Origin of the sequence: Streptomyces sp. McG3, from assembly GCF_018619185.1 — a bacterium.
Taxonomy (GTDB): domain Bacteria; phylum Actinomycetota; class Actinomycetes; order Streptomycetales; family Streptomycetaceae; genus Streptomyces.
Window position 1 is genome coordinate 1 of sequence record NZ_JAAXYC010000022.1, and the last position, 49891, is coordinate 49891.

At 68.2% G+C, this 49891-nt stretch carries 41 protein-coding genes and 15 pseudogenes; 29 read left to right on the top strand and 27 right to left on the bottom strand.

Going from position 1 to position 49891, the window contains the following annotated elements; all coding sequences use genetic code 11:
- On the bottom strand, positions 1–195 hold a 195-nt coding region (locus tag HET64_RS05990; RefSeq protein WP_285801833.1), incomplete at its 3' end, for a VOC family protein.
- A gap of 151 nt (positions 196–346) precedes the next feature.
- Positions 347–1326, bottom strand: a pseudogene (locus HET64_RS05995) (TIGR03557 family F420-dependent LLM class oxidoreductase).
- A gap of 473 nt (positions 1327–1799) precedes the next feature.
- Between HET64_RS05995 and HET64_RS06000 the strand changes: the two are divergent.
- On the top strand, positions 1800–2204 hold the full coding sequence (locus HET64_RS06000; protein WP_308369829.1) for a hypothetical protein: 405 nt from the start codon (positions 1800–1802) through the stop codon (positions 2202–2204).
- A gap of 9 nt (positions 2205–2213) precedes the next feature.
- On the opposite strand, the pseudogene HET64_RS06005 reads toward HET64_RS06000, so the two are convergent.
- The 5 genes and pseudogenes from HET64_RS06005 to HET64_RS06020 form a co-directional block, all read right to left on the bottom strand.
- A pseudogene (locus HET64_RS06005) lies at positions 2214–3223 on the bottom strand (IS5 family transposase).
- A 42-nt stretch (positions 3224–3265) separates the two neighbouring features.
- Positions 3266–3610: a DUF2750 domain-containing protein gene (locus HET64_RS06010; RefSeq protein WP_215103005.1), complete on the bottom strand. Its 345-nt coding sequence runs from the start codon at positions 3608–3610 to the stop codon at positions 3266–3268.
- Positions 3611–3714: 104 nt separating this feature from the next.
- Positions 3715–4266, bottom strand: coding sequence for a transposase family protein (locus HET64_RS38745; protein ID WP_251144862.1), 552 nt, complete (start codon positions 4264–4266; stop codon positions 3715–3717).
- Positions 4267–4356: 90 nt separating this feature from the next.
- Positions 4357–4440: pseudogene (locus HET64_RS39595) on the bottom strand (transposase family protein); the annotation flags it as partial.
- A 238-nt stretch (positions 4441–4678) separates the two neighbouring features.
- A complete protein-coding gene (locus tag HET64_RS06020) occupies positions 4679–5272 on the bottom strand; it encodes a hypothetical protein (protein WP_308369830.1) in 594 nt (197 codons plus the stop codon).
- A 132-nt stretch (positions 5273–5404) separates the two neighbouring features.
- Here HET64_RS06020 and HET64_RS38750 point away from each other — a divergent pair, with 132 nt between their 5' ends.
- Both HET64_RS38750 and HET64_RS06030 read left to right on the top strand, forming a co-directional pair.
- A complete protein-coding gene (locus HET64_RS38750) occupies positions 5405–6151 on the top strand; it encodes a hypothetical protein (RefSeq protein ID WP_251144860.1) in 747 nt (248 codons plus the stop codon).
- Positions 6152–6160: 9 nt separating this feature from the next.
- On the top strand, positions 6161–6688 hold the full coding sequence (locus HET64_RS06030) for a hypothetical protein (protein WP_215103035.1): 528 nt from the start codon (positions 6161–6163) through the stop codon (positions 6686–6688).
- Between the two features lie 66 nt (positions 6689–6754).
- Here the strand turns inward: HET64_RS06030 and HET64_RS06035 are convergent.
- Positions 6755–6896: pseudogene (locus tag HET64_RS06035) on the bottom strand (IS5/IS1182 family transposase); the annotation flags it as partial.
- A 199-nt stretch (positions 6897–7095) separates the two neighbouring features.
- Between HET64_RS06035 and HET64_RS06040 the strand changes: the two are divergent.
- From HET64_RS06040 to HET64_RS39800, 8 genes and pseudogenes are all read left to right on the top strand, one after another.
- Positions 7096–8151, top strand: a complete 1056-nt coding sequence (locus HET64_RS06040; protein ID WP_215103007.1) for a protein kinase family protein — start codon at positions 7096–7098, stop codon at positions 8149–8151.
- 124 nt (positions 8152–8275) lie between these two features.
- Positions 8276–8779 (top strand): hypothetical protein, encoded by a 504-nt coding sequence (locus HET64_RS06045; RefSeq protein ID WP_251144861.1) that lies wholly within the window; start codon positions 8276–8278, stop codon positions 8777–8779.
- Between the two features lie 52 nt (positions 8780–8831).
- Positions 8832–8957: pseudogene (locus HET64_RS38755) on the top strand (transposase); the annotation flags it as partial.
- Between the two features lie 635 nt (positions 8958–9592).
- Positions 9593–9859, top strand: coding sequence for an ALF repeat-containing protein (locus HET64_RS06055; RefSeq protein ID WP_285801834.1), 267 nt, complete (start codon positions 9593–9595; stop codon positions 9857–9859).
- Positions 9860–9901: 42 nt separating this feature from the next.
- A pseudogene (locus HET64_RS39600) lies at positions 9902–10000 on the top strand (hypothetical protein); the annotation flags it as partial.
- Positions 10001–11092: 1092 nt separating this feature from the next.
- Positions 11093–11335, top strand: coding sequence for an ALF repeat-containing protein (locus HET64_RS39605; protein ID WP_285801835.1), 243 nt, complete (start codon positions 11093–11095; stop codon positions 11333–11335).
- A gap of 21 nt (positions 11336–11356) precedes the next feature.
- Positions 11357–11902, top strand: coding sequence for an ALF repeat-containing protein (locus tag HET64_RS06065; RefSeq protein WP_308369841.1), 546 nt, complete (start codon positions 11357–11359; stop codon positions 11900–11902).
- Positions 11884–11976 (top strand): annotated as a pseudogene (locus HET64_RS39800) (IS5/IS1182 family transposase); the annotation flags it as partial. The gene HET64_RS06065 and the pseudogene HET64_RS39800, both read left to right, overlap by 19 nt.
- Before the next feature lie 26 nt (positions 11977–12002).
- Here the strand turns inward: HET64_RS39800 and HET64_RS06070 are convergent.
- From HET64_RS06070 to HET64_RS06080, 3 genes and pseudogenes are all read right to left on the bottom strand, one after another.
- Entirely contained in the window at positions 12003–12404 is a 402-nt protein-coding gene (locus HET64_RS06070; RefSeq protein ID WP_308369831.1) for a hypothetical protein, read from the bottom strand.
- Between the two features lie 336 nt (positions 12405–12740).
- A complete protein-coding gene (locus HET64_RS39805) occupies positions 12741–13304 on the bottom strand; it encodes a VOC family protein (protein ID WP_215103010.1) in 564 nt (187 codons plus the stop codon).
- A 263-nt stretch (positions 13305–13567) separates the two neighbouring features.
- Positions 13568–13843, bottom strand: a pseudogene (locus HET64_RS06080) (IS1380 family transposase); the annotation flags it as partial.
- Between the two features lie 14 nt (positions 13844–13857).
- Here HET64_RS06080 and HET64_RS06085 point away from each other — a divergent pair.
- Positions 13858–14308 (top strand): annotated as a pseudogene (locus HET64_RS06085) (IS5 family transposase); the annotation flags it as partial.
- On the opposite strand, the gene HET64_RS06090 reads toward HET64_RS06085, so the two are convergent.
- On the bottom strand, positions 14259–14648 hold the full coding sequence (locus tag HET64_RS06090; protein ID WP_374105538.1) for a helix-turn-helix domain-containing protein: 390 nt from the start codon (positions 14646–14648) through the stop codon (positions 14259–14261). The pseudogene HET64_RS06085 and the gene HET64_RS06090 sit on opposite strands and share 50 nt — an antisense overlap.
- Positions 14649–14815: 167 nt before the next feature.
- Between HET64_RS06090 and HET64_RS06095 the strand changes: the two genes are divergently transcribed.
- A complete protein-coding gene (locus tag HET64_RS06095; protein ID WP_215103011.1) occupies positions 14816–15421 on the top strand; it encodes a hypothetical protein in 606 nt (201 codons plus the stop codon).
- 238 nt (positions 15422–15659) lie between these two features.
- Positions 15660–16574, top strand: a pseudogene (locus tag HET64_RS06100) (transposase family protein).
- A gap of 38 nt (positions 16575–16612) precedes the next feature.
- Here HET64_RS06100 and HET64_RS06105 read toward each other — a convergent pair.
- Complete coding sequence (locus HET64_RS06105) at positions 16613–17059, bottom strand: HIT family protein (protein WP_215103033.1); 447 nt, start codon at positions 17057–17059, stop codon at positions 16613–16615.
- Positions 17060–17720: 661 nt separating this feature from the next.
- Between HET64_RS06105 and HET64_RS06110 the strand changes: the two genes are divergently transcribed.
- The gene (locus HET64_RS06110; protein WP_215103012.1) at positions 17721–19367 is read left to right on the top strand and encodes a VanW family protein; all 1647 of its coding nucleotides are present in this window, start codon (positions 17721–17723) and stop codon (positions 19365–19367) included.
- 435 nt (positions 19368–19802) lie between these two features.
- Here the strand turns inward: HET64_RS06110 and HET64_RS06115 are convergent, their stop codons facing one another.
- Positions 19803–20375 carry a TetR/AcrR family transcriptional regulator gene (locus tag HET64_RS06115; protein ID WP_215103013.1) on the bottom strand — a complete coding sequence of 191 codons (573 nt, stop codon included), beginning with the start codon at positions 20373–20375 and terminating at the stop codon, positions 19803–19805.
- 84 nt (positions 20376–20459) lie between these two features.
- Between HET64_RS06115 and HET64_RS06120 the strand changes: the two genes are divergently transcribed.
- The 3 genes and pseudogenes from HET64_RS06120 to HET64_RS39810 form a co-directional block, all read left to right on the top strand.
- Entirely contained in the window at positions 20460–21410 is a 951-nt protein-coding gene (locus HET64_RS06120) for an NADP-dependent oxidoreductase (RefSeq protein WP_215103014.1), read from the top strand.
- Positions 21411–21826: 416 nt separating this feature from the next.
- Positions 21827–22402: pseudogene (locus HET64_RS06125) on the top strand (response regulator); the annotation flags it as partial.
- Positions 22399–22728: pseudogene (locus tag HET64_RS39810) on the top strand (diguanylate cyclase); the annotation flags it as partial. The pseudogenes HET64_RS06125 and HET64_RS39810, both read left to right, overlap by 4 nt.
- A gap of 82 nt (positions 22729–22810) precedes the next feature.
- On the opposite strand, the gene HET64_RS38770 reads toward HET64_RS39810, so the two are convergent.
- The 4 genes from HET64_RS38770 to HET64_RS38785 form a co-directional block, all read right to left on the bottom strand.
- Entirely contained in the window at positions 22811–23269 is a 459-nt protein-coding gene (locus HET64_RS38770; RefSeq protein ID WP_251144870.1) for a hypothetical protein, read from the bottom strand.
- A gap of 1004 nt (positions 23270–24273) precedes the next feature.
- Positions 24274–24792, bottom strand: a complete 519-nt coding sequence (locus HET64_RS38775; RefSeq protein WP_374105539.1) for an RHS repeat-associated core domain-containing protein — start codon at positions 24790–24792, stop codon at positions 24274–24276.
- A gap of 742 nt (positions 24793–25534) precedes the next feature.
- A complete protein-coding gene (locus tag HET64_RS38780; RefSeq protein ID WP_374105540.1) occupies positions 25535–26077 on the bottom strand; it encodes an RHS repeat-associated core domain-containing protein in 543 nt (180 codons plus the stop codon).
- A gap of 301 nt (positions 26078–26378) precedes the next feature.
- Positions 26379–26828: an RHS repeat-associated core domain-containing protein gene (locus HET64_RS38785; RefSeq protein WP_374105541.1), complete on the bottom strand. Its 450-nt coding sequence runs from the start codon at positions 26826–26828 to the stop codon at positions 26379–26381.
- Positions 26829–26855: 27 nt separating this feature from the next.
- On the opposite strand from HET64_RS38785, the gene HET64_RS06150 reads away from it, so the two are divergent.
- The 3 genes and pseudogenes from HET64_RS06150 to HET64_RS06160 form a co-directional block, all read left to right on the top strand.
- Positions 26856–27287, top strand: coding sequence for a hypothetical protein (locus HET64_RS06150; protein WP_215103016.1), 432 nt, complete (start codon positions 26856–26858; stop codon positions 27285–27287).
- A 1100-nt stretch (positions 27288–28387) separates the two neighbouring features.
- Entirely contained in the window at positions 28388–29281 is an 894-nt protein-coding gene (locus tag HET64_RS06155) for a S1 family peptidase (RefSeq protein ID WP_215103017.1), read from the top strand.
- 833 nt (positions 29282–30114) lie between these two features.
- A pseudogene (locus HET64_RS06160) lies at positions 30115–30360 on the top strand (transposase); the annotation flags it as partial.
- A gap of 214 nt (positions 30361–30574) precedes the next feature.
- Here HET64_RS06160 and HET64_RS39990 read toward each other — a convergent pair.
- A pseudogene (locus HET64_RS39990) lies at positions 30575–30676 on the bottom strand (IS5/IS1182 family transposase); the annotation flags it as partial.
- Positions 30677–30820: 144 nt separating this feature from the next.
- Here HET64_RS39990 and HET64_RS06165 point away from each other — a divergent pair.
- Positions 30821–31458: pseudogene (locus HET64_RS06165) on the top strand (DUF1080 domain-containing protein); the annotation flags it as partial.
- Positions 31459–32172: 714 nt separating this feature from the next.
- Here HET64_RS06165 and HET64_RS06170 read toward each other — a convergent pair.
- The 5 genes from HET64_RS06170 to HET64_RS38790 all read right to left on the bottom strand — a co-directional run bounded on the left by HET64_RS06170 (position 32173) and on the right by HET64_RS38790 (position 37248).
- A complete protein-coding gene (locus HET64_RS06170) occupies positions 32173–32709 on the bottom strand; it encodes a pyridoxamine 5'-phosphate oxidase family protein (RefSeq protein WP_215103018.1) in 537 nt (178 codons plus the stop codon).
- 339 nt (positions 32710–33048) lie between these two features.
- A complete protein-coding gene (locus tag HET64_RS06175; RefSeq protein ID WP_215103036.1) occupies positions 33049–33201 on the bottom strand; it encodes a hypothetical protein in 153 nt (50 codons plus the stop codon).
- Between the two features lie 229 nt (positions 33202–33430).
- Complete coding sequence (locus HET64_RS06180; protein WP_215103019.1) at positions 33431–34657, bottom strand: putative PEP-binding protein; 1227 nt, start codon at positions 34655–34657, stop codon at positions 33431–33433.
- Positions 34658–36559, bottom strand: coding sequence for an FAD/NAD(P)-binding protein (locus tag HET64_RS06185; protein WP_215103020.1), 1902 nt, complete (start codon positions 36557–36559; stop codon positions 34658–34660).
- A gap of 245 nt (positions 36560–36804) precedes the next feature.
- Positions 36805–37248 carry a carboxymuconolactone decarboxylase family protein gene (locus HET64_RS38790; RefSeq protein WP_308369834.1) on the bottom strand — a complete coding sequence of 148 codons (444 nt, stop codon included), beginning with the start codon at positions 37246–37248 and terminating at the stop codon, positions 36805–36807.
- An 809-nt stretch (positions 37249–38057) separates the two neighbouring features.
- On the opposite strand from HET64_RS38790, the gene HET64_RS06195 reads away from it, so the two are divergent.
- Positions 38058–38861, top strand: a complete 804-nt coding sequence (locus HET64_RS06195) for a TIGR03084 family metal-binding protein (protein WP_215103021.1) — start codon at positions 38058–38060, stop codon at positions 38859–38861.
- Between the two features lie 602 nt (positions 38862–39463).
- Here HET64_RS06195 and HET64_RS06200 read toward each other — a convergent pair.
- Positions 39464–41119 carry an FAD-dependent oxidoreductase gene (locus HET64_RS06200; RefSeq protein ID WP_215103022.1) on the bottom strand — a complete coding sequence of 552 codons (1656 nt, stop codon included), beginning with the start codon at positions 41117–41119 and terminating at the stop codon, positions 39464–39466.
- Positions 41116–41706, bottom strand: coding sequence for a DUF5987 family protein (locus tag HET64_RS06205; protein WP_215103023.1), 591 nt, complete (start codon positions 41704–41706; stop codon positions 41116–41118). The genes HET64_RS06200 and HET64_RS06205 overlap by 4 nt, the downstream gene beginning before the upstream one ends.
- A 373-nt stretch (positions 41707–42079) precedes the next feature.
- Here HET64_RS06205 and HET64_RS06210 point away from each other — a divergent pair, with 373 nt between their 5' ends.
- Positions 42080–42796: a helix-turn-helix transcriptional regulator gene (locus tag HET64_RS06210; RefSeq protein ID WP_215103034.1), complete on the top strand. Its 717-nt coding sequence runs from the start codon at positions 42080–42082 to the stop codon at positions 42794–42796.
- 480 nt (positions 42797–43276) lie between these two features.
- Here the strand turns inward: HET64_RS06210 and HET64_RS06215 are convergent, their stop codons facing one another.
- Positions 43277–43705 carry an SgcJ/EcaC family oxidoreductase gene (locus HET64_RS06215; RefSeq protein ID WP_215103024.1) on the bottom strand — a complete coding sequence of 143 codons (429 nt, stop codon included), beginning with the start codon at positions 43703–43705 and terminating at the stop codon, positions 43277–43279.
- Positions 43706–44287: 582 nt separating this feature from the next.
- On the opposite strand from HET64_RS06215, the gene HET64_RS06220 reads away from it, so the two are divergent.
- The 5 genes from HET64_RS06220 to HET64_RS06240 form a co-directional block, all read left to right on the top strand.
- Positions 44288–44755, top strand: a complete 468-nt coding sequence (locus HET64_RS06220) for a thioesterase family protein (RefSeq protein ID WP_215103025.1) — start codon at positions 44288–44290, stop codon at positions 44753–44755.
- A 153-nt stretch (positions 44756–44908) separates the two neighbouring features.
- Positions 44909–45892 carry a DUF1702 family protein gene (locus HET64_RS06225; RefSeq protein ID WP_215103026.1) on the top strand — a complete coding sequence of 328 codons (984 nt, stop codon included), beginning with the start codon at positions 44909–44911 and terminating at the stop codon, positions 45890–45892.
- Between the two features lie 90 nt (positions 45893–45982).
- Positions 45983–46951, top strand: a complete 969-nt coding sequence (locus HET64_RS06230; RefSeq protein WP_215103027.1) for a DUF1702 family protein — start codon at positions 45983–45985, stop codon at positions 46949–46951.
- A 12-nt stretch (positions 46952–46963) separates the two neighbouring features.
- A complete protein-coding gene (locus HET64_RS06235; protein ID WP_215103028.1) occupies positions 46964–48895 on the top strand; it encodes a CRTAC1 family protein in 1932 nt (643 codons plus the stop codon).
- On the top strand, positions 48892–49891 hold a 1000-nt coding region (locus HET64_RS06240), incomplete at its 3' end, for an enediyne biosynthesis protein (protein ID WP_308369838.1). The genes HET64_RS06235 and HET64_RS06240, both read left to right, overlap by 4 nt.

Below are 49891 nucleotides of genomic sequence, written 5' to 3' on the forward strand. Positions count from 1 at the left end.
CATGCGGTTCTTCTCCGGCCTGGGCTCCCCGGCCTGTTGGAAGCCGAGGCCCAGCCCGCTCTCCCGCCGCAGCCAGATATAGGGGCCCGTACGGTCCACGATCGGTCGGCCGAGCAGCTCGGACCAGAATGCGGCGAGCCGCTCGGGGCTGGCAGCGTCGATGATGAGGGCGTTGATCTGCAGGGGCGCTGGCATGCCTCAACTCTCCATCGTCGGGCGACTCGCGCAACAGCGGTCGCCGCCTCGAATCCGATGACTTGCCCGGCTCGTCGATCTCGGTGGCCGGCTCGACACGCAGACGGGAACTTTGCCTCGGACGAACGGCTGCGTTTGGCTCTTCTTCCTTTCAAGCTCGCGCGTTGCCGGGTTTGAGCTGTCGGATGCGTCCTTCGAGTTCGCGCTGGTAGAAGTCGATGAAGCCGTCGGGGTCGGGGCCCGCGTTCTGCATGACCAGCCGGTCGAAGCCCGCGTCGACATACTGCTGGGCGACCTCGACGTACCGCCCGGGGTCCGCTCCGCAGGCGAACTTCTCCAGAATGTCCTCCTCGCGCACGGTGGTGGTCGCGGCATCGAAGTTGACCGGATTGGGCAGCTCACTCATCACCTTCCACCCGGTCAGCGCCCATCGCGACGTATCGAGAGCGGCGCGCGCGGCGGTGTGCGGGTCGGGCGCCCAGGCCATCGGGACTTCGCCGTAGCAGGGGCCGGTGCCGCCGGCGTCCCGGTAGTGCTGGACGATGCTCGGCTTGTCCTCTGTGGCGAACAGGCCGTCGCCCAGCTCGGCGGCGATGCGGGTCGACATCTGACCGCTGGCAGCCACCGCGATCAGGGGCGGCTCGTCGGGGAGGTCGAAGACCCGGGCGTCCTGCAGCCGCAGGTGCTTCCCGTCGTAGGACCGGTAGCCCCCGCGCCAGAGCAGCCGGATGATCTCCAGGGCTTCGGTGAGCATTTCGTGCCGGGTGCTGACCGCGTCGGGGAAGCCGGGGCCGACGACGTGTTCGTTGAGCCGCTCTCCCGAGCCGACGCCAGGACGAAGCGGCCTTGTGAGAGCAGGGCGAGCGTCGCGGCCGCCTGAGCGATGACGGCGGGGTGGTAGCGCACGGTGGGGCAGGTGACACCGGTCGCCAGACCGATCCGTGACGTCCTGGCCGCGATGCTTCCCAGCACCGTCCAGGCGAACGGGGAATGGCCCTGGTTGTCGAGCCAGGGATGGTAGTGGTCGCTGATCTCCACGAAGTCGAAGCCCGCGTCCTCGGCGAGCACAGCCTGCCTGACCAGCTCCGCCGGACCGAACGCCTCCGCCGCCAGCTTGTATCCCACCTGCATGTGATCCTCATTCCTCACGCCTCAAGGCCGCTTCGTCCGCAGGGGAGTCTCTGCACCTGATGGTCCAGTGCGCTCGGTATGCGACTGGAGATCCGCGCGTCAGTCCGTGCCCCTGCCGAACGGGCTGTCGTCTAGATGGTCGAGCAGATCGGCCCGGGCCGCGATCTCCTTCGCCCGCCCCTTCGGAGCGCCCTGGCGTCGTGTCCGGCGCCGGCCGCTGCCAGGGAGGCGACGTCCTCCAGGTCCCCGTTGGCCAGGAGGGCGCCCAGACCGGTCAGGACCTGGGCGGGCCGGGTCGACGCTGGCCAGCTCCACCGAGAAGACCGTGGGCACCGAGGCCGCCATGGAGGGCTACCGCGTCCGCTACACGCTGGCCTGTCGGCGTACTTGGCTATGTGCAGAGGTGCGTACGGATGAACGTGCAGAGCAAGTAGCCGCCCCCTGCGCTCATCGCCATGCGAGAGGATGGGACGGTGGACCTTCGTTACTTCAATCAGACCGGCTGGAACGCGATCTTCAATAGCACCGAGACCGAGATCGGCCGCATGGTGCGGGTGGAGGCATGGGACCCGGCAACTGGAACGGCGCTTGTAGTCGACCCGAAGCGAGGCGCCATGCGTCCCGTCACGGACTACGAGGACTTCTCCCACCTTGAGAAGGCCGACCAGGTCGTAGCCGCAGTTCCTGGTGGCGGGTGGCGGGCCCACTGGAAGGTCGAGGGCCCGGGGAACACCCCGCTCACGGAGCAGGTAATCGCGTGGCTGATCACCTCGCAGGGCCGGGCAACGGCCATCACGATGGACGCTCACGGGCATGTTGACGATGCCGACAGTGCCGACGCCTTCATCCCGCCGGGCGAGGAGCCGGGACAGGATTGAAATCCCGGATCAGGCGACCTCCGTCTCGCGCGCGATGGCCTTGAGGCGGTTCTTCAGCCGGTAGCTGGGACCGTTGATGGCGATGACTTCGCAGTGGTGCAGGAGGCGGTCGAGGATGGCGGTGGCGAGGACTTCGTCGCCTAAGACCTGACCCCATTCGCTGAAGGTCGTGTTCGAGGTCAGGATGATAGAGCCCTTTTCGTAGCGCTTCGAGATGACCTGGAAGACCAGGTTCGCCTCGGCGCGTTCGTATCGGGTGGCGAGTCCGCGCCACTGCTTCAGGCGATTGAAGCACCGCTCCACGACGTTGCGTCGCTTGTAGACCTGCTTGTAGAAAGCGGGCGGGCGTCCTCCCCGCCTGCCCCGTCGGTAGCGGTTTCGGGCCTGGTCGGCGCGTTCAGGGATGGTGTGTCCGATGCCGCGCCGTCGGAGCCAGGCTCGGATGGCCTTAGAACTGTAGCCCTTGTCGCCCAAGACGTGATCGGGCCGGACACGCGGCCGTCCGGGCCCGAGTCGTGGCACACGTATCGCCTCCATCACGGCGGTGAACTGGGTGCAGTCGTTGGTATTGCCGCCAGTGACGACCAGGGCGAGCGGGCGGCCGAGGCCGTCACAGGCCAGATGAATCTTGCTGGTCAACCCGCCTCGAGAACGGCCCAGCGCCGGGCTGCGACGCCCCCTTTTCGGGCCCCTGCGGCATGCTGGTGGGCCCGGACGATACTGGAGTCGACCGACACCAACCAGTCGATACTCCCGGCAGCATCTGCTCGGGCCTGCGCGTTCTTCAGCATCCGGTCGAACGTGCCGTCCGCCGCCCAGTGGCGGAAGCGGGTGTGCAGGCTGGCCCAGGATCCGTACCGCTCGGGTACATCTCGCCAGGCCACTCCCGCCCGGAACTTCCACATGATCCCGTTGAGCATCCTCCGGTCATCGAGCCGAGGCCGACCCATCGACTTCCGGGGTAGCAACGGCTGCACGAAGTCCCACTCGGCATCGGTCAGTTCATGGCGACGCGTCACCTGACCATGATCCACCAGCCAGGATCACATTGACGACACGGCCTAGCGGGCTGCCGCCAGCCGGTTAAGGACTTCCCTGGGGGTGACGCTCCAGCCGATCAGACGCGGTCCACTCCAGTTGATGCCGATCACGAGTCCGTCCCGGGTGGCATCGGGCAGTACAAGATTGCACCAGGTGTCCACGGGCATGGAATCGACGCGGAGCCCACGCCCCCAGATAGTCGCCGCCCTCTGAGCCCGGGGCGAGGTCGACCAGAAGGGAAAGCTTCGCGTGCCGTCCGCAGAGAGGTGAGTCGGGCTTCCTTCGTCATTCCGGACAAGCCAGACCACTCTACTTTCACGGACGTCTCGGAAGAATGCCGCCGCTTGCGAACCGCTCTGACTCATGGCCACCAAGCCTAGCGTTCCCCAAGACCCATTTCGTTAGGAGTTCTTACGACCTCGTGCATGGTTGGGGCGAGGGCGTGTTGAGGTTGCGGTCGGCGTTTTGATCATGCGGGTGTGGCGGGCAATGCGAGTGCCTTCGTGTGATGGGTGGCTTGTTGGTCTGTCAGGAGTCCGGCGACGGCTCGGATGGTGTCGGGCAAGTTCTCTCGTCGGGTGTGATGCCGGGCGAGGGCCCTCCAGTTCTCGAGGTGGGCGATGCCGTGTTCGACGGGGATTCTGGCTGAGGAGTGGGCGAAGCGGGCGGCCTCGTGGTGTGTCATCAGCCATTGCAGGTGTTCGAGGTGTTTGCCGCGGCGTTTGCGTGGCGGGGTGACGACCTGACCGTAGGTTTGCGCCGCGAGGCCTTGATAGCCGGCGTCGGCAAGGATCTGCAGGTCAATGGTGTCAGCGAGCAGGTCGACCAGGCCGGCGTCACGGGCTTGGGTGATGTCGGCGATGGATCCGGCCCGGACCTCGCCGCAGAGCAGTGGTCGTCCGCGCTGGTCGGTGACGACGAGGGCCTTCATGGCGTTGATACGGCTCTTGCCGGAGATGAACCGGCTGCGTCCGCCGCGATGTGCGCTTGGGCGACGGACTCGGACCTCGGTGGCGTCCATCAGTGCGGTCTGGCCGGTGGCGCCAAGATGGGCGATCACATCGGCAAGCGTGCGAAGTCGCAGACCACCCTCGATGCGACAGCCGCGGTCGGCCAGTAGAGGCCGGATCTCGCCGACCGCACGGGTGATGGTCGACCGGTCCACCTGGAACCAGCAGGCCAGCACGTCGTGGGTGACGCCGTGCCTTCAGGTGAACGAGTGTGGCCAGGAGTCGGTCCACGAAGACCAGCTTGTACTTCGCGCCCGCTCCGACCGCCCGCCGCCGCGGTCGGTCGAGTAGCTCGGAATCCCTGCGGACCTGCCAGACCGGACCCAACTCCGCTAACAGATCGGCAATCACAGCGGTTGAAGGCCCGTGACCCGACGCTCCGACATGATCAACCCACGCGCCTGCATCCCCACCACGAAAGGCCTAACGAACCGGCAGGGCCAAGTCACCGCTAACCATGCACGAGGTCGTTAGGGCGAGTGTGCGGACGCGGGCGCGTTGGAGGCCGAGGCCGGTGAGGAGTTCGCGGGCGGTGGTGGCCAGTGCGGGGGTGTGGGCGGTCGCCTCGGTGAGGGTGCGGCCGCGGGTGGTCTGGGTGCGGTCGGCGTAGGTGACGGTGAGCGTGAGCGCCTGGGTGATCTCGCCGCTGGTGCACAGCCAGGCGCCGAGCTCCTGGACGAGGCGGAGGACGGTTCGGTGGTGCTGGTCGGGATCGAGTTCGTCGCGGTTGAAACGGTGGCCGGCGCTCACGGTCTTGGGTGCGTCGCCCGGGACGACGGGGCGCTCGTCGATGCCGTGCGCGAGGTCGTGGACCTGGCGTGCGGCCCCGGTCCCGAGGATGCGCTGGAGGGTGGGCAGCTGGGTGTCGGCGACGGTGGTGATGCCGTAGCGTGCGGGCGGTCTTGGGGCCGATTCCCGGCAGGGCGGCGGTCGGCCTGGTGCGGGGAACGCGGCGACCTCGTACGGGTCGTCGCGGACCACCGTGGCACCGCCGGGCGGGGTAACGTCCGCGGCCACCCGCGTACAAGGACGCTGCCGAGGCGTCCAAGGCCGCTGCCCTTGCGCGCCAGGCCGCGAAGGAGGCCGGCGAATGGGCAAGTAAGGCCCAGAATTCGGCCAAGGACGCGCAGACCCACGCGAACAACGCCGATGCCGCCGCCGACAGCGCCGACCGATCGGCCGCAGCCGCCGAAGCCTCGGCCAAGACGGCCGCCTCGGGCGGCCTCGGCCGCCCGCACGGCCAGCCGCCAGGCCAACTACTCGGCCAACCAGGCGATCAACTCGGCCCACGCGGCGGTCGCATCGGCAAACAGCGCCCAGGCCTCCGCCAACCGCGCCTACGCTGATTCCATCGCGGCGGGCAAGTCTGCGGCCGAGGCGCAGGCGGCAGCCAGTGACGCCAAGCGAATCGCGGAGACCAAGCGCAAGCAGGAGGTCGCCGCCGAAGCCGCGAAGGCGGCGGAACAGGCCCGGCAGGACAAGGCCGACAACGTCGACCGGGCGAACACGGAGACGAACGACAAGATCGACGTCGGCGAAATCCGGGACACCGAACAAGAGGACAACGCGGCGACGGCCACCACCTTGGCCAAAGCCAGCGCCGTCATCGGGGGAGTGGCCGTCGTCCTGGCGTTCGTACCCATGGGCCAGCCACTTGCCCACGCCCTGGGCGGCCTCTCGCTCGTCCTCGCGGCGACCAGCACTCTTTACAACGCGAAGGCGTTCGGCTGGGGCAGCGACCAGTTCTACACCGGCGTCGCCGGCATGGCGCTCAGCATCGGCCTGGGTGGCGTAGGAAGCCTGGCCGGCTCCATGGCCGTCACGAATGTCGGAAAGGCCGCAGCGTCGGGCATCAATAACGCAGCGTCAAGTATCGCGGGTTGGTTCACAGGGTAAACACGTTCTGTGACCGAACGGTATGAACCGTTCGAGGTGAATCGAGCCGCAGGTTCGGGTGGTCGGCGGGCGGACACCCCGCTGACCGCCCGTTGCGGAGTTCTGCATAAGATGAAGCCCCCTCGCGCCGGAACGAAAGAGAGTTTCATGCTGGAGAAATCGTCTTCACTGTGGTGGCTCTTCGCTGCAGTCAGCGTGGCCATCTATCTCTCGATCATGTTCCCAGGGATGGTAAACCGGCAGCAGAAGATCTGGGTCTCGTGCGGGCCTGCAGCAGGATTCATCGCCCTGGCGGCCTTCAGCGCCAACTACGACTGGCCCATCGTCGAGATCCTTCCTGCTTATTGTGGAATGATTTTGGGTATTGGCCTCGGTGCACTGGGGCACTCAAAGGGCATGCGTGAGTTCATGATCTGGCGAAAAGAAAATCCGGGCAAACCTGACGAAGACGGTCCGGGTGGCGCCTGGATACTTCAGATGGCATTCACGCTTCCGGTACTCCTCGGCGGCGCGATTTGGTACATGAACACGCACTGAGCTTGTTCTTAGTCTTTGAGTGCTTTGCTCTGATTGCGCTGACTGATGGAGCCTTTTCCAACCTCGGTTTGTGCATGTCAGGTGCAGAGTGAGGACGGCCTGGACGAGGCTGGTGATACGGCTGGTAGAGCATCGCAGTTTGCGCATGAGCCGCCAGGCTTTTGAGGATGGCCATGGCCTGTTCGACGAGTGCACGGGTCTTCGCGTGGTACGTGAGTGCGCAGGATTTGTCGGCAGGCTCTTCCGTTTTCGTCACACAGCATCAACGCCATCCGGAGGGCCCCCAGTTACGCCACATCTCGCCGGCCCCGACGTGGGAGAGTGACCTTTGGCCGCGTCCCGGTGTCTGCTGAAGCCGTTGAACAAGAGGCGGGGCACGATTGGAGGCGTGAGTGAAGGGCCCTGATATGTCCCGCGATGCTCGTCTGGCCGCCCACGGCGCTGTTTCCACATCGCTGGCGCTGCGCAGTGACCACAGTCTGCGCGAGTTCGTCGACGCCGGCGCACCGCTGGGGTCAGGCATCGGCGGGAAGACGGTCCTGCTGAAGGTCGAGGGAAGCCAGGTCTTCGTCAAGCAGGTTCGGCTGACCGACCTGGAACGACGGCCGGAGCATGTTCACTCCACCGCGAATCTGTTCGGACTCCCGACCTTCTGCCACTACGGCATCGGTACCATCGGCGCCCAGGGGTTCGGGGCCTGGCGGGAGCTGTCCGCGCGCACCATGACGACCAACTGGGTGATCGCCGGAGACCACGAGGGCTTTCCCCTGATGTACCACTGGCGGGTGATCCCAGACTCTGGCCAGCCGCTTCCCGAGGAACTGGCCGATGTGGACCGAGCTGTCGCCTACTGGGGAGGCGGACCAGCGGTACGCCGACGGATCGAAGCCCTCCAGCAGTCCACGGCAAGCCTCGTGCTGTTCCTGGAGCACATCCCGCAGAACCTGCACGACTGGCTGGGCGCCCAGCTCGGGGCCGGCGACGAGGCGGTCGAGCGGGCCTGCGCCATGGTCGACGACGAGCTGAAGGCCGGAATCGCGTTCATGAACGACCGTGGGCTTCTGCACTTCGACGCCCACTTCGAGAACATCCTCACCGACGGCCGACAGCTCTTCTTCACCGACTACGGCCTCGCGGTCTCCTCACGCTTCGACCTCACACGAGACGAGGCCGACTTCTTCGACCAGCACCGCACCTACGACCAGTGCTACGCCGTCACCCACCTGGTGAACTGGCTGGCCGTCGCTCTCTACGGGTACACACCGGAAGAACGCAAGACGTTTGTGAATACGTGCGCCCAAGGGATGCCCCCGCAGGGGGTTCCCGCGTCGATCGCGTCGCTCCTTGTCCGTTACGCACCGGTCGCCACGGTGATGGGCAACTTCTATCGCGAATTTCAGCAGGAGAGCCGAGCAGCTCCCCATCCGCTGGCAACGATCTGTCAGATGGGGCGAAATACCTGATCAGGTGCTCCATGCTCTCCTGAGCAGGACCTGGCTGATCGCTGCCTCTTCGCGAACGCGGCCGTTTCTTCTGGATCACTCCCGCCGGAGTTGGTTGTCAGTGCGGGGTGGGAGAGTCCTGGGCATGACGATGCCGGAGAATTTTGAGCGAGTGCTGCCTGAGATCGGATGCGGCTTGTTCGACGTTCTCGTCGTCAGGACCGACTTCAGCGACGACGAGGCGTGGAACGCGGTGGTTGGGGAGTTGCACCGGCCGTGGGGGCCAGGCGGTGAGTTCGCCGCAGCAGTGCAGGTGGTCGATGCGCCTGCTTGGTCAGGAGCAACGGCCGACGAGGTTCTTGCCGCCGTGGTGGATGAGGACCTGATTGTAGTTTTCATTGCTGACCGCGGCACCATGCAGTCGCCGGCGCGGGCGTTGCTGGCTCTGTCGACCGTCTGGGAAGACGTGAGTGGTCTTGACCCCGTCTATTACCAGGAACTCATCGAGTCGCCCGAGCCTAGGGAGTTTCGAGCCCTGCCTGCCGCAGTGCACGGCGTCCAGGTGGGCCTGGCGCTCGGCAACGAGGACTTCGCAGAGTACGCCGGGGCTGCTTCAGCAGAGCCTGATCAGGTACTGCGGCCCGACTGACCGGTATGGCGGGCTGCCGTTGCTTCTGCAGATGCGAGTCGTTCGCTGGGGCATGTCGTTGAGTGACGCGCAGTGGGCGCGGATCGAGCCGTTGCTGCCGGATCGGACGCCGAAACGGGGCGGGCGGTGGCGGGATCACCGGCAGGTGATCGACGCGATCGCGTTCAAGTACCGCACCGGGCTTCCCTGGACGGACCTGCCTGAGCACTTCGGTTCGTGGAAGGGCGTCCGCCGAACACCAGGCGCCGTACGGTGGAGTGCATCCCGTCGGCACCGACTGCCAGGTCGAAGCGCCATGGCGCGGACCGCCGGAAGGCCGCAGTCGGCGCACAAGATCCCCGACGGCGCCGGGCCGATCGCCGCGAGCATCTCGTGGAGGTGGAGGCCGGCGGCCTCTGCCAGGGGCCCCGCGATTTCACCGGTGCCGAAGCCGGGCTCGCGGAAGAGATCGCGCGCCCGCGGTTTCCCAGGGCCGTACCAGACACGCGGCTGTTGCCGCCCGCTGACTGCTTCTCCTCCCCGCACCCCAGGTCCGAGGATCTGCCTGTCTCTGCCTGGGGCAGAAGGTCGGCGAAACCGGCATAGGCCACCCGCTCCTGCCCGGTCCCGGCGGACCGCACAGCAGGACAGCTCAGCATGACCGGGCTGTCCTTCATCCTGGCCGCCGCCTCCCGCCAGCTGCCCGACGTCATCCGCCGGCGCTCCCGCCGAACACCCGGCGAACCGTCCTGACGCTGCCCGCCCCACGCGGCGGAGGCCGCCCTTGCCGGGACCAACGACGACATCCTCACCTTCCTTGCGACCGAAGAAGCCCTGGCTCAGTACCACGACGAGCGCGTCGCGGCAGGCCAGATGGCCAGCACCGGCGGCATCGGGGTACGGGAAGCGGCCAAGAAGGCCCTCCTCGGATCACAGGACGAGCTTGAGCAGTTCCTGATCGACGGTTGGAAGGCTCCGCTGGAACAGGACGGGCGTGTCCGCGTCGGCCAGATCATCGGCACTGGCGGCAATGGCGTGCGCAACGCGGGGAAGGCTGCTCTCCTCGGCTCCCCGGCAGATGTACAGAAGTTTCTCGACTAGGGCCAGTACCAAGCCCGCGCCACCGATCAGCGGGTTGAGGTCGGTCAGATCATGGCCGTCGGTGGACCAGCCACCAAGGCCGCCGCCAAACTCGCTCTCAGGGGCACCGAACAAGACGTCGCCGAGTTCCTAGCCACGGGCCAGCACGTTGCCCGTGCCCGTGACGGCGAACAGGCCACCCTGGCCCAGCTGGCAAAACAGGCCGGCTACGCCAGCCGTCTGGCTCAGAAGGAATCAGACCAGGCCATCGAAGGCGCTCAACGTGCCGAGGCCGCCTCCGTACTTGCCAAGCAAGCTGCCGCGAAGGCGGCGGAGGAAACGAAGGCCGCGGGCAAGGACTCTGTCCGCGCCGCCAGTGCCGCCGCCCGCGCCGCCCAGGCCGCCCGCGGCGCGGCCGCTGAAGCCAGCAACGCCATCGGAGCGGCCCGCGCCGCCAACGCCGCCTCCCGTATCGCTGCCTCCGCCGCCGCAGCAGCAGCCTCAGCGGCGACGAAGGCAGCCGATGCCGCCTCCCGCGCACGATCCGCCGCCGCTGCCGCAGCATCCGACGCAGGCAAGGCGGACGATGCCCGAAAGCTCGCGGCCGCAGCCCGCAAGGCCGCCGGCCTCGCCGACGACTCAGCCGCCGCCGCCAACCAGGCCGGCAAGGCATCCGACGCCGCCGACGCCGCGAACAGCCACGCCGCACAGGCAGGAGTCAGCTCGGACGAGGCACGCAACGCCGCCGCCCAGGCACGACGGCACGCCAATGAGGCCCAACGCGCCGCCACCGCATCCGGCGTCCTGGCACGCAAGTCCGCCACTGCGGCCTACCAAGCCCGCGATGCCGCCCGCTCCGCCGCCACTCACGCACGCAACGCCGCAGACGCCGCCGACAAAGCCGCCGACCACGCCGGGGACGCCTCCAAGGCAGCAGAAGAGTCCGCGAAGCACGCTGGCGAAGCGAGCAACGCCGCCGGCACGGCCGAGAAGGCACTGGCCACCGCTCAACAGGTCTTCGCACTCGCCCGTGCAGCCGAAGAGCAAGAACTCACCGACCGCACCACCGTCGGAGTGGAGAACGCCGAGAACCGCAAGAAGGAACGCGACGCCCTCAACGCCGGAATCGCCCAGTCCGTCAAACAGATCTACGCCCTGGACGACGAAGCACGCAGCCTCAACCAGGAGGCCGCCAAACCCGACGCCGACCCCAAGGCGCTGTCGGCCAAGGGACGTGCCCTGGCCGTCAAGGCCATGCGGAACGGCGACCACGGCCCCTGGACCCAGGAAGCCGCCGCCGCTCTCTCCGGCGACGACACCGCCGTCGTGCTCTACCTGCGCACCGGGCGAGACGAAGCTGTCGCTCGCGACACGCGTTTCCAAGTCGAACAGCTTGCTGCGGATAGTCCCTACCAGGCTGTACGGGACGCAGCTGACCAGGCGCTCAAGGGCAGTAACGAGGACGTCGAAGCGTTCCTGCGGCACGGACAATTCTAGGCAGCGGTCACGGAATACCGGATCCAGGTCGGAAAGGTGCACAGCACCGGCGGCCCCGGGGTCAAGGAAGCCGCTAAGGCCCTGCTCCAGGAAAACGATCCCAAGAAGCTCGCAACGTTCCTCCTGGCCGAGCAGTACATCGCACGCAACACCGACGAACGCGTCCGCGCGGGCCAGCTCCTCTCCAGCGGCGGACCAGAAGTTAAGGCCGCCGCCCGCATCGCACTGTCCGGCTCCGCAGACGAACTGCACACCTTCATCCAACACGGGCAGTACCAAGCCGACAGCATGGACCAGCTGACGGCCACCCACCTGGCACAGACAACCCAACTCATCGCCGAAACCGCACGCTCCGCCGCCAACGCCCGCGCCCAAGCCTGGAAAGCCCAACAGGCAGCCGCCCGCGCCCGCAAGGCCGAGGACGAAGCGAACGAGGCCGCAGCCAAAGCCGCAGAATCAGAAACCCAAGCATTCAATTTCGCTGCCGCCGCAAACAAATCCGCCACAGACGCTGAAGAATCCGCAGCCAAGGCCGCCCAGTCCGCCGCCACCGCTCCGAAGCCATGATCAAGATAGCGATGATCGACCTCATGAGCCGCAGACTCACCCGCGAATCAACCCACAACTGGCGCGACAGCTGAACGACCGCAGAGCCGACTCCTGTGAATCACAGCAGGTAGGGCCACAGGCTGACGCTGTTCCGCTCCACGCTGATCTCGACCCACGTTCCATCGACAGCAGTCGATGGCGGCGGGTCGGCGAGGTCGAAAAGGATGTGGGTTCCGGCTACTTCCAACGTGGCTCCGCCATCGCCCGTCAGGCCCAGCCGCCCCCGAAAGACGATCCGGTCGCCTTCCTTCTCATCTACCCCGGATGAGAAGGAAGTGGCCGGTTGGGTGTTGCCGCCCCAGGACACATCCTCTTCAACAGTCCACTCCACATGATGTTCGCGGCCCACTCCCGTCGGACCGCCGCACCAGAACGCCACGGCGGCACCCACCTCCGAGCGCACCCGAACCGTCGCGCGCCCGTCTGCGATCTGCCCTACCGCTTCCACCTGGACCAACACCCCGCAATCATCCACGACAGCACTGCGTTCCCAAACACTCCCGCCAGGACAAAACGCTCTTTTAGTGCTGTGACCGAGAAGGTTCACCGGGTTCGAGAGCTGTGATGGATCGGACGAACTGTTCGCGTGCTGGGGTGAGACGATCGCGCCGTGACCGCGAGGCCGTAGTGGTCGGCGATCTCCGCGTAGGTGACGCCCGGTCGCCCTTCGGGCGGTGTGGGCGGGCTGCTCGCTACCATCGTGGTGGTTCTCCACTGGGGAATCTGCTGGGCCGACGGGGCGTGCTCCCCGCTTCGGCGGTGGGCCTTTGGGCCCCGTCCCGTCGGCCCTTCCTGGTCAGATCAGGGCGGCGCGGACGCTGGTGAGCGCCTCATCGAGGGTGGCGGCGATGTTCTCGTGGCCGGTGAACCCGTCGTCGTTGGCGGGGTTGACGGTCCAGCCCCAGCCGCTGGAGTCGTGGCCGTTGATGGTGGCGGCTTGGTCCCCCTTTGAGATGGTGATGGCGAGGTTTCCGGCGGGCAGCGTCTTGATGTCGGTGTGGGCGGTGTCGCCGAAGGCGTGGTGGATCGCCGTCTGTGCTTCCTGGGCGGTGGTCGTGGGGTGCGCCTCCTGGGTGACGGTGAGGACGACGGTGCGGTCGTCCGGGTCGGTGTGGGTGTGCCGGCCAACAAGGGGCGTTCGGGGGCCTGCGGGGATGGTGAGGCCGAGGCGCAGGGACCCGGTGGCCGGGCGGCGTGGGCTGGCCGGGTAGAGCTCGAAGACGGTTCCGTCGAGCTGGTTGGCGTAGTGCTCGGGCCCCGGGCCGTGCTGTTCTTTGGCGAAGGTGAGGCCGAGTTCGGTGTAGAAGGCGTGGCAGGCGTCGAGGCGGTCCGTGTAGATCACGATGAGGTCGGGGTGCATCTGATGTCTCCTGTGGCGGTAGCTGCGACGGAGGGGTGCCTGCCCCGGCTGGTTGCCGGGGCGGGCGGGTGGTCTATGCGCCGGGGCGCTGGTAGACCGTCTCGCCGTTCCGCCTGCTGGTAATGATCAGTTCCCCGTCGGGTTTCGTGTAGATCACGTTGCCCTTGGTGACTGCCACCAGCGTGCCGTCGTCCCCTCGGGTGCAGTCCGCGCGGGGCGGGTGCATCCGGCCGTCGAAGGCGAGCCCGGGGTCCGGGCCCTCGGGGATTCCGCTGTACTCGCGGGTCGATCTGCTCGGTGATGGTCATGCCGACTGGGTACAACAGCCACCGGCCGCGTCCGGTCAGCCAGACCACGAACTCGTGGGTGCCGCCGCCGAAGTCGGTCCGGATCAGTGTCTGGCGCCCGCGCCGGCAATTCTTCAGCAGCTGGGACAGGGCGAGTTGGGTGGTGGTGATGTGGTCGGCGGCGGTGTTGCTGCCCGCGTTGCCGGGCCGCATGAGGCCCGTGACCGGCTGCCCGCATCCGCCTGGGCCGTGTCGACGAACGCGACCTGACAGGTCCGAATCCTATCGATCGGGGCAAGTACGGCTCGAAGATCCACCTGATCACGGAACGCTCCGGTCTGCCCATCTCCGCCGGAATCTCCGGGTCCAACCTGCATGACAGCCAGGCCCTGATCTCTCGCGTGAAGTGCATCCCGCCGATCCGCTCGCGCCGTGGCCGACGGCGGCGCAAGCCTGGCAAGCTCCACGCCGACAAGGGCTACGACTACAACCACCTGCGACGATGGTTACGAGGGCGAAGCATTACCCACCGCATCTCCCGCAAGGGAGTTGAGTGCTCACAACGCCTGGGCCTCCACCGCTGGACCGTGGAACGCACGATGGCATGGCTCGCTGGATGCCCGCCTCCACCGCCGCTACGAGCACACAGCCGACCACTTCCTGGCCTTCACCAGCATCGCCTGCACCCTCGGCTGCTACCGCAGGCTCGCCAAATGAGATCCGGCGCGGACGGTTCCGGGTTCGATTCCAGCGCGGCCGACACAGCCGGCACAGGCCTGGGCGTGGGCGCGGGCGAGGCCGCTCGGCGGCGGGCGCGGTCCGCCTCCGTCCAGGCCGCCTCCAGGGCCCGCCGTTCCTCCTCGTCCGCCCCGCACAGCAGGGCGAGGCGGACGACCACGGCGAACTCCTCCGGGACGGTCGCGCCCGAGCAGTAGCGGTGGAGGGTGGACGCGCTGACGCTCAGTCGCCGGCCCAGCGCCTCGTAACTCCTCCCGTCCCGCGCCTTCGGCGCGCGCACGAGCCCCGCGAACTCCTCGACGGCGGCGTCCTTCGGCATTCCATCCCCCTCGACCCGGCGTCGCATCCTTCACGTCCTTGCACGTCAGCGGGGGTGGAATGGTTCCGGGACGGCTGGTGGGCGCGTGATCGTTGCAACCAGCGGGCGCCGGCCCCACGCTGGTTGAGCACTGACCGAACGAACGACCCGACGGGGGATCCACCACCATGAACAAGCTCCGCACCGCACTCGCCACCGCAGCCGCTGCCGCACTGGGCATCGCGGCCCTCGCCACAGCCCCGGCGCAGGCCGCTGCCCAGCCCGCCTTCCTCGCCGCGTCCCAGATGCCGCCGTCGTCGACGCCGTGGACCGCCACCCAGGTCTTCACCGGCGTCCCGGAGAACGGCGGCGTCCTCTGCGCCCCATACAAGATCCCGGCGCAGAACACCCGCTACCGCGAGTTCAGCACCGAGCTCGACACCAACGGCGTCCAGGTCACCACCGTCGCCCGTACCGAGGCCGACGCCGTGAAGCTGGTCGACACCCTACGCGGGGCCCTCGACGGCTGCGGCCCCCTGCTGGAGCAGCAGAACCCGTGCCTGCAGGCCGTCAGCGCCTCCCACGGCAAGCTCGCCGTCGAGGAGGGCGCCTGGGTCTACAGCCTGGACACCGCCGACCCGCAGATCGGCATCTCCGACATCCACCTGTTCTCCGTCGGCCGCGACGGCCGCACCGTCACCCTCGTCCGCTGGGGCCAGATGGGCGACCTCGAGGACGCCCCGCTGACCGCCTTCCGCACCACGACGAAGACCGCCGTCAACAAGCTCCACTGACCCGTGGGCTCCCCCGAGGGCTGACCACAGCTCGACAGCGGCGCGGCCGGAACCCGGGCGCGCCGCTGTCGTGCCCACCTGCTCCGCCGGCGGCGACTACTTCCTGGCCTTCACCAGCATCGCGTGCACCCTCATCTGCTACCTGAGACTCGCCAAATGAGATGGTCTCTTACGAGTTGGTGCGTGATAACGGGTGAGGCGTCGTTGCTGGCAGGTGGCATGATCCGGTTTGGCGATCATGGTCAATCGGGCGGTCCTGGCGCATCGGCTGTTCACTGGAATCTCGCGGCATCATCTGGCTTGCTTGGTCGAGGAGTTGGGCGTGCCGTGGCAGGCCGGAGTCGAAGGCCGTCGTCATGCTGCACGAGGCGGGGTCAGGAAGCGGGCTGCGGGTGCCGGCGCCCGTCACCAGCTGGTGTTCGTCGACCGACTGGTGGCCACGCTGATCCATCTGCGCCATGATCTGCCGCACTCGGTCCTTGGCCTGTTGTTCGGCGTCGACCGCTCCACCATCACCCGCGCGATCGGAAAGATGCGTCACCTCCTGGCCGAGCGGGGGTGCGCGGGCCCCGACCGCCCCGGCCTGCGTCTGCGGACGCTGCCGGACGTGTTCGCCTATGCCCATGCCGAAGGCATCGAGCTGAGGCTGGACGCCACTGAGATCCAGGTCCGCAGACCGCCGGCCAACCGCGGCGGTCGCCGCGCGTTCGTGTCAGGCAAGAAGAAGCAGAACACGATGAAGGCCACCGTGATCGCCGACCGGCGGGGCCGCACGGTGTGGGCCGATACCCTGCGACCTGGACGTATGCACGATGTCACGGCCACCCGCAACGAGGACATCGCCGTCTGTTTCCAGCACTTCTCCGACGTCGAGGTCCTCCTGGACGACGGCTACCTGAGCCTCAGTCGCGGCCACCGAGGACAAGCGATCACGCCGCCCAGAAAGCCGCGGCCGGGAGCACTGCCCAGCAGAGTTGAACAGTGAGAACGCGACCGCCACGGCCACTCGTCCGACCGCATCAGCGTCGAACACGCACTCGCCGACCACAAACGCTGGAAACAGCTGACGCGCTGGACCCACCGCCGCGACCGCCTGCCCGACACCTACCGAGCCATCGCCGGTCTGGTCTCCGACCGCACCAACAACGTCTGACAACAGTCCACGACCAAACCAAACACGCTCACCCGCTATCACGCACCAACTCGTTGGTTCGCCGAGCGCAGTCGGTCCAGTTCGTCCCCGATCGCCTTGCGCAGCGGGTCGTGCTGCGGTCCGAGTGCGTACTGCTTCTCGGTCCACTTCCTGCGGGGATAGAGCCACACCGGAATTCGCTCCAAGTCGGCGGGCTCCCACTCGAACCGGGGCCATACGTGTGCATGCAGGAACCCGTCGGTGTTGCCCAGGATCTCCAGATTGACCCGCCGGAAAGCCGGATCCAGGTGACGGGATGCCCGCTCGACCGCTTCCCCGAGTTGATGCATGTCGGACAGGAAGGCCAGCCGCTTGTCCCTGGGCAGGTCCGACAGCCTCTCCACCTCGGGATCATCCACCAGGAGCACCGAGTAGCCCGGCAGGAACTGCTGGCCAGAACCTACCCGACCGCGATCATCGCCCCCGCCTTGAGGACATCGGGGCATCGCGGTGACCGCCATTTCTTAGTCCGGAAAAGGGCATCTGGACTCACCGAACTCCTGGCCCGAGAACTTCGCGACAGGCTTGAACGCGTGCTGAGGCTGCGGTTGTGCATGCACGCGACGGCCCGGACCTTGTGGTGGAGAGCGGTGCTGCGCCGACAGCGGGCGGTCCAAGCCGTCGCCACCCCACACAACCCCATCACGCCCCGATGAATCAACAAGCCAGACGCCACTTCGACCTGCCGCTTCAGGGCGTGCCCACCCGGGGGTGCGGTTTCCTGGGCTGCTAGAAGTGCGCAAACTGCGGTTGGTGGCAGGCCATCCACCACAGGTACAGCTCGAAGCGAGGGAGGGTCTCGTCTTCGGAACGGTGCCCCGTTGTCCTGCCTCTTTCGCGGCCATCGGCGATCGTGACCAATCATTACCGCGCCCTACTAACCAACTTAGTTGACTAGCGGGTTAGGGTGAGTCAAACCGGCAGAGGTGGACCCTTTACTCACTACTCGGAAAGCTGCCTAATGTACGGGCGCTGTCCGCCGCGGCATGCCGCAGTCACACACGAGGAGAATCAGTGAGTCGCCCATCTCTTCCTGGCCCACCTGCCGACATTGCGTCGGCCGGTCGTCGCCGAATAGGCCGCAGTGCCGCAATCGTCGCAGGAGTTGTGGGTGTGGGCTTCGGCGGGCTGTACCTCGTGGGGCTGCTCGTCGCCGGCGACGATGTTCCCGCAGGCACCCGGGTGGGCGGCGTGGACATCGGGGGACTGAGTGACTCGCAGGCGCGGGAGAGGCTGGACAGCACTCTGGGCAAGGCCTGGTCGGAGCCGGTGAAGGTGCGCCTCGGTGATAGTGAAAGCACCGTCCGCGTATCCGGCATCTCTCTGGGCACGGAGGAGACCGTCGGCCGCGCCGCGCAGACGGGGTCCGATCCGTTCACTGTGATCGGGCGCCTCTTCACGAGCAGTGACCGCGACGTCGAGCCGGTGATTCGCGTGGACAAGGCGAAGGCCCGCGCGTCTCTGGCCGAAGAGGCGAAGTCGTACGACCGGAAGGCGCGGGAGGGCGCCATCACCTTCCGAGCGGGCGAGCCAGTGCCTGCGCGACCGGTCACCGGGCGATCCCTGGATGTGGACGGCGCGGTCGAGAAGCTGGCTTCGCAGGTCCCGGGCCGAGGGAGAGAGTCGCTGCGGCTCCCAGTTCGCACAACCGAACCGCAGGTCGATGCGGCGGAAGTCAAACGCGCGATGAAGGAATTCGCCACTCCGGCGATGTCTGCGCCGGTCGTGCTCACCGTCGGTGGTCAGGAGATCGAGATCGGCCCGGCGGCGCTCAGCAAGCACCTCATCATGAAGCCCGACGGGGACAAGCCGCTGGCCCCGGTGCTGGACGGCAAGGGACTCCTTGCCGAACCAACGGTAGGGAGTCAGCTCGCGCTTGCCCTCGACGAGCCGGCCAATGCCGAGCTGAGCCTGGATGGCGGCCGAGTGGCGGTGGCCTCCGACGGCAGGGCCGGGCAGGATGTCACGGCCGCGGCGCTCCAGAAGGCCGTACTGCCGTTGCTGGCCAGGAGTGGGACAGCCCGCACGGGGGCGGTGGGCGTCGAGGAGACCGAGCCCAGGCTGACCCGTGACAACCTGGGCAGCCTGGGCATCAAGGAGCAGATGTCGACCTTCACGGTCGATTTCGAGCCCGACCCCTACCGCGTCACGAACATAGGCCGCGCCGCAGAACTGATCAACGGGTCGGTTGTACTGCCTGACGAGACCTGGAGCTTCAACCGCACTGTGGGCGAGCGGACCGAGGCCAACGGGTTCGTGGACGGCGTCATTATTAACAACGATCGGTTCGAGAAGGCTGCCGGAGGGGGTGTCTCCGCAGTGGCCACCACTGTCTTCAACGCCCTCTTCTTCGCCGGCGTGAAACCGGTGGAGTACGGAGCACACTCGTTCTACATCGAGCGCTATCCGGAGGGCAGGGAGGCGACGGTGGCCTGGGGCAGCCTCGACCTGAAGTTCAGGAACGACTCCGGCAACGCGATATACATCGACGCGCGCGCCACAGACACCTCCGTCACGATCACGTTCCTCGGCACCAAGAAGTACGACGGTATCGAAGCGGTCAAGGGCCCGCGCACCTCCGTGAAGCAGCCGGCGACCCGCGAGGGAGCATCCGGAGAGAAGTGCGTGCCGCAGACTCCGCTCGAAGGCTTCCACGTCGCCGTCGACCGGGTCTTCAAGGATGGCGGCAGGGCGGTCAAGACGGAGAACTTCAAGACGCGATACGACCCGCGCGACGAAGTCACCTGCGACTGAACGACGTACCACCATGTACCACCGCCCCGTCCCGCCGTAATCGAACCGGCTTGGCGTCCTTCGCGTATTGCCCTTGCGGGACTCGTAGCGCTGCTCGCCATGGTGAGACCCAACCTGGAGCTGGAGCGGACGGTGCCTGGTGTGCGACATCCCGTGAGTCCTCCGATCCCTGGTGAGTCCTTGCCCCCGTGGCCAGGGTGTTCTGTCTCCTCGAGGTGTTCTTCGCGCTGGTGACGTAGTTTCAGGGTTCTTGAAGTGTTCTCACCTCGTCCGACCGATCGGCGATCGGGGTGAGGAGACTCGGGTTGGTGCTGGCAGCTGTATGCGACCCGGGCGAGTTCCGCGATCCGGTCTCAGCAGCGGGACTGGAGCAGTTCGAGACCGACGCGCTCGCCGGGTTCGTTCTCGCGACAACTTCGGGAGTCGTGGGCCGATTCAGCGGGCTGTCGGAGCCGGCAGCGCGACCGTCTCACGCAGCTCGGCGGCGGCCTGGGCCATGAGCTGAGCGAGGGTGGTGTCCGGCTCGGCTAGCCAGCGGGGCATGGCGCGCCGGTGGATCGCCAGCACTACGTCGATGATGAAGCGTGCCTTGCCAGGCTCGACGCCGCGGCGCTCGAGCGCCGGCGCCAGCGCGTCGGCGATGTCGGCGAGCTTGATCAGATCGCGCTCAGCCAGTGCCGGGTTGGCGGCGATCACTCTTCCCCGGCGCAGCAGGAACTCGCGCGGGCGGAAGATCTCCTCGGCGGTTCCCAGTGCGGTCAGCAGCGCCTCGATCGGCGTGAGGCCCGGGTCGGCCGCCTCGACCTGGGCGACGAGGTGGGCCTCGAGTTCGTTACCGGCGAAGAGGACTTCCCGCTTGTCGGGGAAGTAACGGTAGAAGGAGCGCTCCTTCAGACCGGCGGCGCCCGCGATCTGCGCGACCGAGGTGCCCTCGAACCCCTGTGTCTCGAACAGGTCGAGCGCTGCGCGCTCGAGTCGGCCTTGTGCATCGGATTCCCATCTCGGCATACCCGCCAGGATACGACAACAGCATCTGTTGTCACGATGATACCGTCGATGACGACAGATGCTGTCATCACTCGGGAGATTGTCATGAAGGCTCTTCAGTTCGACCGGTTCGGGCCCCCGGACGTGATCGCGCTCCGCGACGTCCCACAGCCGGAGCCGGGACCCGGTCAGATTCGGATCGCCGTACGGGCGTGCGGCCTGACACCGGCCGACTGGCACATCGTCGACGGTCTCCTCGCCGACCGTCTGCCGCCGCTGCCGCGCGGGCTCGGCCTCGAGATTGCGGGCACCGTCGACGCGCTCGGCGAGGGCGTCACCGACGTTCAGATCGGCGACCGCGTATTCGGCCCGGCAACCTTCCACGGCCAGACGGCCGGCGCCGCCGAGTACGCGCTGATGCCGGCCTGGGCACGCATCCCCGAAGGTGTCACCGCCGAGCAGGCCGCCGCGCTGCCGATGGCGGCCGAGACGGCGTGGCGCGCGCTCGACGACCTCGGCGTCCAGCCGGGCGAGCTGCTGCTCGTCCACGGCGCGGGCACCACCGTGGGTGAGACAGCGGTGCGCTTCGCGCTACACCGGGGTATTCGAGTGATCGCCACCGCCGGGCAGACCCGGGCCGCGGCCCTGGAAGAGATCGGCGCGCAGGTGACCACCTACGGCGAGGACATGGCCGAACGCGTCAGGGCACTGGCCGGAGGCCGCATCGATCGTGCCCTCGACGCCACGCCGACCGGGGGCCGGATCGACCGCGCCGACCAGCCCAGCCCGGCCGGCGGCTCACTACCGACCCTTATCGAGCTGACCGGGGATCCCGACCGCGTCCTCACCGTCTCGGACTTCGCCGCCGCGGCCGAGCTGGGCGTCCGGACCACCACCGAGATCCGCTATGAGCAGATGGACGAATTCGCCCGGCTCGCCGACAAAGGCATCTTGGTCGTACCGGTCGCCCGCACCTACACGCTCGACCAGGTCCAGGAAGCGGCCGAGCTCAGCCAGTCCCGCCGACCCGGCGGCAAGCTCATGCTCGTCCTGTGAACGCCCTGCCGGGCTGACAAGCGACAGCACCTTGACGAGGAACGGGGTCAGCACTCTTTTCCAGACCAACCTCAAAGCAGCTCAAGCGTGTTCGCCGCGAACCCACGGGTCAACCCCCGAAAAGGACGTCCTTGAACCCTCGGGTTCCCGCTGAAGAGCCTTCAGTTCCCGCGAACTCGCGGGGATCTTGGCCCTGTCCTCCCGAAGCTACGGCGAAGTGACACGTAGCTCTCTGTAGCGGATCTCGGGTGCGCTTGTCAGGACTTTTGATTTTCTGGGCTCATCGGGGGCCGTGCTCGGCGAGGTTGGTCCGGTCATGACGACCGGAGGGAGCGCGGGGTGCGACAGGAGCGGGAGCCGGAGGACCTGATCGAGGTCTGGACGCTGCTTGAGGAGGACCAGGAGAGGATGCGGAACAAGTCGGGGGCGAACCGGCTGGAACCGGCACGGAAGCGGTCCAGCTGGTCCGGAACACGGAGCCCGACGTGGCAGTGATGGACATCCGCATGCCAGGCATGGACGGCCTCGAGGCCACCGGGCTGATCACAGCAGCGGCTGGAGCGACGCGCGTCCTTATCCTCACCACGTTCGACGACGACGAGTACTTCTACGGCGCGCTCCGAGCGGGTGCGAGCGGATTCCTCGTCAAGGACATGGCACTGGACGACATCCTCGGGGCGATCCGCGTGGTAGCCGCTGGAGACGCCCTGATCGCCCCGAGCGTCACGCGCCGCCTGATCGCAGAGTTCGCCGCCCGCCCCGAACCAGCCCCGTATCCACGACCAGTCGGGAACATCACCCAGCGGGAACGTGAGGTACTGACCCTCGTCGGACGCGGCATGTCCAACAGCGAGATCGCCGCCCACCTCTACATCAGCGTGGCCACGGCAAAAGCACACGTAGCGCGGCTACTCACCAAACTCGAAGCCCGCGACCGGGTCCAACTTGTCATCACCGCCTATGAAATCGGCTTGGCAACGCCACCTCGGTGAACGCCAAGCGCTTGCCGGGCCGGATCGGCAAGCGCACCCTCCTGATCACCACCGCCGTACCGCTGACCGGCTGGGCGGTCCACGCCGTCACCCTGCACAAGCGCCTCGCCGCCACCCGCAGGGATCCGCTGACCGGGCTGTTGCGCCGTGACGCCTACACCACCCGCGCCCGCCGCCTCCTGGCCCGCCACGGCGACGACGTCGCGCTGGTGATAGTCGACGCCGACCACTTCAAGGCCGTGAACGACACCCTGGGCCACGCGGCGGGTGACGCCGTACTCCGCCGCGTTCGGCACCCGCCTCACCGCGTGGGCAGGCCCGAGTGCGTCCGTCGGCCGCCTCGGGGCGACGAGTTCGCCGTGGTCCTGGAGCTCACCGCCGACCGCCGCGAGCAGCGGAAAGGTGGCCTCAACTCGTACGGCCGTGGCCGAGTATCCGGGTGGCGACGTCCAAGGGGGCGGCCCAGACGTCCCCGGGTGCCGGATCGTCGGCCCGGCCGCGCATCTCCCGCACGCTGTCCCACAGCGCCGCGGGGCCCTCGTCGGCGTGGGTGCGGGTCAGCAGACCGGTGCGTTCCAGCATGTCCATGCGCTCGGCGAATCCGACGCGCACCGCCCGGCCGGGGTCCGGGGTGACGGAGGCGATGACCGGCACGCCGTTGGCGACGAGTTCGCAGCCGGTGAAGCCCAGCGCGTCGGCCAGTACGACATCGGCGGCCCGGTAGTACAGCTCCGGCCGATTGCTCCGCCCGACCCATCGGACGTTGGGGGTGGCGGGGGTTCGCCCGCGCGTGGGGGGCGGGTCCGCCAGGAGGAGGAGCTGATCCGTCGGGGCGGCGTATCTGCTCCACGCCTGGAGCGCCTGCAACGGATGTGCAGGGCGGCGATACGGTCCGGGCGACCGCCCGCTGCCACCGTCAGGACGAGCGCGTCCTCGTCGAGGCCGAGGGCCTTGCGCGCCTCCGCCCGCTGTGGTGCGAAGGCGTCCACAAGGGGTCCGCAGAACCACACCGGCGCGGTCGTGGCCGGTGTGAGCGGATGTGCCTCGGGAAAGTCCGGGACCACCACCCCCAGCGCGTCGTCCATGATCGAGTCGGCGTCGGGCTGGCCGAGCTCGGTGAAGAACCAGTCCGTGATCAGCACGTTCGGAACGTCGGTCCTTCAGGAGGGCGCGGCGCTCGGTGTACGGGCGGGCGGGCGGCGACGGCGGAGCCTGCTCGGGGTGTTCCATGACGTCCCACGCGACGTACGAGGCCGGGTGCCAGGCAGCCAGGACGCGGGCCTGCTCCAGCCAGGACGATTCCGCCAAAAGCGTGACAGCAGCTTGATCACCACCGCGTTCTACCGGCCCGCCGCGAAGCCCGGAAGACCAGCCGTCACTCGCGCGGGCGAGAAGGTTCACCGCCGGAACGCTTCCCCTCGCTGCCGTCGTGGCCCGGCTCAATTCTTCGAGGCGAGGGTTCAACGACTTGGAGGGCGGCGCTGGCGCTGTCCGGCCCCAGTCGGCGGAGCCGCAGGACTGCCCCCAACGCAGGCGCCCGTAGTTGTCGCTCTGCAAACCGTCGCACGCTCGAGGGGCGGCCTCAGTGAGACCGCCCCTCGAATTCCCCACGACCCGCTACCAGCGCCCGGTGAAACTGCAGGTCAGACAGCGAAGTCTGCGGGAGCGCGCACTAGGGCCGCTTCTGCCCGGCGCTCCGGTAGGCAGCACTGCGCTCAACGCCGACGCCGACCGGAGTCCGAGATTCCTGCGGATCTACTGCCGCCGCCTTCCCAGAAGAACGACGGTGAGTCCACCGATCACCGCCCCCACGACGAGGCCGACAATCCAAATAGGCTCCATTTTCGAACTTCGTTCGATGTGATGCGATGTCAGACGAATATCTCTGACCAGGTGTAGTCCGCGGCACCTGTCACCAAGCCGCCCGCAGCCCCCGTGGCGGCACCGATTCCGCATCCTGCCACGGCACCCGGACCCGTCCAGATGGACCCGAGAGCACCCGCCGCGCAGCCTCCAAGCCCACCGGCTACGCCCGTGCAGATGGTTCTGCTGGCGAACTTGCCCCAGTCCCAGAGCCTGGTGGGGTCAATGCGGTTGACGCGGTCACCGTCGGCGTAGAGGTAGGGGTTCCTCTCCAGCCCGGAGGGGTCGGGGGTGGTGAAGCGGCCGATGTTTGGGTCGTAGAAGCGGGCCGCGAAGTGGTAGAGGCCCGTGGGGTCCTGGTAGCCGCCGGCGAAGCGGTAGGGCTGGGGGACCTGCTCCGTGGTGGTGGCATGCTGGACGCCGCTGGTGCTGTAGGCGTAGGTGTTGACCTTGGTACCGGTCTCGTCGGCCAGGGCGACGACACTGCCGAGGAGCGCGCCGACGGTGCGCTCCTGATCAGCAATCACGGCCTGTACGGGCCCGGCGGCCGGTCCGACTCAAGGCCCGGCCCGACGACTCCGACCGGTGGGGCTGGACCGGCGACACCCCTACCAGGAGCGCGTCGGGGCGGGCTACCGGGCGATGATCGGCCGTGCATACGTCCTGCTCAGCGCCGACGCTGGAGGAACCTGCCGACCCGCAACGAGGTCAGCGGACCCCCTCAATAGTCAGGGCGCCGTGTCGGCCCGAACCGGCCAGCACCTCGACGACCAGCCCAGTGTCGACACGGACGCACACCTCCCCCTCCGCATGGGCGTTGCCGTCGTCCGGAAGCCCGGCAACCCCGGCAGCCAGCGGACCCGACAAACCGCCTCGTATAAATACGGAGGGCCCTCTGCCGCTGCTGTAACGGAGAAAGAGGCGTCGGCTTCCCGGACCCGCTGACCCACCCCCGCTGACCTACGGCGACCGGCTATCTAGCGGATTAAGAACTACGTTTCCCTTTACGTATTACCGCGAAGGCAACTAGAGCAATCCCTAGCAGCCCCATACCCCCCAAGAAAAGATACATCCCGTCACCTGTCTGCACGCCAGCCACCAATGCCGCGATAGATATCGCAACGCAAACGACAGAGAATACTTGCAACTTGACTTTATCGTTCACCTTGAACTCCATATTCCTGCATGCTTTCCCTTAGTCGTGGCAACGGATGAATCCGTTGCCACGACAGAGTTTGTGGCTAACGAGCTATGGGCGCCACGACATAATCACCCGTAGCTGATGATGTCCATGCCTGCGTAGCCCATCGTGCCACCAACCGCGCAGCTGGCGGCTACCGCGCCTACCGTCCCGAGGGGGCCACCGAGAATGCTTGCGGCCTGGATGACTCCCGTTTCGGCTGCGGCACCAATCCCGGTAATGCATCCGACAGCAGCTCCCACCTTGTTCTCGTGATCGCTCAGGAAGTCTCCTGCTTTCTGAAGCCATCCAAGGCCCGAAGGGTCGATGTTGTTGACGGGGTCGCCTGTCGCGTAGAGGTAGGAGTTCTGTTCCTGGCCGGAGGGGCCGGGGGTGGTGAAGCGGCCGATGTTGGGGTCGTAGAAGCGGGCCGCGAAGCGGTAGAGGCCGGTGGGGTCCTGGTAGCCGCCGGCGAAGCGGTAGGGCTGCGGGACCGTCTCGGTGGTGGTGTCTCGCTGGACGCCTCGGGGACTGTAGGCGTACGTGTTGACCTTCGTGCTCGCTTCGTCGGTCAGGGCGACGACGCTGCCGAGTCGTAGTGCGGTGCCCCGGCCAGGGTCTGGTCGGGGCACCGCACTGTCCGCCCTCGACAGCCTGTCCGTCCTCTGAGATTTCGCCGACTCCGCAGAAATCTCAGGATTCGCGAAGCTGGCTGGACCTATTCTTGTTTCGTCCGAGGCTTGAGCATCACAATGACGAGCCCGCCGATAGCCCCAGCGACTCCGAAGAGCAGAGCCGCTTGTGGAGCTGTTCCTTGGAGGACCCCGAGCAGTACGGCGAGAGTACCGATGACGCTCGCTGCCACCGCCGTTCCGATGATAACCGGAATACTCTTTCGTGCCCTGGTGCCAGCCATTTTCCTCCTGCCGTGATCTAGCCGAAGATAGCGGAGCCAATCGGCCCGCTCAGCCCACCGAGCAGACCTCCGATGGCGCCGTTTTTCCGTTCTGCCTGGGTACCACCGGCGATAGTTGCCCCTGCGCCACCTGCGCCCGCACCCCATAGGGCCGCAGTCACAGCGCCCGCCGCTACACAGCCGACGCCGGCAGTGCCGGCAACCACACCGACCCCGTCGGCGAAACTGAACAGTCCGGTGAGGTCGATGCGGTTGACGGGGTCGCCTGCGGCGTAGAGGTAGGGGTTCTGTTCCTGGCCGGAGGGGTCGGGGGTGGTGAAGCGGCCGATGTTGGGGTCTGCCTGAACGACACCGGCCTGCCCCGCGAGGTACGCATCGCCGACGCCCTGAGCCGCCTGTATGCGCTGTCGCTGACCCGCATCGTCCCCCTCACCGCCGACCGCTACACCCAGGGAGCCGACGGGCACGGTTACCTCACCCTGAAGCGCAACCCCGTGCTTCTACCACCGAAACTCGCCCGCCTCATCCAGGAGCAGATCACCGGAGCCATCGGCACGTCGATGCTCTCCCCCCACCCGGGGTCACCACCGTTCTTGATGCCGGGCAGGGTTTCGAGCCGGCACCGCAGCTTCAACTGGCTCTACGCCCAGATGCGCGAGCACGACCTACCGGTGCGCCAGGCCCGTAACACCGCGATGATCGAGGCCGTCACCCGCCTGCCGCCCACCGTCGTCGCCGACCTGCCCGGCATCCACCTCTGCACCGCCGACTCATGGGCCCGCTACGCCAACGCCAGCTGGGCCGCCTACCGAGCGCCTCGACAGCACATTGCACCGTCGCCAGGACATGATCGGCGTCCGACGATCCGGCGGGCCAGGCTGTGCGGGCGAGCGCAAGGTGGTGAACGACAAGGGCCCGCAGGGTGATGCCATCGACAGCTGACCATTCTCCGAAGGCCCGAAGCTGCTCCAGCTCAGTCTCTTCGAGTTCTCGGCCAGTAGCAGCTGCCGCAACCAGGAGAGCGCCGAACCCGGTGAAGGTCTGCAGCGTGGGCACCGTTCCGTGCGTTCCGGGTATCACCGGCAGGCCAGCGGTGGACGCTGGGCTGCCTGAAATGGCATCAGGCGGGTTGGTCATCGGAAAAGGTGGCCAGGGGGCGGGTTTCACTCGGTGCAGCGCACTTCGGGCTTAAAGGGAGGCGCCGCTGGTCAGCGTGGGCGGCCTGCCTCCGACCGAGAAGCCGACGGTGCGACGCGACACCGTCCGGGCCTTGACGGAACGTCACACTTTGAGGCGTGGTCCAGGCAACCGGACACCGCGGCCGGGTCGGTGAGGGGGCAGTCCGGCCCGTTCGATCCCGAAGCGATGAAGGCCCGCACGGAGTCGCGTCGAGCTTGCCGCGCACGCCTGAGCGGCCGTCACCGGGGACCGGCTACACACGCTGAACCGGTTCACAAGAGGGCTTCTCCGGACGCATTCGGACCGTCGATGCCAGTTCCTCCCAGGCGGAAGCACGTATTCAGCCAGCCCGAAAAGGCAGCGAGTGCGCATTTCATCACCATAACTCCCCGAGCACCTCGCCAGGAAGCTGGCAACCAACGCCTCTTTGATGGTTCATGCACGCAATCTGCGAGACCACGCGCGAAGCATGAAATCCTAAGCAATCATGGCGTAACCGAGGGTAACCATATGCAAAGAAATGACAAACTCATCTCGACTCGCGACCCGCCGCGACCATGTGCAGCATCTGAGCGCGACGCCCACCCATAAATTCTTACGCATCCGCTCCAAATTTCCCTTTGGGGTCAATTGTGCGCGATGGATCAGATCTACCGCCACTCGTCGACGCTCATCTCATTCCGGGCACGCGGGCGCGAATCTGTCCTTGCGTCAGGGACAATCGCCGTCGACGATTCCAGCGTGCAACTTGGCAGGTTCACGCTTACTCCTACTGGGCGGGAACCTCGCGCACCAACGGCCCCACCTCACCCGACCAGGGCTGTCCCCCCATACCTCGGAGGATCTCGTGACCTTCAAGCGCTTCTCGCCGCTCAGCAGCACGTCAAGACACGCACGGCTCCTCGCCGTGGCGTCGGGCCTGATGGCCGCCGTGGCCCTGGCCGCCCCCTCGGCCGTCGCCGCTCCTGATGCGGAGTCCAAGGCCACCGTTTCGCAGCTCGCCGACGCCAGCTCCGCCATCGTCGCCGCTGATGTGGCGGGCACCGCCTGGTACACGGAGGCGAGCACGGGCAGGATCGTCCTCACCGCTGACAGCACCGTATCGAAGGCAGAACTGGCCAAGGTCAGCAACGCTCTGGCGGACTCCAAGGCGGAACTGACGGTCAAGCGCGCCGAGGGCAAGTTCACCCCGCTGATCGCAGGCGGCGAGGCCATCACCACCGGTGGCAGCCGCTGTTCGCTCGGCTTCAACGTGTCGGTCAACGGAGTCGCCCACGCGCTCACCGCCGGCCACTGCACCAACATCAGCGCCAACTGGTCCATTGGTACGCGCACCGGAACCAGCTTCCCGAACAACGACTACGGCATCATCCGCCACTCGAACCCGGCGGCGGCCGACGGCCGGGTCTACCTGTACAACGGCTCCTACCAGGACATCACGACCGCGGGCAACGCCTCCGTGGGCCAGGCCGTCCAGCGCAGCGGCAGCACGACCGGCCTGCGGAGCGGCACGGTAACCGGCCTCAACGCCACGGTCAACTACGGTTCCAGCGGGATCGTGTACGGCATGATCCAGACCAACGTCTGCGCCGAGCCCGGTGACAGTGGTGGCGCGCTCTTCGCGGGCAGCACCGCTCTGGGTCTCACCTCCGGAGGCAGCGGCAACTGCCGGACCGGCGGCACAACGTTCTACCAGCCCGTCACCGAGGCGCTGAGCGCCTACGGGGCAACAGTCCTGTAGCTGATGCACCGGGGCTTCGGGCTGACCGCCGACCGGTCGCCCGAAGCCCCGCGCGACGCCCACCCCGGCGGACCGTGCTCTCGCGCGGCACGCCTACGTCGTGCCACGAACCCTCCGCGTGGCACGTCGCATAAGCCGCGGGCGCGTCGACTGGATTCGCGTCCGAGGACGGGAAGCCGGCGACGGTCGGCACGAACGACCATCCCCTGCCCTGGGCGGCACTGGATGAACCCGGCCACCCGGTGGTGTGAAGGTACGCGCTTCTCCGCCAGGCACCCGCCGATGCGTAGGCAGGACTCCCTGACCGACTTTCCCGCTCGTCCGCCACAGACGGGCTACCCCATTCCTGGTTCGGCCGGGTCGGCCTGGGCTGTTCTCGTGCGGAGCCGACGGCCAAGTTGCGGTTCATTCGCGGTCCGGATGCAGCTGAGAAGCTGTTGTCTTTCCGATCTTGAGTGGTGTCCGTCGAACGGGAGTCTCGATGTCCTGTCGGCGAGCTACGCTGTGCGGCTATGAATACCGGGACGGCCTTGGCCACACACTGATTAGTGAACCGGTATGTCATGACGGGGCTCTATCAAGGCGTTCGGCTGAGGCAGGACTCAGAGGGCGAGGCCAGGTGAACCGCGACTGATTGACATCGGAAGCAACAGCTCGCAATAGGCGAGAGAAGCTGCGGCCGGCATCGCTCAGCCGTCGTCGCGGAAGAACTCGCCGCCCGGCTCCAGGCTGCCGGCATCGGAGCGTTGACCGAGCACCGGCACATCGACCAGCCGATCCTCACGTGCAGGACTTGTTCACCGAACATGAACTGGCCGCGCTCAGCCTCCTGGCTGCGGCGCCGAGGCATCCCGCACACGATTCCCGAGCGGGCCGACCAAGTCCGCAACCGGGCCCGTCGAGGCAGCCGCGGAGGCCGCCCGCCGGCCTTCGACCGCGAGATCTACAAGCACCGCAACGTCGTGGAACGGTGCTTCAACCGCCTGAAGCAATGGCGGGGCATCGCAACTCGCTACGACAAGACCGCCGAGTCCTACAAAGCAGCCGCCACTCTCGCATCACTCCTGATGTGGGCGTGACATTTGACGACAGAACCTAGCGGAGACGTCGAAGTACCTCCAGGCGGCGCCCCGGCGATCCGGACCAGTTCGGCGACGGGGGTGCCGTTCGGTGCATGGGCGAGGTAGTACGCGATCTCGTCCGAACGGGCCAGGCTGCGGCGAGCCAGCACCCACCGTTGATGGGTGGGCTTCGTTCTTCGCTGCCTGGAAGGCTTCCTCGATCGCCCAGCGAGTAGCGGCGGTTTCGGCGTGAGCTGTAAGCCTTGTCGCCACTGACGTGATCCGGCCGGGTGCGGGGCCGTCCGCCCAGCGACCTCACCAAGATCCGGACCAGATGCGGGCCAACTCGGCTCATCCGCTGCCAATTCCACCCATACTCGCAGCTCAGAGGCTATGCCGAGCCCGTACCACCAGCAGACGAAGAATCTTCTGGTGTCGTACTCGCCGAAGAAGCTCGGCTTCTTCTAGGAGCACGCGAGAGCCCGAGGACGACGGCCATGTGAACCTCGACAGCCTCACCGTCACCCCGACGAAGCGCACCACCCTCTTCGACGGCACGGACCTCGACGCCTGGGAGGCGAACGACGGCAGTCCGGCGAAGTGGCCGGTGGCGGACGGCTCGGTGGAGTCCCTCGGCGGAGACATCCGTACGAAGGAGAAGTTCGGCGACTTCCGGATGCACGCCGAGTGGTACCAGCCCCCCTACCCGCCGGACGTCACCGGACAGGCCCGGGGCAACAGCGGGGTCTACATCCAGGAGCGTTACGAGCTCCAGGTCCTGGAGTCCTTCGGGGTCGACGTACCCGCCACCAACGACGCCGGTTCGATCTACCTGCGCAAGGCCCCCGACGTCAACGCGGCGACCCCGCCAGGCACCTGGCAGAGCTACGACATCGAGTTCCGGGCGGCTCGCTTCGACAGCGACGGGAAGAAGGTCCAGGACGCACGGGTGACCCTCCGGTGGAACGGCAGGACGGTGCACAGGAACGTCGCCATCGCCGGCCCGACCGGCGCAGGCCGGCCCGAGGGCCCGCACCGGGCCACATCAAGTTGCAGGACCACGGAGACCCCGGTGAGAACCCGAGGTTCCGCAACATCTTAATCGAACGGCTCTAACCTCCACGTTCACCGCGCACCGACAGCGGTACGTCCTCCCGGTCGCAGACCCGCGGCCATCTCCTCGATGGTGCGGGCCTGCGACCGGCTCACCTCCGCTCGTGGGCAGGGCACTCGGCGGGAGCTTCGCGGGCCGGCCGTGCGGCGCGCTCGGCGTACCCCGTGTGAGCGGCTGGAGGCGCACCGCGTGGCGGCCGGGTGGTGCGCCGGGCCCGCCCGTGCCGCCGGGCTCCGGCGTCACAGCTGGTGGCGGACCCCGGCCTCCTGCTGTGCGGCGGTGAGCTGTTCGCGCAGGCCGCCCTCGATGGAGGTGCGGGCGGCCCCGCGGCGGAAGAGGGGAAGCTGAGGAGAAGCAGAGCCGTTCCCGCTCCGGCGTCCCTGGCAACAGAGGCGAACAGCCCGGCGACGAACTGCAGGGGCACGACGAAGATGAGGAGCAGGAGCAGCAGCACACCGCTCTGGGCGAGCGGAACCCAACCCAGCTGGCGGGTCGAGAGGACCGCGCTTCCCATGCCGAGCGCGAAGAACCCCAACGGAAGGGGGCCGGTGATCGGGCGGAGGACGATCCGGGTGACCGCGCCCGTCGTCAGCGGACCGGCAGGGTGAGGTGTCGCGGAGGCATCAGGCTGCAGCGTACGTGCAGGGGTCCGCGGAGGCTCCGGGCACCCGGGCCCCCGGCACCGCGACACCTCCATGGCGCCGGACGGACCCCCATCACCGCTGTTCAGAAGATCCGTGGTGGAAGCGATAGCGGGTCTGGCTGTACACCTCGCCTTTCCCGAAGGCGAATCCGACCGCCGGGTCGATGCGGTACAGCAGGACATCGCCGACGCGAATGGTGTCACCGAGGCCGTACCAGGTGCCGTCGGGGCTCGTCAGCAGGTCGCCGTACTTGCCCTCGTAGGCGTCTGCGGCAGTGCTGCGTTCTGTCGGGTCGCTCACCGACTCGGCCAGTCCTTCGATGGTGATGTCGAGACCGTCCAGGACGTTCGTGCCCGTTGTCATGACACAGTGGTGGTTGCCCTGGAGGTTGCGCGCCTTACGCTCCTGGTCACCGGTCGCGAAGTACAGAGCGCCGCCGTTCCAGACGGCCAGCAGCGGCGTCACGTGGGGCCGGCCGTCGGGGCGGACGGTGGACAGCCAGAACAGCCGCGCCTGCTCCAGCACACGCAGCGCGGTCGGCCAGGGGGTCGCGTCGGCGCGTGCGTCGCTGAAGGGTCCGATCTCGGCAATCGGGTCACGGTCGGGCATGGAAGCTCCTCAAGGGGTCAGGCGGATCGCGGTCGGCCACGATCCGGTCGACAGGTGCCGCCGCGGCCGTGCTCGGCAACCGGTGACGATCGCTCGCCGAGCATGGCCGGGGCGATGGCCACGCCCACTGCCGCGACGTGGCCGACGACGCCGAACACGGTCCGGCGACCGGGAACCAGCGTATGCGGCGCGGCCGTCCCGGGTGTGGACGCGTGCCCGACGACAACGCCGTGGGAGGCGTCTGCGCCGAGGGCGGTGCCAACCGCACCAGCGCCTCCCGCCAGGAGACGCCTTCCGGGCCCGGCCCCGGAAGTCCCCACCGACCTGATCCGGACGAGGTCACAGCCGCTTGAGCCCGACGTACTGGAGGGCTGCGAAGCCGCCTACCGTCAGGCTCTGCCACACGATCCAGACCGCACCGACGCCGGTGAAGGCTCCCGTCCGCTCCGAACACGTCCATGAGGGGCCGTCGGCACGCTGGATGCCGTACACATCCTTGTTTCCGCTCGACCTTCGGGAAGGCGGACGATTCTTCTCATGGGGCAGTGGTCCCCGACGGGCACAGCGCGGCGGGCTGACGGCAGTCGAGATCCGGCTCCTCGGGCACGGTCCCACCGGGTAGGTCCGGGACACCGGTCGCCGGCGCCGCACCGGCCGGTGCGAACGTCACCGCCGGACCGTCACCGAGCTGAACTGCCCCGCCTCGCGCCGACTGTTGCGGTCAGGTCCTGGTGGAATGGCGCAGGAGCAGTTGCCGGAGTTCGGCGGTGCACATCATGTACCCGTCGGGGGTGGGCAGGTTCTCCAGGTAGTAGTCGAGATCGGACGCCAGGGAGAAGACCCTCACCGGGGTACCCGCGGCGCGGCTGCATTCCACGACCCTGCGCACCCCGTCCAGGACAGCCGGGTGACGGGTGCTGTAGGAGTCGGCGACCAAGTGGTTGCCGCGGTCCGCCGCCAGATAGAACTGCACCAGGTCCTTGATGCCGACGAACAGTTCGCTGACACCGGCCGCGCACATCGCCGGGGTGGCGTGAACGGCGGAGGGCGTCTCGATGAACGCGGACAGGGGGGCCTCGTCCGGCAGGTCGAGGTGTGCTCGGAGCTGCGCGAACTCGGTCTCGTCGCGGACGAACGGCACCGAGAGCACCACCCTGTCGGCTTGGTCGCCGAGCTGCTTGCGCAGCGTGGAAAGGACGACGTGCAAGGCGTCGCGGTAGGCGACGGAGCGCAGCAGCCAGCGGGCGCCGTGCAGCCCCATCTCGGGGTTCGGCTCCACCGCGACCGGGGTGATCTCGCTGACTTCGGCCGCGTGGTCGGAGCGCAGGTCGAGCATCCGCAGGATCAGGCGCTGGCCGGGCAGGAGCGCCTCGACGAAGCTGCGGAGCCGCCCTCCGATGGCCTGTCCGTAGGCGGTGATGCCGGCCGGGCCGCCGGCCATGGCGTCGAGCGGGCTCAGGCCCAGCGCGAGGCAGAGGAACTCCTCCCGGATGAAGAAGGACTCGACCCGTGCGGCGTCCGGCCCGGAGGCGTTGATGGTGGTGATGTCCTGCAGGTCCGCGATGACCGCGCACGCCGAGCCGAGGTCGTCCATCGCGGACCTCCCGGTCCCGGCCCGCGCCGACGCCTCAGGTCCGACGACGATCGACGCGCTCTCCAGGTACAGCGTCACCTCGCCGACCAGGTCGGCGAGGTCCGCCTCGTCGACACGCAGGACAGGTATCCCTCTGCCACGGCACAGGGACTGCATGTGGCCGGTCAGTCCGCCGGAGCCGCAGACCACCGCGCGTGCGGCCACGATGGCGTCGTACATCCCTGCCTCAAGGAAGGGGGTGACGAGGATGCTGCCCTCATGTGGAACTCTTGTCCGATTACAGGTGCCCCGGAGCACGCTCTCGGTGCCGCCGGCCAGAAGAAACCCCAGAATCCGTCGCCTGTTCCCGTTCAACTAGCCCTCCGGATTGTCGACGTTCCCGATCCCCAGTTGTCGACGTAGCTGCCGTGGCGTCACGGAGACGTCGTTGAGCCGTTCCACAGCGACCCGGTTGACGACCGCCCTCATCAGGCGGTCGGGCCGGGAGACAACTGCCGGGAGTGCCGGAAGACCGCCCATGGAGAGGATGCTCGCGGTCAAGCGGGAGTCGAGCGCTTCTCGCTTCCTCCGTTCGCGCGTGGCCAGCCTCCGCACCTCCAGTACCACAGCCTCCTCCAAGGCCGCCCGGTCCGCTTCCTCCGGATTGCTGGCATAGCTCCGGTAGTGGGGGTGCAGGGCCGCGATGTCGCTCAAGCCCTCCTGTCGCAGTTCCAACTGCTCGGTCACATGGGCCGCGACGGAGACCGAGTGGTTCTTGATGGCGGCGAGGTTGAACGCGAACGCGCCCGTTCGGCCGTGCCGGACGATCTCGTCGCCCTCCCTCAGCACGCCGATCGCAGAGACCGGGCCGACCGGTCGCCCGTCGGCGTCCAGCAGGGTCCCGCACGCGTCGACCTCCAGGCCGCGCCCGGTGCGCGCGTGGGGGGTCGCGATGCTTTTCCCCAGAAGCGCTCGCCACAGCGGCTGTCCGACCTTGGCGTAGTCGGACTCCCTGCCGAAGTTGGACACCACCAGATCGGCCTCGACTCCGTGGCCGCCGTGCTGCCCGGCGACCGAGACCAGCAGCCGCCCCGACCTTGTGGGCGTGATGGCCCGCACCTTGCCGACGACCAGTTCTACCGACCCCTCCGGTGACCGCATCGCATGCTCGATGACCGCCATCGTGTACTCCACGGCGCCGACGCGTAGCGCCGCGATGGTGGTGGCGAACTCGTCCAGCAGGAGGCGCAGTTCCTCATCCGGGATACGTTCGATGATCTCGGGGAGGTACGGCTCCCACGCTTTGGCGACGCGTTCGGGGACGATGACGGAGGCGATGCCGGGGTGCCTCTCGCGGACCATCGAGCACGCCGCGCGCCATGCGGCCCTGCCCCGTGCCAGGAATTCCTCGCGGTCGCGGTAGGGCTCCATCAGGGCCTCGGGGCGGGGCAGGCGCAACACGCCGTGTTCGTGGGTGCCGGGATAGGTGCGGAAGATCGTTCCGGACTGGGAGATGAGGCGGATCTGCCCTGTGTGGCCGTTGCGCAGCAGCAGTCCCGCCGAGTCGTACGCACTCAGTACGGATCCGACGATGGCGACGGTGGATTCGGGCGGGAGCTGGGAGAGCGTGCGGATTCCGGCCGCGGAGTACGGGTTGCGTACGAAGGAGGGGTGTCCGGAGACCTCGACGGCGAAGGGCGGATCCTTGAGTTCGAGGCCGGTGGCGAGGACCACGTGGTCGGCGCCGACCACCTTCGTGTCCGGGAGCGGACCGGAGCGCACGCTGTCGAGTCCGGTCGCGGAGAGGCCGCCGACGGTCACCTCGTAGCCCCGGCCGCACGCGTCCATGTCGAGCGCCTCGCCGTCCGCTTCGACGAGGACGACGCCGGGGCAGGACTGTCTTCTGGCCTCGGCGAGCCGGTCGGCGAGGTAGTCCTGGAAGATGCGCCGGGGAGCCGGGCCTTGTTCGGTGAACGTGTGCCCGGCCCAGTGCTGCGGCCAGTCCCGGCGGTCGGCCTCCTGGTTGGCCCAGCTGATGAAGTCGAGGACGTCCTCGCGGAATACGGACATCCGGCCGGCCTGGATGTTGAAGACGTAGTCCCAGGGGTTGCCGTCACGGTGATAGGCGACTCCGGCGGAACGGTAGTCGGGGCGGCGCTCCAGAAGAACGATCTCCAGTGGTCTTCGCGCGAAGTGGAGGAGCCGGATCGCCGTCGCGGTGCCGGCCAGGCCGGCACCCACGATGAGCACTCTGGGGCACGCGCCCGTTCGATTCATGTGGCCTCCCCGCTGAACCGGGGGCGCCCGGCGGTGCCGTCCCCACCGGTGCCGTGTACTGACCGGATGTTGTGCGAGAGAACGTCGGCTCGACCGTGCGAACGGCCGCCCCGGATCGGCCCGGGCCGGCGGCCGGTGGTATCAGCCGTCGAGGCCCGGGGCTGCCGGGACATCGAGTTCCGTACGGACGTCATGGTTTGAGTAGTTGGTATGGAGGCTCACCGCCACGTGAGCGAACACCTCGGTCAGCTGGGTGTCCGTCCAGCCCGGGCAGCGGCCTCGTCCCACGCCGCGTCGGACGCCTCGCCGACCTCGCCGGCAACCTCCCTCGCGACCTGGACCAGGGCGTCGAGCTTCGGATCGTCGCCGCGCTCTCCGGGCCGGATCGCCACGGCCTGCTCCTCCGTGAAGCCCGCCGCCCTTGCCGACACCGTGTGTGCGGACTGGCAGTACGCGCCGGCGTCGACCGCTCCCACGGCCGGGCCTATCGCCTCGCAGGTGCGGGCGTCGAAGGTGCCGTGCTCGGCGGTGGCCGTGCTCATCGCCGCGTAGGTCGCCAGGACCACGGGCGAGTGGGCCATCCCTCCGTGGATGTTGAGCACCCTCCCGAATCGCTTCTCCCGGCGGCGCGGAGTCTCCCCGCCGGGTGCGGGCGCGCTGTCGACGGCGTGGACAGGAATCCGCGGCACGGGAATGACTCTCCTCGCAGTGGTGGGAGCTACTCGTCGGCGCAGTCTGCCGAAGCGGCGGAACCGGCGGTCGACCCACGGCCGACTTTCGGCCACATCCCCGTCGTTCCGAACAGCCTGGCTCGGTGAGGAGCGGGCCGAGCAGCCACGGCAACCGCCGCTCGGGTCAGGCCGGTGAGCACCTCTCCGGCTCCGCGACGCGGAGGAGCCGACGGGGCTCTCGGATCGTCCGTCCGGGCCCGGGGCGCCGACGACGGCCTGTTGCTCCTGGCCCGTGAGCTCGGCTCGTCCAGCAGGCCCTCCGTGTGCGCTACGGGAGCGTACGGGGCGCGGAACGCGGCAGGCTGCGATCGCCCCGGTGGGGAAGCGTACGGCCGGGAAGGGGGCAGGGGTTCGGCCTTCGCTTCCAGAGGCCTTTGAAGTCCTTCGTAGACAGGGGAAGTTGACGCAAAGACACCCCTGCGCGGCAGCGCTCGCAGGCTGCGGTCGTCATGGCGGAGGGGTTCCGGGACGGTCGCGGGGCTCCTCGCCGACGCGTCCTCCGGGGGCGGTCGAAGGCTTCCCCGGGCATTCCTGCCACTGGACGTCTTCGGCCGTGGCCCTGTGTCGCGGTCGGGCCGGCCGACTCCGGATTCTTCCCTTCCTCCACTGGATGCACCGGCCTCCTCGCACCGGCCGTTCCGCCGGCCGCAATCGTCGGCCACAGCGCTCAGCAGTCTGGGAGAAGACACTGAATCCCTGCTGGACCAGGCTGGATCCCGTATCCGCGACACTGACCGCAGACCCCCGAGCAGAGACGAGAGCGAGCGATGTCCGACTTGGCGAACGTGCTCAAGGACCTGGCGACGGCGGGAGACGAGACCGACCGTATGGTGGCCGACCTCGACGACGCCCAATGGGCGCTGGACACCCCGGCCCCCGGCTGGACGGTTACCGACCAGATAGCCCACCTCGTCTTCGTCTACCGGCTCGCCGGTACGGCGGCGGCCGACCCGGAGGCGTTCCGGGCCATGACCGAGAAGGCTTCCGGCGACTTCGACGGAGCGGTCAACGCCGCACTGGCCGCCTACAGCTCCGGCACCCCGCAGGCACTCCTCGACCGCTGGAGCGCCGAGCGCGCGGCTGCCATCGAGGCGCTCGCCGCCGTCCCCCCGGGACAGACGGTGCCGTGGCTGGTGAACCCGCTGCCGCCGGCCGTGCTCGCCTGCGCGGGCCTCATGGAGACCTTCGCCCACGGTCAGGACATCGCCGACACCATCGGCGTGCGCCGCGATCCGGCTCCGTGGCTGCGCCACGTGGCCGGATTCGCCGTGCTGACCCAGGCCTTCGGCTACGAGGCCCGCGGCCTGACCCCGCCCAGTGAGCCTTTCCGCTTCGAACTCACCTCTCCGACAGGCGAGTTGTGGGAGTACGGCCCTTCGGAGGCGACCCATCGGATCACTGGTCCCGCCCATGACTTCTGCCTGCTCGTCACCCGGCGTCGCCACCGCGACGACCTTGCCCTCACGGCCACCAAGGGTGCGGCGGATCACTGGCTCGACATCGCGCAGGCCTACCGGGGCCCGGCCGGAGAGGGCCGCAGGCCCGGCCAGTTCTCCGACACGTCCCGGTGAGGGTCGGACGCCCGTGACCGCCCCGCCGAACCGGGGCACGTGAGACCTCTTCCCCTCGACGCCCCGCCGAGAACGCCGCGTGCCCGGTCCCGTAGCGGCTACGGGACCGGGCACGCCTGCGTCGTCTCCGCTACCTGTCGTCCGCGTGTAGCGGCTCCGGCCCCCGACCGCACACCCGGACGACTGTCCGCCGCGGGGCCCGCCCGGGGAGCGCCTCCACTCCTCCTCCGAGGCCACGGGCCGAAGCCGCGGGTCCTCGTGACGCGCTCGGCGCCGTGCGGGACAACGACCCCAGGGCGGCCGTGACCCCCGCCCGGCTCCGGGACCGCCCGGTGCGCGAGACCATCGGCACGGCCTGCCCGCGGCCGCGGGCCCCCGTCGGCGGCGGTGGGCCCGGTGAGGAACGTCCCGAGGACCTGCCGGACCGGGGGGCTTGCCCCGGCCGGCCTCGGCCATCGGCTCCGGGAGGCCGGTCCCTTCCGCAGGGCCGCGCTCCTGACGGGGCGTCGGCAGGTGCTCGTCGGTGCGGGACCACGGCGTGGGGCCGGGGTGGGGGGTGACCGGTGTGCGGCATCGTATCGCCGCACGGCTCCCGGGTGGCGCTATTTGCGGGTGAGGAACGGCAGTTGCGGGCGTACGCCGGCCCGGACGGAGACGTCTCCGTCCGGGGTGGGCGCGCCGTAGCTGACGTCAACACCCCGGTCGCGGGCCGCCTGGACGATGCCCGGGATGGCACGTTCGGCGAGCGCGGAGATGGTGAGCGCCGGATTGACGGTGAGGGCGCCCGGTACCGCCGAGCCGTCCGTCACGAAGATGCCGGGGTGGCCGCGCAGTTCGTGCCGGTCGTCCAGGGCGGAGGTGTGCGGGTCGTCGCCGATCCGGCAGGAGGCCAGCGGGTGGACGGTGTAGGCGCCCACCACATCGTTGGTCCAGGGCATCACGCGGGCCAGTCCGTCGCGTTCCAGGATGTCCTTGACGACCGCGTCGGACTCGTCCCAGCCGCGCAGGGTGTTGGCGGTGGGCCGATAGGAGATGGGGCCGCGGCCGAGCATCTGCTGGGAGATCCGGACGGCGTTCCCGGTCGGCGGCGGCGGGCCGAAGACGCCTTCGTTGTCGTCCTCGATCATCGTGAAAATGGTGAGCCAGGAGCGCCAGCGCCGGACCATCTCGGTCTTCTCCACGCCGAACCAGCTGGGTCCCTCGGCGTCGGGCACCTGAGCCAGGATGGTGCCGAAGCCCGGGGGGAAGTAGAGCTGTTCGAGGGAGAACCGGGAGTGCTCGGGCAGATTGCCGTCGAGGTTGTCCCAGCTCGCCACGACCGGGCCCTTGCCGATCTGGTTGGCGAGATAGGCGGTGCCGTCGCCGCGGTCCAGGCCCAGCAGGTCCCGGGCGCGTTCTTCGTCGATCACGGCGTTGTTGAGCCGCTCGCCGTTGCCGGAGAAGTAGCGTCCGACGGCGTGCGGCATCCCCCCGAGGTCGTCCGCGGAGCGCTGCAGGATGACCGGAGTCGCGCCGGCCCCCGCGGCCAGGATGACGATCTTCGCGTCGATGGCGCCGCTGCCGTTGCTCAGGCGGTAGTCCGTGTCGTCGATGGTGTTGAAGTGCACCCGGTAGCCGCCGCCGTCGGTGCGGGTGAGCTTCTGCACCTCGTGCAGCGGCCGCACCTCGGCGCCGTGGGCGCGCGCGGCGGGCAGGTAGTTCAGCAGGAGCGAGCGTTTCGCGTCGAAACGGCAGCCGGCCATCATCCAGTTGCAGTTGGTGCACTTGGAGTTGTCCACGGCGGTGGGGACGGGATTGGCGGTCCGGCCGGCATGGTCGCACGCCGCGGCGAACAGACCACCGGCGTAGCTGACGTCGTCCCAGCTCTGGGTGGAGACCGGCAACGCCTCGCTGACCACGTCGTACCAGGGGTCGAGGGTGTCACGGCTGATCGCGGCCGGCCACATCCGGCGGCCGATGCTGCCGGTGCGGTCGAACACGAAGCGGGGAGCCCTCGGCATCGCGGCGAAATAGACGACGCTGCCTCCACCGACGCAGTTGCCGCCGAGCAGGCTCATGCCGTCACCGACGGTGAAATCGAAGATCCGGGTGTAGGAGGAGCCGAGGAGGAAGTCGTGCTCGAAGTCCTGGGATTCCAGCCACGGCCCCCTCTCCAGCACGGTCACCTTCGCCCCGCCCGCGGCCAGGTGGTACGCCGCGATGGCTCCGCCGAATCCGCTGCCCACGATCAGAACGTCGGTCTGCTCGATAGCGTTCACGCCAGGCTCCCGGAGGGGGTCGTGTCGGGGTGGAGCCGGGCGAGAGGGCGACCGTAGGAGAACTCGGAGAAGCGCCACTGCCCGTCGTCGGACGGAGGTGCGAAGCCCAGGGCGGCCAGCCCCGGGTGCCCGGCGGCGATCGCGTCGGCGGTGTGCAGGTGGGCACCGGTGTCGAAGGCCATGTTGCTGAACAGGGCGAGGCTGACCCACAGATCGCGTTCGGGGTGGCCGGGGGCGGTCAGGATGACCACCAGTCGGGTGCGCTCGGCGAAGGACAGTGCCACGAAGGGCGGGACCTCGGGGTCCGGCTCGGCCGGCTCCGCGGCAGCGTCCGGCCGGCTCTGCGCGTGAAACTGTTCGGCGTGCGCGTTGAGGGCGTCGGCGAAGGCCTCCAGAGAGTCGGACATCCCGGTGGCGGCGGTCTGGAGCAGTTCGAGGGCTCCGGCAGCCACGGCCCCGGGCCCCGATACGACGCCGGCCACGGCCCGGTCCTGCTCGTTCCGTTTCGCTCCGGGAACTATGGTGTCGGCGAAGGCCTCCAACGTGCCGCTTTTGTCCTGATTTAACTTTGGCTGGCTAGAAGGCATTCCTTCTCCATTTCGGCGTGCGGGCCAGGCGGGAACTCGGCGGAGACGCGGTGCGCAAGGGATCCTCTCCGTGCATCGATCCTCGACTGCCGGAATGATCAAAGCATCTCCGAAATTGCTGTAACTCCGCACATCTAAAGGATTCCGCATATGCCCATGGGCCGTTCGCGGCAAACATCGATCGCGTGGTTGCCCAGCCCCCATACCGTCGCTAATACTGTTCGATGGAGCCGAACCATTTCGCTGGGCGGGATGCGATCGGCCCTGTGGGCTTGACCGGTCGATATCCGTCTCGACTTCGGAGGATAAATTGCACAGTGCACAGTGCACAGTGACAGGGATCGAGAGGGCCGTGGAGCAGTCGATCCGCATCATGCAGAGCAAGCTCTCGGAGCCCTTGAGCATCGATGACATGGCACGATTCGCCATGTACAGCAAGTTTCACTTCTCTCGAGAATTCCATCGGATCACCGGGATCTCGCCAAGGCGTTTCCTCTCCGCTCTGCGAATACAGGAGGCGAAACGCCTTCTGTTAACCACGGGGATGACGGTCACAGATATCAGCTGTAGCGTCGGCTACAGCAGCGTCGGAACATTCAGCTCACGGTTCGCGAACAGCGTCGGCCTCCCTCCTTCGATGTACCGCCAGGTCGGTGGATACACGAAGCAGATAAACGTCGCACAAAAGATAAGCGCAGGGGAGCGTGTGCGAGGTTTCGTCACAGCGCCGACCGTGGCCGAATTAGGGCTGATCTTCTTGGGAATCTTCCCGACGAGAGTGCCCGAGGGGCAACCCATCAGCTGCACGGTCCTCCGTACGCCCGGACCGTTCGAGATGGAGAACGTGCCGCCCGGCGTCTGGTATCTGCTGGGACACTCGGTGCCGGCCAGCACGCACGAGGCGCTGACCGACGGGCTGCCGATCCATGTGGGATCCATCGGTCCCCTGGAGATCCGTCCGCGAGTGGCGCACCCCGACGTCGAATTCCCGCTGCGAGGCGTGCGAGTTCTCGACCCGCCGGTACTGATGGCGCTCCAGAAGGTACGCTCCGCCGCCTTCGAGAACAATCTGGTGCGGCCCGCCGGATGAACGCCGGGTGCGGACGCCGGCGGAACGTCTTCGGGCGACCGGGACGGTCCATCCGGTGCGGACAGCACGCACCGGATCGGTACCACGGGCCCTGGCCATAAACCCCTCCCACTTTCTCCGGCTACCACGCCATCATCGAGGGCGCGATGCCGCCGGTGCTTCTTCGCCGTTGCGCCCGGAGGCGTGTGCCCCACCGCAGCACATTCGAAGAACGAGGCCGGCCCTCGCCCCCCGGACCGGCCCCGCGACCCACAACCCGACGAAGCCGCCTGCCGGCACGTCACAACGCGTGACGACACGTATCAGCGAGCGTCGTCAGGACGGCCGGTTCCGTTCCGGCGGGCCCGCTCCGTTCCCCGGCCCTGCCGGACCGCCGGTGTCCGGCAACGCCGACGGGGCCGCCCGAACGATGTGTCCGGGCGGCCCCGCCTTCTCGTCGCGCCCGGTGGGCCCATGGGTCGGGATGCGACGAGCCGTGGGTCAGGACGCGTCGAACGGGCTGTTCTGGTAGGCGGCCAGAGACCACACGCCGTCCTTGCCCCGCACCGCGACCCATGACGCGCGCACCCTGCGCTCGGGCCTGAGCGTGTCCTCTCCCGGCGCGCGGACGCCGCCCTCGGTGACCAGGACGGCCGCCTCGTCGCTGAGGAAGTTCACGGCGACCGGTGCGCCGACGACCTGGGTCCCCCGGAACGGGCCCTCGAAGGCCGCCGCCATGAAGGACCGGATGGCCTCCCTGCCCTGGCAGTGGACGCCGGGCATCACCATGCTGCCGTTCTCGGTGAAGATGTCGGCGAAGGCGGCGGAGTCATGGGCGGCCCACGCCGCCATGATGCGCTCCGGCAGGCCGGCGACGCCCTGCTCCCTCTCGTCGGCCGTGGTCGTGGTCGTGGTGTCGGTGGAGTTCATCGGGTTCCTTGCCTCCGTGATGTGAGCACGATGCCGAGGAAACCGGACGGATACGCATCCGGCTCGCTCAACTGTCTGGTGTGCGACGGCGGTTGCCGAGCAGGCCGCGTGGAACGCCGCCACCGGACCGGGCTGGGCCGACAGCGGCCCCGCCGTCGCCCGGTGCTGCCGCCGCCGTACGGTCCGGGCGGCCGATCGCTGGTGACCCGGCCGCCGGCCCGGGACTACCTCGATGCTCGCCCGCCACCTCGGTCGCGTACCACTCCGGGATTGCTCTGGATCCGCCGGGCGTGCCCCGGATGGTGCGGTTGCCCGGAGCCTGGATCCCTGAGCAAGCCGGGAGATGCCGACCGTCGGGCGATCCCCAATCGTGTCTGTGGGGTCCCATCCCCTGAATCGGGCCAACCCCGGTGGATCGACCCGATCGTGTCGTCACCCGCCCTCGCGGCGCACGAGCCGGTCGGCGACCCCGGCGGAGAGCGGCCTCCGGGCGGCGGTTCCCTCCCGGGCGCCGTCGGCGCCCGCAAAGAAGCAGGCTCGACCGGTGGCGCCTGCCCTGATGACGAAGGAAAGGGAAAGCCGATGGCCGACGCGCGGCCCTATTACGAACTGCGTCATCTCGTCGGATTCGAGGAGACCAACCTGGTCGGCAACGTCTACTACGTCAACTATGTTCGCTGGCAGGGGCGGTGCCGGGAGATGTTCCTGCTGGACATGGCGCCCGAGGTGCTCGACGACATCCGCGACGACCTGAAACTGTTCACCGTCTCGGTGGGGTGCGAGTTCTTCGCCGAGATCACCGCCTTCGACCAGCTCTCGATCCGGATGCGTCTGGAGGAGCTGACGCAGACGCAGATCGTCTTCACCTTCGACTACCTGCGGCTGCACGAGGACACCGAGAACCTGGTGGCCCGTGGCCGGCAACGGGTCGCCTGTATGCGCGGCCCGAACGGCGACACCCGTCCCACCAGGGTGCCCGAAGCCCTGCGGCAGGCCCTGGAACCGTACGCCGCACGGGTGTCGGCCTCGGTTCCCGCGAGCGGAGGCTGAGGCGGCGGGCACATCCTGCCGCCCGTCGAACCGGGCGGCAGCGGCCGGACCGTGCGCACCGGCGTTGCGCACTCCCGAAGATGCCCGGTCTGGACCGCAGTCCGACGATGAAATTCTCGCCACCCCCCGGGTGGCTGCCCGAGGAGGCACCGCATGGCATCGGCAATGGGTTCTCTGCGCAGACTTCTGATGGCCCCTTCCCTGCGTGACGTGAGCTTCGCCGGACGCGGATTCCCCGTGGCCGAGACCGCTGCCACCAGACAGCTGGAGACCATCCCGCAGGCCGTGGTGACCGGCTTCGAATGGGGCATCGAGTCCAAGAGCCTGTGGGAGACCGAGCGGCGGCTGTCGCTGGTCGACCTGGAGATGCAGGGCTTCGCGTACGAGGGCGCGGTCATGGCGTCGGTCATCCGGGACTCGATGCCCGGCCGCGGCGGACGCACCCGGGCACTGCTCCAGGGGAGCGGGCGGCGGCACATCTTCCTCAACTACATCGGCATCGGCTTCGCCATGGCCAAGCTGCCCCGGCCACTGTGGGGAAAGGTCATGCCCGACGATCTCGACGGCGAGGAGTTCTACCCGCCGATGAGCTGGCTCGCCATCGACGGGTACGGCTTCGACCGCGCCTACTTCGACCGTGCCCGCTGGGTCGACGCCCAGCGTCCGGACACTCCCTACGCCTGGGAGGGGCATCCGCACTACTTCCAACGGGCGGTGGACCAAGGCATCGGACGGGCCCTGTGGTTCATCCACGGCGCGGGCGTCGGGCAGGTCAGCGCCGCCGTGCGCGGCTTCGCCCCCGAGCGTGCGCCGGACCTGTGGGCGGGCGTGGGACTCGCCGCCACCTTCGCGGGCTGCTCCACGGCCGCCGAACTGGCGTCGCTGCGCGCCGAGTCCGGGGAGCTGAGCGGCCATGTGGCGCAGGGGTCCGTCTTCGCGGCGAAGGCCCGCCACTTCTCCGGCGTCGTGCCCGAGCACACCCGGGCCGCGCTCCACGCGCTGGCCGGGATCACCGTCGAGGCCGCGGCCGCGCTCGCCGACGACACCGCGCCCGCGCCGGGCTCGGCGAGGGATGTCCCGGCCTATGAAATCTGGCGCCGCACGGTGCGTGCACAACTCCTCGTGCCTACCGATTGAGCATTCCTGGAGTAGCCGAACGGGTAGCCGTATCACATATCTTCGTCCAACAACGGGAAATTCCGGCAAAGGATAGAGGGGCGGCCTTTAATGTCCATCTTGCGTGCGATGAGGCGCCGAGTCCTCACGCCAAATGTTCGGGAAACGAAACTGGAAAAACGCGGTTTCCACGTCAAGAACGCGGCGGCCAAACACCAGTTGGAAACGGTCGGGACGAGCTTCCTCCAGGGCTACGCCTACGCGGTCGAGGCGCGCACCGCGGACCAGGCGACCGACTGGCTGGAGACGGTTCCCCTGCCCTTCCGCGGGTTCGCGTACGAGGGCGCCGGCATGGGCGCCGTCATGCTCGACTCCCTGACGGGCGGCGACAAGCGGCTGACCGGCATCCTGGAGGGCAGGGGCCGGCACCACAACTACATGATCTACGTCGGCGTCGGCTGGGCGATGGCCAGGCTGCCGAGGTTCATGTGGCCCGACGTGAGCAGCACCGACCCGGTACTGCGCTGGCTGCTCCTGGACGGGTACGGCTTCCACCAGGCCTACTTCAAGACCGACGCCTACGTCCGCGACCCCGGCCTGGAACACCCTTTCACCTGGAAGGGCGGGCCGGACGCCTACAGTGCCCGCGTGATCGACCAGGGCATCGGCCGCGCCCTGTGGTTCGTCGGCGGTACCGACCCCGACGTCGTCGCCGAGCTCATCGGGGCCTACCCCGCCCACCGTCGCGGCGACATGTACGCCGGCGCCGGACTCGCCTGCACCTACGCGGGCAGCGTCGACGAGGACGAACTGCGGCGCTTCGCCAAACACGCGGGCGAGCATCTCCCGAACCTGGCGCAGGGCTCCGCGTTCGCCTGCGAGGCACGCGAGCGCGCGGGCACGACGACCGCCCACACCCATCTCGCCGCCCGCGTCCTGTGCGGCGGCCGGACACCCGGGGAAGCCGCCCGGGTGTGCGCCGACACGGCGCCCGAGAGCTGTGACGGCGGCGAGATCCCGGCATTCGAAATCTGGCGGCAGCACATCGCCGCAGAGATCACTTCCGTTCCGCACGCGTAGAAAGGCGCTGGCATGACACACCCGATTTCCTGGCTGCGGAAGCAGGCGCCCGGAGTCATCGCACTCGCTCTCATGGTCAGCACCTTTTATGTGGTGAAGCCGTACGAGTCGAGTGCTGCCGACAAAGCGGAGCTGGCGGAGAAGTTCACCTTCGAGCCGATGGCGATATCCATGCCGGGCGGCTACAAGAAACAGAGCGTCCGCAAGGTGAACAAGGCCTACAAGCACATCGAGGCGTGGATCTCCTCCGTCGGCGCGGGCGTCGCCATGAACGACATCGACGGCGACGGCCTGCCCAACGACCTGTGCATCACCGACCCGCAGATCGACCAGGCGGTGGTCACCCCCGCACCGGCGCCCGGTCGCGAGAGCGCGTCGTACGCGCCGTTCACCCTGGATATGTCTCCGCTGCCCAAGAGCGACATCATGGCCCCGATCGGCTGCGTCCCCGGTGACTACAACGAGGACGGCGCGATGGACCTGCTCGTGTACTACTGGGGCCGTACCCCGGTGATCTTCCAGGCGAAGAAGGAGCCCGGCAAGGACACCACGACCATGGACCCGAAGTGCTTCGAGCCCGTCGAGCTCGTCCCCGGCAACGGCGGTGGCGGGGAGTACGACGGACCGTTGTGGAACTCCAACGCCGCGACGGTCGCCGACTTCGACGGTGACGGGCACAACGACATCTACATCGGGAACTACTTCCCCGACAGCCCCGTCCTGGACGACACCGTGCACGGCGGCGTGACGATGAACGACTCGCTGTCCCACGCCCAGAACGGCGGCGGCGGTCACTTCTTCCGCTGGACCCCCTCCGGCTACGAACAGGTCGAGGACGTCCTGCCGAAGGGCATCGACCAGGGCTGGACCCTGGCCGTCTCGGCCACCGACCTGGACGGGGACCAGCGCCCCGAGATGTACCTCGCGCACGACTTCGGGACGTCGGCCCTTCTCTACAACAGGTCGACCCCCGGCACCTTCAAGTTCAGCGAGGTCAAGGCCAAGCACACCGCGACCACTCCGAAGTCCAAGGAGATCGGCCGCAGCTCCTTCAAGGGCATGGGCGTCGACTTCGGCGATCTGGACAACGACGGCCTCTACGACGCCTTCGTCTCCAACATCACCACCTCCTTCGGCATCCAGGAGTCCAACTTCGCCTTCATCGGAACGGCCCGTGACAAGGCCGACCTGCGCGCCAAGTTCCGCGACGGCGTCGCCCCCTACAAGGACGAGAGCGCACCGCTCAACCTCGCCTGGTCCGGATGGGGCTGGGACGTGAAGATGGGCGACTTCGACAACGACGGAATCCAGGAGATCACCCAGGCCGTCGGCTTCGTCAAGGGCAAGCGCAACCGCTGGGCCCAGCTCCAGGAGCTCGCCACCGCCAACGACGCGCTGGTCAAGCACCCCCGCTTCTGGCCCCGCGTGGAGGAGGGCGACGACCTCGCCGGCGACCAGCACATGCGCTTCTTCGTCCAGGAGAAGGACGGCGAGGCCTACAGCGACCTGTCCAAGCAGCTCGGTCTGGCCGTACCGGTGCCCAGCCGAGGCATCGCCACCGGCGACGCCGACGGCGACGGACGCCTCGACATGGTCGTGGCACGCCAGTGGGAGGACCCCGTCTTCTACTGCAACATGAGCCAGAAGACCGGCGGCCACCTGAACCTCAGCCTCACCGACGCGGGCGGCTCGCCCGTCATCGGCGCCCAGGTCACCGTGACCCTCTCCGACGGCAGCACCCGTCTGGGCCGGGTCGACGGCGGCAGCGGCCACTCCGGCAAGCGCAGCCAGGACGTGCACATCGGTCTCGGCCAGGAGGCCGAGGGGCCGATGCAGACCCGCCTGACCTGGCGTGACCGCACCGGGCAGGTGCGCAACAAGGATCTCCAGCTGACCCCCGGCCGGCACGCGCTGGAACTCGGCGCCGACGTGAAGGAGAAGTGACCGTGCCCGAAACCAAGACGCGCGCGGCAGCCGCGCCGCGGCACGACGTGAAGGTCGTCACCGCCCTGCGTCGGTTCGCGATCTCGATCTCGATCCTCAACATCGCCGGGTACACCTTCCTCGGCTTCGAACAGCCCTGGCTGTGGCCGTTCATCGCGGTCCTCACCGCCTACACGGTGGAGATCGCGCTGGAGGCCGTCAGCGCCCGCGGCGAGAAGCGGGCCCCCCGCTACGCGGGCGGCGGTTTCAAGGGCATGGTCGAGTTCCTCTTCCCCGCGCACATCACCGGCCTCGCCGTGAACATGTTGACGTACGTCAACGACCGCGTCTGGGTCATGGTCTTCGGCGTCGTCGTGGCCGTCGGCACCAAGTGGGTGCTCCGCGCCCCGCTCAAGGGCCGCATGCGGCACTACATGAACCCGTCGAACTTCGGCATCGCGATCATCCTGCTGCTCTTCCCCTGGGCCAGCATCGCCCCGCCCTACCACTTCACCGAGTACCTGTACGGCCCCGCCGACTGGGTCCTTCCGGCGATCATCCTGGTTCTGGGCACCATGCTGAACGCGAAGCTGACGGGCCGTATGTGGCTGATCGGCGCCTGGCTGATCGGGTTCGTCCTCCAGGCGGTCATCCGCGGCCTGGTGACGGGGACCTCCATCCCGGCGGCGCTCGGCATGATGACCGGAGTGGCGTTCATCCTCTTCACGAACTACATGGTCACCGACCCCGGCACCTCCCCCTCCAGGCGTTCCTCCCAGATCGCCTTCGGCGGCGGCGTCGCCACGATGTACGGGGTGCTCACGGCGCTCGGCATCGCGTACGGCATCTTCTTCGCCACCGCCCTGGTCTGCCTGATCCGCGGCGGCTACCTGTGGGGCCTGCACTTCAAGGCCAAGCAGGCTCCCGCCGCGGCCGAACCGGCACAGCGGGCCCAGGCACAGCGGGCCCAGGCGGAGCCCGCGGAGCAGACCGCCGCCGCCTCCGCTCCCCCTCCCC

Bases quoted from the DNA above. Each gene is read 5' to 3' on its own strand.
- HET64_RS06010 (WP_215103005.1), bottom strand. From the start codon at position 3,610: ATGAGTCAGAGCGGTTCGCAAGCGGCGGCATTCTTCCGAGACGTCCGT.
- HET64_RS38745 (WP_251144862.1), bottom strand. From the start codon at position 4,266: ATGGACGCCACCGAGGTCCGAGTCCGTCGCCCAAGCGCACATCGCGGC.
- HET64_RS38750 (WP_251144860.1), top strand. From the start codon at position 5,405: ATGCCGCCGCCGACAGCGCCGACCGATCGGCCGCAGCCGCCGAAGCCT.
- HET64_RS06040 (WP_215103007.1), top strand. From the start codon at position 7,096: ATGTCCCGCGATGCTCGTCTGGCCGCCCACGGCGCTGTTTCCACATCG.
- HET64_RS06045 (WP_251144861.1), top strand. From the start codon at position 8,276: ATGACGATGCCGGAGAATTTTGAGCGAGTGCTGCCTGAGATCGGATGC.
- HET64_RS39605 (WP_285801835.1), top strand. From the start codon at position 11,093: ATGCGGAACGGCGACCACGGCCCCTGGACCCAGGAAGCCGCCGCCGCT.
- HET64_RS39805 (WP_215103010.1), bottom strand. From the start codon at position 13,304: ATGCACCCCGACCTCATCGTGATCTACACGGACCGCCTCGACGCCTGC.
- HET64_RS06090 (WP_374105538.1), bottom strand. From the start codon at position 14,648: ATGCCGAAGGACGCCGCCGTCGAGGAGTTCGCGGGGCTCGTGCGCGCG.
- HET64_RS06095 (WP_215103011.1), top strand. From the start codon at position 14,816: ATGAACAAGCTCCGCACCGCACTCGCCACCGCAGCCGCTGCCGCACTG.
- HET64_RS06105 (WP_215103033.1), bottom strand. From the start codon at position 17,059: ATGCCCCGATGTCCTCAAGGCGGGGGCGATGATCGCGGTCGGGTAGGT.
- HET64_RS06115 (WP_215103013.1), bottom strand. From the start codon at position 20,375: ATGCCGAGATGGGAATCCGATGCACAAGGCCGACTCGAGCGCGCAGCG.
- HET64_RS06120 (WP_215103014.1), top strand. From the start codon at position 20,460: ATGAAGGCTCTTCAGTTCGACCGGTTCGGGCCCCCGGACGTGATCGCG.
- HET64_RS06170 (WP_215103018.1), bottom strand. From the start codon at position 32,709: ATGCCCGACCGTGACCCGATTGCCGAGATCGGACCCTTCAGCGACGCA.
- HET64_RS06185 (WP_215103020.1), bottom strand. From the start codon at position 36,559: ATGAATCGAACGGGCGCGTGCCCCAGAGTGCTCATCGTGGGTGCCGGC.
- HET64_RS06195 (WP_215103021.1), top strand. From the start codon at position 38,058: ATGTCCGACTTGGCGAACGTGCTCAAGGACCTGGCGACGGCGGGAGAC.
- HET64_RS06205 (WP_215103023.1), bottom strand. From the start codon at position 41,706: ATGCCTTCTAGCCAGCCAAAGTTAAATCAGGACAAAAGCGGCACGTTG.
- HET64_RS06210 (WP_215103034.1), top strand. From the start codon at position 42,080: ATGCAGAGCAAGCTCTCGGAGCCCTTGAGCATCGATGACATGGCACGA.
- HET64_RS06215 (WP_215103024.1), bottom strand. From the start codon at position 43,705: ATGAACTCCACCGACACCACGACCACGACCACGGCCGACGAGAGGGAG.
- HET64_RS06220 (WP_215103025.1), top strand. From the start codon at position 44,288: ATGGCCGACGCGCGGCCCTATTACGAACTGCGTCATCTCGTCGGATTC.
- HET64_RS06225 (WP_215103026.1), top strand. From the start codon at position 44,909: ATGGCATCGGCAATGGGTTCTCTGCGCAGACTTCTGATGGCCCCTTCC.
- HET64_RS06230 (WP_215103027.1), top strand. From the start codon at position 45,983: ATGTCCATCTTGCGTGCGATGAGGCGCCGAGTCCTCACGCCAAATGTT.
- HET64_RS06235 (WP_215103028.1), top strand. From the start codon at position 46,964: ATGACACACCCGATTTCCTGGCTGCGGAAGCAGGCGCCCGGAGTCATC.